This is a genomic window from Peptoclostridium litorale DSM 5388, assembly GCF_900141635.1.
Lineage (GTDB): Bacteria > Bacillota > Clostridia > Peptostreptococcales > Peptostreptococcaceae > Peptoclostridium > Peptoclostridium litorale.
On record NZ_FSRH01000014.1, the window covers coordinates 1 to 56027 of the forward strand.

Sequence of the window (56027 nt, forward strand, 5' to 3'; positions counted from 1 at the left end):
ATCCTCTTGACTCATGACAAACTGTAAAATTACAGTTATCACTGACTGTTTGTTTCATGGTTTGACCGAAAAAATTCGGTCTATGGTTTGCTGTTTAGTTTTCAAGGTTCAATGTTCGCCGCCTCTTGGCGACTCTTATTATTTTACTCTGTCGCTTTCATTCTGTCAAGAACTTTTTTGAAGCCGTAACACTGCTTGTGAAGCAAGTAGATGTACGTCTCATACAAGTGTTGCCCAAGAGAATTTTCAAGTGAAATTCGATTGACTGCAACATACTGCTAAAGTCCTTTTGGCTCTCGGCTTGTTTGCCGTGTGCCCTGTCCGGCGACAAGTAATACTATACCAACTTTCTAAAATACTGTCAACAGGTTTTCATCACTTTTTTAATTTATCTTTTTTATCTATACTTTATCCAAAAACAAACCTATTAAGTCCGTTCAGCTTCGAACTTTAGGTTTATCATTCCTCATTATATTTCGATTTTGTGTTTTTTATAATCAGTCCGCCTTTTGTTTTATTATCAATTTTTCTATAATAAAGCCATTGTCATGCGTCAATTTTTTCATATGCACCCCATGTATTTCAACCGCTCCGTTATCTATTCCCACAAATAAAAAAGAAGCCTGGGGCATTTATATGCTAGGCTTCTTTTACACAAGTATTCTTGTTATGCTCTTTTTTCATCTACTGCCAAACAGTCATTTCCACTTATCAGCCTTAGCTTCACAAGTATTTTCGACAGTTTTTTGCCCTTTGGAAGAGTCATTATCTCTTTGTTTGTTATTATTCCGACCTTGAAAAGCAGTATCGCATAAACAGCCATGCCCACTCCTATTGAACCTACGCATGCCATGTTGTTCCCTACACCCGGATATATTATGCCGAATGTCAGTTTTACGACAGCGCCCATTATAGCAGATGCCGCAAACGGCTTAACTATGGAATCCACAAGGTTAAACTCTACATTCATATATTTTTTAAGCTGAATGAAGTTCAATATGGCCGCCACAGAATATGCCACTACAGTTCCCAGTGCTGCGCCCTTTACATTTATCTCAGGTATTCCGGTAAGCACATAGCTTATTACTATTTTGAGCACTGCGCCTATAGCAAGGTTGATCACCGGTACATGCGCCTTGTCCATCCCTTGGAATATCCCTGTGAATGTCTGTGTAAAGCAAAGGAATACTACTCCAAATGAAAGTACAAGAAGTATCTGCCCTGTAGATGAAGGCTCGTTCGGGAACAGCATCTGCATTATCGGCACTGAAAGCACGGCAAGCCCTACTGCCGCCGGGAACGAAAGCACGCTTGCAACCTTCATTGATATTTGTGTCTGTTCTTTTGCCTTTTGCATGTTCTTTGTAGCAATGCATTGTGATATTATCGGCACAAGGCTCATCGAAAGGGCTACAGTGAGAACCTGAGGCAAGTTTACAAGTGTTGCCGCCATTCCTGTAAGCTGTCCGTAAAGGCTTGATGATTCTTCAATGCTGAATCCTATACCCTGAAGCCTTCTCATCACTATGGCGGTATCTATAAATGTCATTATAGGTATTACAGCCGCACCAATAGTTATCGGTACAGCTATGCCAAGCAGCCTCTTTATAATGTCTCCTGACGTTTCTTCAACTTCAGGTTCGAATGTGCTTTTTTCAACTTCTGCCTTTATGTCTTTTCTACTGCTCATGTATATGCCTATCATGAATATCGCACCAAATACGGCTCCTGCAGTAGCTCCAAATGAAGCACCCGCAGCAGCATACTCTTTTCCCTTGTCCAAAAAGAAAAATGCAAGGAAAAGGCCAAGGCCAACTCTGAAAAATTGCTCTATTATTTGCGATACCGCTGTAGGCTTCATATTCTGAAGCCCCTGGAAATAGCCCCTGTATGACGACATTACAGATACGAAAACCAGCGCTGGAGCTATTGCCTTCATAGAATAGAGTGCCTTAGGGTTTTTAAACCAGCTCACAACTAGAAAATCCGCACCGAAAAACAAAATTGCCGATGTTATGATCCCCACGCTTATAAGCGCTCTGAATGATACCTTGAACACCCTGTGCGCACCCCTTCTGTCTCCCAAAGCAATTTTTTCGGATACAAGCTTTGATATTGCCGTTGGAAAACCTGCTGTAGATACTACAAGAAGGAGAACATACAGCGGATATGCCGTAGAGTAGTACCCCATGCCTTCAGAGGTTATTATGTTTACAAGCGGTATTCTGAAAAACGCTCCCATGACCTTGACTAATATTCCTGCCAGGCCCAGTATGAAGGCTCCTTTTAAAAAGGAATCTTTTTTCATCCAAATTTCCTCCTATAAAGACTTAATTTACACAGGCTCGGGTCTATGCCCGAGCCTATCAGTTTTAGTCTTTTTACTTTTTTTCTTCAATATACTTTTCTATTTTTGCCTTTTCCATTAGCTTTTCAATATAGCCTTCGTACTCGTCTTGTCTTATCTGCTCCACAATCGACTCCTTCACCTCTTCAAATCCAGGTGTCTCGTCAATTTTATCGTAAACCTTTATTATGTGGTATCCAAACTGCGACTGAACAAGTTCTGACATTTGACCTTTTTCAAGTCCAAACGCCGCATTTTCAAATTCCGGCACCATCACGCCTTTTTTGAAAAAGCCAAGGTCTCCTCCATTTGGAGCCGAGCCTTCGTCTTCAGAATAGTCTTTCGCAAGCTGCGCGAAATCTTCTCCATCCTTTGCCTTTTTGAGTATGTCCTGTGCAATCTCTTTCTTTTTGGCTATTTCTTCTTCCGCAAGAGGGTTCAGGCTTCCGTCCACCGTCTTTATAAGTATGTGGGATGCCTTTACCTGGTTATTCCTGTAGCTTTCCTTGTTCTTTTCATAGTAGTCCTTGGCATTTGAATCTTCCACCTTGAAATTGTCCTTGAAATCCTGTTCAAACTTCATAACCATCAGCTCTTTTTCTATCTGCGCTTTCAGGAACTCATCGTCTATGCCGTTTTCTTCCATGAATTTCTTTATCTGCTCATCTTTTTCTATGTTCTGCTTGAACTGCTCCATCTGATCGTTTATTTCCGCCTCTTCAGCTTTTATGCCTTTCTTTACCGCCTCTTGGTATTTCACCTCATCTGATATCATCTTGTCCAGTATCTGGGCCTTTACTACTTCAAGGAATGTTTTTCCTTCCCCCGCATCCTTTGTCCAGATTTCCTCTCCATACATTGCCTCATAGCCCTTTTTAGCAAGCGCAAGATTCTTTTCAAATTCAGCCGACTTTATGAGCTTGTCATTCACCTTTGCAACTGCGTCCTTTGGGGCGCCTCCATTGCAAGCCACAAGTGAAAACATGACAATAACTATTGTCAAAATACTAATTAACCTTTTCATATCAAAACATCCTCTCCTGTTTTATGATGATAGTCTATTTTATCATCTTTTCCATTACCTCGGCAATTTCTGTAATCAATTTGTAATGATTTTTTTCTTTGGGCCTGAACATGTAGTAAGGTTCTATCAATATCTTGTCGTCGCGCCATCTTATAGCCTTTACATCTAGCTTTTTACCCAGCGCCTTTGCATATCCAGCCATTATTAGCGTCCCTACCGGCAGAGGTATGTCAGAAAATCTGTCTTCTATCTCCTCTTGTATTTCATACATGTCCTTCTTGTCTTCTATAGATGCTATCTTCTTGTATATCTCTATTTTTGTGGACTCATCGTCTATATAGTCCTGTGGTATATACGCCTCGAGTTTCAGTTCTATTTCGGTATCAGCCTCTTTTACAACCTCTTCTCCCTTTAGCCTTTTTATTGCATTGGAAAGCATTTTCACATAAAGGTCATATCCTATTGACGCCATGTGTCCGTGCTGCTGTGATCCAAGCAGGTTTCCAGCCCCTCTTATCTCAAGGTCCCTCATTGCTATTTTAAATCCTGAGCCAAACTCTGTAAATTCCTTTATAGCCTTGAGCCTTTTTTCAGAAACCTCACTCAGCACCTTGTCCTTTTCATATGCAAAATATGCATACGCCTGCCTCGACGACCTTCCGACCCTTCCCCTTAGCTGATACAGCTGGGAAAGCCCCATCTTGTCGGCATCATACACTATTATGGTGTTGGCGTTTGATATATCCATTCCAGTTTCTATTATAGTGGTGCATACAAGAACATTGGTCTCCTTTTGAAGGAATCTCATCATTACCTTTTCAAGCTGCCTCGAGCTCATCTGTCCATGTCCAAGGTCCACGTTTGCAGACGGCACTATGCTTTTTATCTTTGCGGCGATGTCCTCTATTCCGTTCACCCTGTTATATACGAAAAACACCTGTCCGCCCCTTGCTATTTCACGTTCTATGGCGTCTGCCATTATGCTTTCCTTGGCCTCCACTACGAATGTACGCACAGGATGCCTCTCTTCAGGAGGCTCCTCTATGACGCTCATGTCCCTTATGCCAGTGAGCGACATGTGAAGGGTTCTCGGTATGGGGGTTGCCGAAAGCGCGAGCACATCCACAGTCTCCTTGACCTTTTTTATCTTTTCCTTGTGCTTTACTCCAAACCTTTGCTCCTCGTCTATGACGAGAAGGCCAAGGTCCTTAAAGCTTATGTCCTTTGAGAGTATCCTGTGGGTCCCTATTAGAACATCTACAAGGCCTTTCCTTGCATCTTCTATTATCTGCTTTTGCTGCTTTTCAGTCTTGAACCTGCTCAGCACCTCGACCCTTATAGGGAAGTTTTCAAACCTTCCGGCAAAAGTTACATAGTGCTGCTGAGCAAGTATCGTAGTCGGAACCAAAAGCGCCACCTGCTTCGATTCCATGCAGGCCTTGAATACTGCCCTTATGGCGACCTCTGTCTTGCCATATCCCACGTCTCCGCATATGAGCCTGTCCATTATCCGATCCGACTCCATATCCCTTTTGACCTCTTCTATGGCTTTTTTTTGGTCTTCCGTCTCCTCGTACGGGAACAGGTTTTCAAACTCGCCCTGCCATGTCGTATCCTCTGCGAATGAGTATCCTTTTCGCTCCTCCCTCTTCGCATACAGTTCTACAAGCTCTTTTGCCATGTCTTCCACGGCCTTTTGGGTCTTCTTTTTCACCTTGTTCCACTCGTTCGATCCAAGCTTGCTGAGCTTCACCCGCTCCCCGTCTGATCCGATGTATTTTTGCACCTTGTCGAGCTGGTCTGTAGGAACATAAAGCGAATCCGAACCTGCATATGTTATCTTTAGGTAATCCTTTTTAATGTCCCCCACTGCGAGCTGGCTCATGCCCTCATACTTGCCTATACCGTGGCTTTCGTGAACCACATAGTCCCCTGTCGAAAGTTCAAGGAAGCTTTCTATCTGCCTTGCGTTTTTTATCTTCTTTTTGCGCTTTTCCTGGCCTTTTTTGTGGGCTCCCAGCACTTCCTTGTCCGTTATCAGTGTGAATGCCGCATCCGTATAGCTGAATCCGCTCGCCACACCCCCTATTGTCACGGCTATTTGAGATGGCTTAAGATCAGCATCTCGCCTTTCGACTATGCTGCAGGCCAGTCCCGATGATTCAACCATGTCATATATGTTCTTTGCCGCATCCTTGTCTCCTATGGATATGAGTATGCTGTGCCCCTTGTCCTTGAGGTATTTGAGCTCGCTTATGAACATGTCCCTCTTGGCTCCAAACGGGTGGATTTCCCTCGCGGCAAAATTCAGCGAAAGGGATTTGCCAAATCCCCGTACGTCCTTTGGCAGCATAGACATCAGTACGACAGGCCTGTCATCAGCATCGTCCATTATATCCTCAACCCCGAGCAGAATATCCGATTGACCCTGCAGTGCATACCCCTTTTCAAAGGAGTTCAGGAATATTTCATTAAATTCCTCCCTGTAGTTTCTTTCGCGCTCCGTTATCCTCGAAGGCTCATTCATTATTACAAGGGAGTCCTTTGGCAGGTAGCTTATCAGAGTATCCGGCTTTTCATATATATAGTCGACATAGTTTTCAATTCCCTCAAAGTATATCCCGTCTCTTATCATCTGGATATTTCTCAGTGCATCTTCGCCGTTTCCACCGGCAATTTCGTCCTCTACCCCCTCGAGAAGAGGCTTATGGTCTTCATATACGATTTCCCTTGCCGGAAGTATTTCAAAGCTATTTATCTTTTCAAGCGACTTTTGGCTTATCGGATCAAAACTTCTCATCGAGTCTATTTCATCCCCGAACAGCTCTATCCTCACTGGATATTCATATCCCGGGGAGAATATGTCTATTATGCCTCCCCTTACGCTGAACTGCCCTGCTCCTTCAACCTTTGCTTCCCTTTCATACCCCATGCGCGAAAGCTTTGCCGAAATCCACTGCACATCCAAAGTGTCATTTGCATCTATGCCTATTATGCTTTTTATGAGAATGTCCTTTGGAATATACTTTTTAAGAAGGGCCTCTACGCTTACTACGAGTATGCACCTTTCCCCTTTTGCAATTTTCGAAAGGGCCTGCACCCGCTTTATTTCTTCACTTCTGTCTCTTGCCTCCATCGAGTAGAAAAACATTTCGCTCGATGGCATATATACAGCTTTTTCCCCCGCATAAAACCTGGCATCTTCATATATGATCTTTGCATCAAGTTCGCTGTAGGCAACCACCAATGCACTCCTGCATTCAATCTGCTCAAAAAGAGCGCATGCCATATGGGCTTTTTGGCTTTGCACAAGCCCGCTTGCATGTATTGGCGTATTGCCTTCCCGTATTCCTTGGATCATTCTGTTGAATTCATAAGATCTTTTCAGCGGGCCAAAAAAAATATCAGCCATTTTTCATCACCTTTGTCAACTGTTAAATTTGTTCATGGCGGCGTCTACGCCCTCTTTTATTATCGCCTCTACAGACTGTGATGCTGATTTGAGCACGCTTTTCACATCCTCCATAGCATCCTTTTCAAATCTCGAAAGCACGAACGAGGCCAGGTCTCTCCCCTTTTCAGGCCTTCCCACACCTATTCTCACCCTTGGAAAAGTGTCAAACTGAAGGTTGTATATTATGGACTTCATTCCGTTATGTGTGCCCGCGCTCCCCTTTTTCCTTATTCTGAGCTTTCCAAGGTCAGTGTCTATGTCGTCATATATGACTATTAGCTCTTCAGGGCTTACCTTGTAGTAGTTGTATATGTCAAGAAGCGCCTCCCCGCTAAGGTTCATGTACGTCTGTGGCTTTACCAGAAGCACTTTCTGCCCTGCTATTCGGCCTTCACCTACAAGCGATTTATGCTTTAATTTTTTCAGTTCTATGCCATTTTCATCTGCCAGTATATCTATAACGTCAAAACCCACGTTATGCCTTGTTCCCTCATACTGTCTTCCCGGGTTTCCAAGCCCTACAATAACATACATTTCATATCCTCCCCACCTAATATTGCCAAACAAAAAAAAAGGCCACATTCATTTCGTCGCGACCTGTTATTGGAATCAGAGATAGGCGCATTACCAGTAATGCGCCTATTGATAATATTTTATTAGTCAAAAAGCTTGCTTACGGACTCGTTTAGGAATATCTTCTTTATAGCCTCTGCAAATAGCGGTGCTACAGACTCCACCACTATATTGTCCGCCTTTTTGTCTTCCGAAAGCGGTATTGTGTCGAGAACTACAAGTTCCTTTATAACTGAATCCTTTATTCTCTCTATGGCAGGTCCTGAAAGAACCGGGTGAGTACAGCATGCGTAAACCTCTTTTGCACCAAGGTCTTTAAGGGCTTTCGCTCCATTTGTTATTGTACCTGCAGTGTCTATCATGTCGTCAACAAGTATTACGTTCTTGCCCTCTATGTCCCCTATTATGTTCATGACTTCAGAAACATTGGCCTTTGGCCTTCTCTTGTCTATTATCGCTATAGGCGCTTCAAGGTGATTTGCAAAATTTCTCGCCCTTGTAACACTTCCAAGGTCTGGCGATACTACAACCACGTCTTCAAGTCCCTTGCTTTTGAAGTGCTCTGCAAGTATAGGAACTCCAAGAAGATGGTCAACAGGTATGTCGAAATATCCCTGTATCTGGGCTGCGTGAAGGTCCATTGTAAGAACCCTGTCTGCTCCTGCTGCTGTAAGAAGATCTGCGACAAGCTTTGCAGTGATAGGATCTCTCGCCTTAGCTTTTCTGTCCTGTCTTGCATATCCGTAGTATGGTATTACCGCTATTATTCTTCCAGCAGACGCTCTTTTTAGAGCATCTATCATTATAAGAAGCTCCATGATATTAGTGTTTACAGGTGCGCTTGTGGACTGGATCAAGAATACATCTCTTCCCCTTACCGATTCATTGAAATTTACAGAAATTTCCCCATCGCTGAAAGTAGATACAACAGCATCTCCTACAGGAACTCCCACAAGCTGAGCTATTTTTTGAGCAAGCTCCGGATTGGAATTACCCGTGAAAACCTTGATCTCGCTGCAACTACAATTAAAATTCATTTTTTAAAACCTCCCAAAATCTATATCTTCAAAATAAAAACATGCTAAATTTTACCTTTTCAATTTCCACTTTTCACTACTTACATAGCCTTCTTTTACAGTCTGTCTCTCTCTGGCTATTGCAAATGACTCCGCTGGAACATCTTTGTCTATAGTGGATCCAGCCGCTACATACGAGTTGTCACCGACATTTACAGGCGATATCAGATTGACATTGCATCCTATGAATGAATTGTCACCAACATTAGTCCTGAACTTGTTCTTGCCGTCATAGTTTACAAACACTACTCCGCATCCTATATTAACTCCTTCTCCAACATCTGCATCTCCTATATAGGAAAGATGCGATGCCTTGGAACCGTCTCCAAATGTCGAGTTTTTGACTTCTACAAAATCTCCTATTTTGGCATTTTTTCCTATTATGCTGTTTGGCCTTAAATATGCATAAGGGCCCACAGTAGTCTCCTCGCCGACTTTGCTTTTTATTATGGTTGAATTTTGTATGCTTGCTCTATCTTCTATTAATGACTCTTCTATCCTGCAGCCCGAACCTATTATGCAGTTTTTCCCTATAAAACTGCCAGACGATATTATGGCTCCGGGATATATTATTGTATCGCTGCCTATCTCGACGTCAGACTCTATATACGTATTTGCGGGGTCTATTATTGTAACTCCGCATACCATATGTCCTTCATTTATTTTTTTTCTCATTATCATTTCAGCCTTTGCAAGCTGGACTCTATCGTTGACTCCCATTATCTCCTGCTCACATGCACTGTCGCACGCTCCAGCCTTCATGCCCTGGCTTCTTATGATCTCTATTGCATCAGTCAGATAGTATTCTCCCTGTGCATTCTCATTCGAAAGACTTGAAAGGGCAGACTTTAGGGCTTTTCCTTCAAAGCAGTATATGCCTGAGTTTATCTCGCTTATGCGCTTTTCCTCTTCGCTTGCGTCTTTTTGCTCTACTATTTTCAAAAATTCACCGCTTGAATCCCTGACTATCCTTCCATATCCCAAAGGATTTTCAATGTGTGCCGAAAGCACGCTTACAGCATAGCCGTTATCCTCATGAAAATGCACAAAATCCGATATGGTTTTTACATTTATAAGAGGAGTATCTCCACATAGCACGAGAACCCTGTTGTTGTCATCTATGTATTTTTTTGCCATCAGAACCGCATGTCCCGTTCCCAGCTGCTGCTCCTGTGTTACAGTTGCAATGCCGTCCATAAGAACATTTTGGACTTTTTCAGCTCCATGCCCAACTACGACAACAGTTTCAGCCGAACCGGCTTTTGACGAAGCAGTTATCACATGGTTTACCATCTCTTTGCCGCACACCTTGTGTATTACCTTTGGAAGCTCGGATTTCATCCTTGTTCCCTTGCCCGCAGCAAGTATAATAGTCTTTAATTTCATACCAGTTAACACTCCCTTATTTAGGCGAACATATAACTATACTTTATCACAAAATACCGTGGATTTTAAGGATTTCCATAACTAATATAGCACTTTTTATAAAAAATGTACACTTTTAAATATATATTATTCATTTTTTTATTTCCATGCAAAAAAAAGAACCCCTGGGGGTTCTCTTTGTTACACTTCTACAGTTTCTGGAGCATCCTGAATGCTCTTGGCTTCATCATATGCTCTCAATATGGCATCTTGAAGCTCTGTTCTCATTTCCACATTTATAGGATGTGCTATGTCCTTAAAGCCTCCCTCTGCAAGCTTTTTGCTCGGCATGGCTACAAAAAATCCGCTTTTCCCCTCTATTATCTTTATATCGTGCACTACAAAAGCATCGTCGAAAGTAACAGATACAACTCCCTTCATCTTTCCGTCTTCAATTACCTTTCTCACTCTTATGTCTGTAATATTCAAGCCAGTCACTCCTCTCGGGCATGTCGATTTCTCAGTATATTGTTTGATTATTAAAAAGATTTATACACTTACCATTCTACAAAAAACTACGCCATCCTTCAAGAAACTTCTAAATTTTCTGACTCTTATTTTTGTTTTTTTGAAAAATAAAAGAGTGCAAACTGATAAAATCCAGATTTGCACCCTTGTTTTTCCCATATGCTCTTTTATTTTACATTATGACATCTTCATTTGGAATTGTCTCCACAGAATCATTTTCAATCCTTATTAGCCTCAAAAGAGAAATACATCCTTCAACAAGCTTTTCCTGAGGAGTGTCTGTAGATATGAGAACTCCCTTTCCGACCACATCAGCTTTGAATTCTTTCATAAGGTCCTCCATTCCCTTCAGAGTCCCTCCTCCTCTCATGAAATCATCTATGAGTATTACCTTCGAACCTTCTTTAAGGGATTTTCTAGGAAGAGACATTGTCTGTATCTTTTCTTTTGACGCAGACACATAGTTTATGCTCAGCGACGAGCCTTCCGATATCTTTGTGTTTTTTCTTATTATGACAAGCGGCAGATTCATGGCATTTGCAGTTGCAAGGGCCAGCGGTATGCCTTTTGTCTCTATGGTCACAACGCAGTCCGCCTCACTGTAGTCTATATATGACGCAAACAGCTTGCCGACCTTTGATACTATCTGCGGACTGTATATAAGGTCTATAAGATATAGGAATTTCCCGGGAAGAATCCTCTCCGGATCGTTTATCTGCTCGCAAAGCTCGTTTAAAAGCTCCTTTGCATCTTCCCTGCTGACCTTTGGTATATACTTTACGCCGCCTGCCGCGCCCGCTATAGTTATGACCTTTCCAAGATTGAGCTTTTCAAAAACATTCTTCACTATTAGAATATCTTCGCTTATTGTAGATTTTGCCGCGTTAAATTTTTGTGTGAAATAACTGAGTGTAAAAATCTTGTTCGGGCTGTCCGAAAGTATTTTTACTATACCCCCAATTCTTTCATTTCTCTTGAACTTCATTAAAGAAACCTCCTTAAAAATTCAATTCCTTTTTAAATTGTGTATTCTAAAAATATTATATTTTAAGTTTTAGTATTATCATGATATTTGAGCCTTTTTATGCTATAATTTAAAAGACTCTCTGGCATACATCCAGCTGTGTTGCTGGCTGCATCACATTAATCTTTTACATTATATACGAAAATTTTGCTTTGTTCAAGCTAAAATGTTCACTTTTATTTTTATAGCGGAGGTTATCAATATGAATATACACTTTATCGGAATCGGCGGCATCGGGATGAGCGCACTTGCCACGATATGCCTGAGCAAGGGTTTTGGCGTATCTGGTTCTGACTGCAGGGAATCCGACATTACAAGAAATCTAATATCCGCCGGAGCTACCATATACATAGGACATAAATCAAGCAACGTCCGCGAGGATGTAAATACCGTAGTATATACTGCTGCGGTTTCACCTGAAAACGAGGAAATCAAAAGCGCTATTGAAAAAGGCATACAGCTTCTTGATAGAGCGGAGTTTCTGGGACTTTTGATGAAGGAATACACTAACTGCATAGCTATTTCCGGAACCCACGGAAAGACAAGTACAACCTCTATGGTTTCTGTAATATTCCAATCGTGCAATCTCGACCCTACAATACTTGTAGGAGGCAATCTATCTTGCATAGGCGGAAATGTGCGCGTGGGACAGTCCCAAAACTTCATAACCGAGGCATGCGAATATGTGGACAGCTTCCTTAAGTTCCATCCTCAAATAGCTGTGATCACAAATATAGATGCCGACCACCTTGACTACTTCAAGGACATAGAACACATAAAATCTTCATTCGGCAAATTTGCATCGCTTGTTCCTTCAAATGGATATGTAATTGCAAATGGTGATGACGAAAACATAAAGGATATGCTCAGCAAATATTCAAACGACATAGGCGCCAATATTTTAAAATACGGGTTTTCAGATTCAAATGACGCGGTAATACAGAATGTGTCTTTTGACGATTTGGGGCTGGGTTCCTTCTCGCTATCCATGGACGGCAAAGAGATCGGGCCGTTCTCGCTTTCAGTGCCGGGAACGCACAATGTGCTGAATGCGGCTGCGGCAATAATTTCATCTATTGCCGCAGGCGTTGGCGATAGTGAAATAACAACTCCGCTAAAGACTTATATGGGAGTCGGCAGGAGATTCGAGCGAAAGGGCAATTTAAACGGGGTGCAATTCATAGACGACTATGCTCATCACCCAACTGAAATTTCGGCAACCCTTTCAGCCGCTATAAACTTTTGCAAAGGAAGGCTTTGGTGCATATTCCAGCCCCATACCTACACGAGGACCAAGCTTTTGCTTGATGAGTTTTCCCACGCTTTTGCCGATGCAGACAATATAATAGTACCTGACATATACGCGGCGAGGGAAAAGGACAATGGCGATATCCACGCCAAAGACCTGGTTGACATGATAGCCTCAAACGGAGGCAATGCTGTATACATGAAAAGCTTTGAGGACATAGCAAGCCATATAACCCAAAATGCAGCCCCTGATGACATGGTCATAACCATGGGAGCCGGGGACGTATACAAGATAAACGATATTATTTTAAAATAACCAAATGCAAAAGCCAGACATCAGTCTGGCTTTTTTGTATCATCTATTATCTGCTTTTAACTTTTATTTATATATACTTTCCCGCAGCCTTCTTCACATGATGGGTTGTTGCAGTCCTGAATTTTCAGGCATCCTTCATGCTTTTGTTCCCTTCTGCAGGGGTCTATGTGAACCACAACCTCTTTTATTATAGATATCTGCGTCCTCACCTTGTTCTGCACATCTTCCGCAATATCATGGGCATCATAAACGCTCATGTTCGGGTCGACGCATATTGCTATGTCAACGTATGCCATCGAACCGTGTATTCTGGTCCTGAGACTACTTATATTTTTCACTCCGTAAACGCCAATAGATATTTCCCTTATTGCATACTCTGTCTCCTTGTCCACTGATGTGTCCATGAGCTCGTTTGCGCTTGTCTTTAATATTTCGAACCCGACCTTTAAAACCAAAAGCGACACTATAATACCCGCAAGCGGATCAAGAAAGCCGTATCCCATTATAGCCCCGCCCACACCTATTAACGTTCCAACAGATGAAAGCGCATCGGACCTGTGATGCCATGCATCAGCTATAAGCGCCTTTGAGTTTATATCGCGCCCTACTTTTACAGTTATCCTGTACTGGACTTCTTTTATCAGTATTGATATTATTGCGGCAAACAATGCTATATATGAAGGGGTCTTTATGTTCTCGGGATGCAGCATGAGTTTCATGGAGCCAAGTCCTATCTTTACCCCCGCATAAATAAGGACCAACGAAAGTACAAATGCCGCCAGCGTTTCCGCCTTTTCATGGCCGTAGTTATGCTCCTCGTCCCTTGGTTTTTTTGCCACTACTATTCCGGCAAGCACTCCTATTGATGTTATGACATCCGACAGCGAGTGGAATCCATCTGCAACTATGGCATTTGAATTTCCCAGTACACCAACCGCTATCTTGAATACTGACAGGAATATGTTTATATATATCGATATAATGGTTATTCTGTTGGCCTTTTTGTACCTTTCATCCATTTTTAAGCCTCCGTTCGGATGAATTTGTAAAATTCATTCGAAAGTCTTGCAAATTCATCTATGCTTAAAGTCTCTCCTCTTCTGACAGGATCTATGCCCGCCGACTCGAGTATTCTCTTTATATCTTCCTTGGACACTCCCATGTCATAGCTTCCAAGGCAGTTAAGTATGGTCTTTCTCCTCTTTGAAAAAGCTCCTTTTACGACCTTGAAAAACAGCTTCTTGTCCACTACCTTTATTTTGGGATTCTCCAAAACGTCAAGCCTTATTACAGTCGAATCAACCTTGGGCTGTGGTATGAACACTGTCTTTGGAACATTTGTCACTATTTCAGTCTCGCAGTAGTACTGGACAGCCACAGAAAGAGAACCGTAATCCTTTGTCGAAGGTACAGCGTTCATCCTGTCAGCGACCTCTTTTTGTATCATTACCACTATTGAACTCACAGGGATTTCCTCTTCTATAAACCTCATCACTATCGGCGTTGTTATATAATAAGGAAGATTTGCTATTAGCTTCACCCTCTTGCCCTCAAGCTTTTCATCTATTACCTTTTTTACGTCCATTTTCAGTATGTCTTCATTTATCAGTTCTACGTTTTCAAGATCTGAAAGCGTATTTTCAAGTATAGGTATAAGGCTTTTGTCTATTTCAACGGCTATCACCTTCTTAGCCCTCTTTGCTATCTCCCTTGTAAGTGTTCCTATTCCAGGACCGACCTCTATAACGAAATCTTCAGGTCCTATATTGGCTCCCTCCACTATATTGTCCACCACATTTGAATCTATAAGAAAGTTTTGCCCAAGTGATTTTGAAAACTTGAAGCCGTGTTTTTCCACTATTCTCTTTGTAGCGCTTGGCGACGATAATCTATCCATTAAACTCCTCCTGATACTTTTTAAGTGATTCTTCAAATTCCTCTCTTGATACCCCATATCTGTTGAGCCTGTTTAAAAACTGCTTTGCATTGCCGTAGCCTATTCCAAGCAGTGCTCCCACGAAATCCCTCTTGAAAGAGGCCTCTCTCGACCCTTCAAGTCCGTTACTCAAAAGGTCTGTCTTTTTAAATTCACATCTTGATTCCTTTTTTTCAGTCCTTACCTTTTTAAGGGCTCTTATTATGCTCTCTTCAGATGCGTTTTCTATGCCTATGTCATCACCCTTTATTGCCTCAGCCCTAGGAAGGAATGCATGCTTGCACTCGGGCACCATGTCGGATACCTTTTTTCTTATCTTCTCGCCCGCAAAGTCAGGGTCTGTAAAAACTATTATCCCCTTCCGCTTTGCGGCCTGGACTATTCGTTTTTCGACTCCCCTTGGAAATCCAAACCCCCCGGTTGCTATAAGCTCCGCATCGACAGCCCTTTTTACAGCACATATGTCGTCCCGGCCTTCTACCACTATAATCTCATCTATGATCAAAAGTATCACCTCTTATACAATTACCCCTACAGCCTGCGTCTATATAATACACGCGGCATATTTTTCAAAACAGAAATGGAAGGCATATAATGCCTTCCCCAGTAATATTAACAGTATTTATAGTCTTGGGCAAGGTTTATTTTAGTATATAAACCTTCACGTTCTTTCTACCGAACCTTCTGGCATCGCTCAAGCTCTCCATATATATGTCTATTTTATTTCCCTTTATGGCACTTCCCGTATCCTCTGCGCTTGCAACTATTCCAAGCGGCTCTATATAAAGTTTCGAGCCAAGAGGTATTACATTTGGATCCACTGCGACAACGCCTGGCCTTACCCTGGTTCCGCTTCTTGTTATGCCGTATTCGGCGTCCCCAGGATTTTTTCCTGTGCTTTCATATCCAGCAGTATATGCCGTTGCACTCACTGAAATGACTTTTTTGAAATTCCTGTGCTCCCCCCTTGAGGTTATGACAAAACTTTTAGTTCCTTTTTTGACTACCTCCTCGGAAGGCTCAGAAATCATCTCCTCTTCTATTTTGCTCCTCTTAACTTCGGTTCCGTCCTCAAGCACCACTTCATATACGACTTTTTTGCTTCCCATTGTTCCCTTTTGCACTATGGCGCTTTTTCCAGCCTCAATGCTGTCATCTGATATGACTTCAACCCTGTATGGCACATCCTCCACGACTTCTACATTTTGAATGTCCACTTTGGTTATGCTTATCTGGTCTCCAGGCTTTATCTCCTTCGCTCTACCTGGGATCACCTTGTCATACTTTGAAAGCTTCATGTCCTCTTGCTTCAAAAGCCCTTCCACCGTCTTTTCTGCAGTTTTGACCTTTCTTTCCTTGCCATTTTCACTTATAGTCACTTCAAAAGCCCTGTCTATTCTTATGACAGTCCCATCTACAAGTGTTGTTTCAAGTCCAGGGGATACCTGGTCGTACTTTGAAAGCTCTATTTTCTTTTGCTCCAGCAGACTCTTAACATCATACGCCGACGTGGACATTTTCATATCCTTGCCGTCCACAAATAGATTTACACTTTTGTTCCCCATGTCATATATGGCCATAGCCATTACTATGAACACGATCAAAGCTACATATTTTCTATATTTTTCTAGAATGTCAAGTCTTGACTTCATGAAAATCACCTCCTCTTATCTGAACCTCGTCTATTTTATTTCATTTTTGGAATCTTGTCAAACCATTTTTGTTTTTTGCCGCATTCAATGGGTATGTCATTTTTATGTGGGTATAAATAATAAAAATATAATTTATACACGAGGGGGGGATATATATGCCCAGTATTTTAGCTTTTTTCAACGAACCCAAAAAGGCTTACAACTGCCTAAGCGATGTAAGAAAAAACATCCCTAAGGATGCAAAGGCCTATACCGTCGCACAGCAGGAGTATTCGAAGGAAGAAAAGGATCTTGTGGCGACTAAAAAAACAGGCTTCAAAATAGCAACCAAAGTGGGCGGGTTTACAGGTCTTGTCATTGGTATTTTGGTATCACTGGGTGTTTCAACGGAGCTTTTAAAATCATTGCCTCACCTTACCATGGTGATAATAACAGTGATAGCATTTGCCGCTTCCGGAAGCATAATAGGTCTTTTGGTGATGATGTACGCAAGGCATTTCAAAGATAAGAACAATTTTGACGTCGAACGGGGCAAGCTTATACTGATAGTTGAAAATCCGGGGGATCAAAAGGAAGGCATAGTCGACATAATCCAAAAATATACTCCCGAAAAGGTTAAAGTGTATTAAAAATTCATAACGAAACAGGAAAACGACAAATAAAATGAGCGGTTGCAATGCATCCGCTCATTTTATTTGTCCTATATGCCTTTAATGCATGTATTCTAATCTATTCCAAAAAAATTCTTTGCATTTTCAGTTGTTATATCGCAAGCCTTTTCATATGACATTCCCTTTATCTGGGCTATCTTGTCAGCCACGTATTCAACCTTCGTAGGATCGTTTCTCTTTCCCCTGTAAGGATGTGGGGTAAGATACGGCGAGTCCGTCTCTATTAAAAGCCTTTCGATAGGAACCTCTCTTACCACAGCTTCCCCTTTTTTGTTGTTCTTGAAAGTCACAGGCCCAGCAATCGATATATAGCAGCCCATTTTCACATACTCCATAGCCATTTCAGCGCTTCCCGAGTAGCAGTGAAGCACGCATCCCGTCTCAGCCTTTTTGAACTTTTTTATAATTTCCATTGTATCGGCATGTGCATCCCTGTCATGGACTATTATCGGAAGATTCAGCTCGTTCGCAAGCTCTATTTGCATCCTGAAAAACTTCTTTTGTATATCCCTTGGCGAAAAATCGTAGTAGTAGTCAAGCCCTATCTCGCCTATTGCCACAACCTTTTGCGACTTTGCAAGCTCCCTGAGTACGTCTATTGAATCTTCGTCAAAGTCCTTGGCTTCGTGAGGGTGAACCCCAACTGCAGCGTATACAAAACTGTTTTCCTTTGCAAGCTTTATGGCCTGCACAGATGATGGTATGTCAACGGCCGGGTTTACAACATACTCCACCTTGCTCTCTTCTATTGCCTTTAAAATTTCCTGCCTGTCGGAGTCGAATTTTTCATCGGTTATATGCGCATGTGTGTCAAAAAGCAATTAAGACACCTCGCATCCGTTTTCTATGTCTGAAACAGATACAAGCTCAAGCTTCGAGTCATCGTCATTGTAAGCCGCAAGTATCATTCCCTGGGACTCAACCCCTCTTAGCTTAACCGGCTTAAGATTACAAACCACTACCACGTTCTTTCCTTCAAGCTCTTCTGGCTTGTAGAATTTTGCTACTCCGGAAACTATCTGTCTTTCTTCGCTTCCAACCTGTATTTTAAAGACGAGAAGCTTGTCTGCCTTAGGGTGCTTAGATGCCTCTTTTATAGTTCCCACTCTAAGCTCTATCTTTGCAAAGTCGTCTATTGTTATCTCTTCCTTGTGCTCTATAGGCTTTGCAGCTTCTTCCTTTGGCGTAAATATCTCCTCAAGCGCCTTAATCTCTTCTTCCACGTCAAGTCTTGGGAAAAGTATCTCTCCCTTTGAAACCACTGAACCTTCAGGCATCTTTCCAAATTCCTTTACGCTCTCCCAGCTTAGTATGCCTTCCTGTCCCTTTATTCCAAGCTGATCGAATATCTTTCCTGAAGTAACATGCATAAGAGGGCTTATAAGAACTCCTATCATTCTTATGGCCTCCCCAAGGTTGTAAAGCACAGTGTCAAGCTCATCTTTTTTGTCTTCCTCTTTTGCAAGGGCCCAAGGCATTGTCTCGTCTATATATTTGTTTGACCTTCTTACAAGTTTCCATATGCTTTCGAGCCCATCGCTGAACTGAAGCGCATTCATGGCCTTTTCAAACTCTATGTGAACTCCGTTTGCAACCGCCTTAAGCTCGTCATGGAATCCTCCAGATGCCTTTGGAGACGGCAGCTTTGAGTCACTATATTTTTGAATCATAGTCACAGTTCTGCTGACAAGGTTTCCAAGGTCGTTTGCAAGGTCTGAATTCAGCCTTCCAAGGAAGTTTCTGTTAGTGTAGTTTCCGTCTTTTCCGAATGTAAATTCACGAAGCAGAAAATATTTAAGCGAGTCTATTCCGTATCTTTCTATGAGAGGTTCAGGATACACTATATTGCCCTTTGACTTTGACATCTTGTCGTCTCCAAACAGTATCCAGCCGTGTCCGAATATCTGCTTTGGAAGAGGAAGATCTAGCGCCATAAGTATTGCAGGCCATATTATAGAGTGGAATCTCACTATTTCTTTTCCAACTATGTGAACGTCTGCAGGCCAGTATTTATTGAAGTGGCTCTCGTCATCCGACATGTATCCAAGCGCTGTTATATAGTTGCAAAGCGCGTCAAGCCATACGTAGACAACGTGTTTTTCATCGAATGGAACCTTTATGCCCCAGTCGAATGTAGTTCTAGAAACGCAAAGGTCTTCAAGGTTTTCATTGAGGAAGTTGCTTAGCATTTCATTCTTTCTGGCTTCAGGGAAACAAAAATCAGGATTCTTTTCATAGTACTCTATAAGCCTGTCCTTGTAGTTTGACAGTTTAAAGAAGTACGCCTCTTCCTTTGCAAGTTGAGCCTCCCTGCCACAGTCAGGACACTTGTTTCCTTCAAGCAGCTGAGTCTCAGTCCAAAAGCTTTCGCAAGGAGTGCAGTACCATCCCTCGTAATGAGACTTGTATATGTCTCCCTTTTCATAAAGCTTTTTGAATATCTTTTGCACTGCGTCCTTGTGCCTGTCCTCAGTAGTCCTTATGAAGTCGTCATAAGATATCTCCATAGTCTCCCAAAGCTTCTTTATGTCCTCTATCATTCCGTCCAGGTATTCCTTAGGCTGCATTCCCTTTCCTTCTGCAGTCTTTTGTATCTTTTGTCCGTGCTCGTCAGTTCCTGTAAGGAATCTCACGTCATATCCTGTAAATCTTTTGAATCTAGATATAGCATCCGCCGCCACTGTAGTGTATGTGTGGCCTATGTGAAGCTTTCCACTTGGATAGTATATCGGCGTAGTTACGTAAAAAGTCTTTCCGCTCATAATTTTTCCTCCTTTAATTACCCTCTTGTTTTCATGTCCAAAAAATAAAAAAGCCCGCCCCAAAGAAGGGGCGAGCTGATGTTCTCGCGGTACCACCCTGTCTGCCTCGCTGCAACTCTGTGCGGGCATCTCTCGAGGACTTTAACGTGTCCAAATCCGTTCCACCCTAATCACAGTTCAGATGGAAGGCTCCGGGGCCATGTTCAGCATAGAGTTCCCTGCCGGCTTTCACCTTTTCCGGCTCTCTGCGAGGGTCTTTTTTGCCTACTCTTCCCATCAACGCCTGTTTCAAAATTGCTTCAAATTATGATTTAAATGTTATATTATTTTTACCCCAGTGTCAATATGTCATGGGCATGTTATTTCATATCCATTATGTTTTCATCCACATACCTTATTATATCCGAAAAGTCTTCGAATGGAACAAATTCTTTTCCCTGCTTTCCAAGCAGCACCGCAAGATCCCTCTTCGCAAACACTATGTCACCGTTTTTAGACGCGCACCTGTCAGAATAGCCATCACCTATGTATATCGAGGTGGATCCGCACTCTTTCAGCCCGTCTATTATATCCGTCTTGCAGTTTCCACAGGAACCGCAGTCCGGATTGTTGTTTGGAAAATATGCCTTCATGCCGCCATTTTCAAACACTATGCTGTTTGCATAGTACCGTATGTGCAGCAGCCCGTTTTCACTGAGCACCGGTTCTATGAGCTTGTCGTATCCGTCGCTCACTATGTAAATATCCGCTCCCCTGCTCTCCATGAGCTGGGCGAATCTTTTGAAATTCGGGTCTATCTCCATGCTCCTCGCAAAGCTCTCAAGCTCTGGTTCGTCTATTTCTATAAGGTCGAGTATCATCTGGCTCAGCTGGGCGGCGCTGTACCTGCCTTCCTTCCACAGCCTTTCTATTTCCTGCCATCCGTCCCTTGCATACTTCCTTGTAAGCTCAACGCATGTGTCGTTTAATGTTATTGTCCCGTCAAAATCGCAAAACACCGTATATTTCAAATATATCCTCCGTTCATACTGTCTTCTGTGTGAATTTGCCGCCGTTTCATATGATATAATAATACCATATATTTTATCAGTTCATATCTGAAAATACGACTCCCGATTCCATAAAACATATTCACTATCACTTCACAAAAGATATAGACATAAGTACACTCGCAAAGATAGAGCACTATAATACGGGATATTACAGTGAGTGGTTCAAGAAAAACATGTCCGTATCGGCCAAAGAGTATATACAGAGCCTTCGAATAGACAGGGCAAAGCAGCTTCTTTTGAATACTGACTTCAGCATACTCCAGATCGCTCAATTGGTGGGCTACAGCCACAACTCGGCCCTCACACGGGTATTCAAGTCTTTTGAAGACATTACTCCGGCACAGTTCAGGCGTAATTTACGAAAATAGCAATTCTTGAATTAAGCTTTATTTTCAAGTTCATTACGCTGTATTTGCACAGTGGTATTGACCATATAAAAAGGCATGTGAATAGCGGGACCGGTCCAGCCGGGTCACACCTCACATGCCTTTGATGTATGCTCTTTGTAATTTTGAATCTTATCCAACACCATATTGTATTACAAGAATCCTATATGTTTTTGCCCCCGTCTCTAAATCTCAAATTCTGGGAAAGTATCCCCAGCACTATAAACATAAGTCCTACAATCGAGCTCATGAGTATCTCCTCTTTCAAGAAGCTGCAAAGAAATATATGAATACGCTTATTGTCTTGTCGAAATTATACTTTTTACCCATTATCGAAAATAGCGCAAACACAAATGCAGCACCCAGAGCCATTGCGTCTCCCTCAGTACTTGTCAAATTGAGCTGGACGAGGTTTCCCTTGGTTGTTATTACAATTATTCCAATGAAACTTATACATACACCTATGATTTTTCTCTGTGCCACCTTTTCTTTCAGTATTACAAACGCCAAGACAAGGACAAGTATAGGCCACGTATATGCAAGAATAAAACCTTCGGAAGCCGTAGTCATGCTGAGTGCGCCGTAAAGAAGCACATAATAGAGATAATTGCCCAAAAATCCCAACACATGCATAGAGCCGTATTCCCTTTTTCCGTATTTTCGAAGTTCCTTCACCTTCCCCTGGGCAATTAGCAGGACGCCGAGCACCAGTGTTGACAATATCGTGGAATACAGGTTTACATATGTTGTATATCACTATGCAGTTACATTTGCCATAATAATTCTATTGCATCGCCAAAATATATGTGATGAAGTTAAAAATGTATTGATATACGGTAAGCAATTATGATTCGGGGCATATATAATAACATTATCAGCAATATGATGCTTTTTACTGCGGCGTCTTTATATCTGTAAAACATAGAATTTGATGGGATTTTCTCTTTATGGTATCGTCATCATTAACAGGAGTTTCACAATCACGATTACAAAGGAGGCTGATTGCTTTGCCTAAGATAAAGCTTTGGACAAGACAAAACAGGGCAATACTAGAAATTCTCGAAAGAGATGGAGTTTACTATGCCAAAAAGGACGTGATACAGCAAAAATTCGGCGCATGCACCGATGTCGTGCTCAAGGCGTACAACTGGTATGTCCAAAAGGCCAAGACCCTGGTTCCCATGCCCGAAGGCTCCCAGTATCCCATATGGCTTTCGACATGCGAGGAATTCGGAATGAGGCTGACAGAGGACAATGTAATACTAGAGGTCGAAGTTGACAGTGAAAAGGCCCTCATATTCGACATGGACAAATGGAGCTATATAGTGAACTTCTGGTACCTTCCAAGAGACGACAATGACAAGGAAAATCACGAAATGGAACTCAAAAGATATGGGATATCAAACGAGGCCTCCATTTTCCTCAACAACTACCACCCGTTTTTAAGATCTAAAGTCGAAAAAAGCTGGGAGGGCCTATTTGACGATGCCTTCAAGCTTTCCGACCTCACTGTGGCTACTCTTTGGGAGATAAGGAGCGAATGGATCACAAAAATCATAGAAAGCGAGGATGATATGGATGCGAGCTCAAAATAAAACGGTGACGCTTTACGCCTGCCAACGTCCCATAGTCTGGCAGACCATACAGTCAAAAGGGGTGTACCATGTGAAAAAGGAGTTCATAACCCAAAAATACCAGGAGTCAGCTAAGGTGTTCCTGCACGCATACAACTGGTTCGTATCAAACGCCGAAAAAATATCCCCAAGGCCAGAGGGAGCGGAATATGCTGTATGGGTGTTCACGGACCCCAAAATAGCAGAAGGCTTTTTGGGTGACTATTTCATGGTGCTTGAGGTTCCGCTTGAAAGTACAGTGTTTTTCGACAAGGGAGACTGGAACAAAGTCCTCAACATGGGATATATAGAAAACAGCAAGTCCGAAAAACTCTCTCACATGAAAGAGCTTGAAAAATACGGTATAAGGCACGAATCGGAAGTTTTTTTAACTCCATTTTACCCCCAGTTCAAATCAAAAATACAAAAGAGCTGGCAGAAGCTCTTCAGGTTCGACTCCGAAATAAAAAAATCAGGCGTAATCCCCCATCCAATGCAGGCTGCGATATGGGAGCTAAAAAAGGAGTGGATAAGGGAATACAGGGTTGTATAGCTGTCCTTTGTTAATAAAATACTTAATCCCTTAACCTCTTAAAATTTACTTTTTTTATGTTATAATTGTCTTGATGACATAGTATTAACATAGAAATAAAAAAATTATGCACTTTCATAAATTTTAAAAAGGACGGTAATTATGAGAAATCTAACCCTGCTTACAGATCTTTATCAGCTTACTATGATGAACGGATACCTTAACGAAGGGCTTCACGAAGACGTTGTGGTATTTGACATGTTCTTCAGGCAAAATCCGTCTGCCGGCGGGTATACTATAGTGTGCGGAATAGAGCAGCTTGTGGACTACATAAAAAACCTCAAATTTGAAGATGACGACATACAGTATCTAAAGAGTCTGGGAGTTTTTTCTGACGAGTTTCTTCAAATGCTAAAAAACTTCGAGTTCACTGGAGACATATATTCAGTGGAGGAGGGAACTTTCATGTTCCCAAACGAGCCCATAGTGAGAGTCAAGGCCCCTATATTCGAGGCCCAGCTTATAGAGACGACTCTTCTGAACATAATAAACTTCCAGTCCCTGATAGCCACAAAGGCTTCAAGAGTGTGCAACGCAGCCCAGGGAGACCCTGTGCTCGAATTCGGACTTAGAAGGGCCCAAGGGCCTGATGCTGGAATCTACGGTGCAAGGGCGGCCGTAATAGGGGGATGCACAGGAACTGCAAACGTGCTCGCTGGAAAGATGTTTGACATTCCCGTTGTAGGCACTCACGCCCACAGCTGGGTTCAAAAATTCAATTCCGAATACGAAGCATTCGCGGCATATGCAAAGTCTTATCCTGAAAAAGCCCTTCTCCTAGTGGACACTTATGACGTACTTGGCAGCGGTGTCCCAAATGCAATCCGTGTTTTTGACGAAATAAGCGCAAAGGGATACAATCCCCTTGGAATAAGAATAGACTCGGGCGACCTTGCTTATCTTTCCAAAAAAGCGCACTCAATGCTTTCAGCTGCGGGATATGAAAACGTATCCATAACCGCTTCCAACGACTTGAATGAATACAAGATACTCGAACTTAAAAACCTAGGAGCTAAAATAAATTCATGGGGCGTCGGAACAAAGCTCATAACTTCAAGCGACTGGCCCTCTCTTGGTGGAGTGTACAAGCTCAGCGCCGCCCAAGAAGACGGACATCTGGTTCCTAAAATAAAGATATCTGAAGATCCTGAAAAGATAAACAACCCTGGATATAAAAAGGTTTTAAGGATATATGGAAGCAATAATATGGCCGAAGCCGACGTTATAGCCCTTGACGATGAGAAAATAGACGGAAGGGAGCCCCTTACGATATTCCACCCTGTATACAACTGGAAGAAAAAAACTTTTACAAACTATCGCGTAAAAGAACTTTTAAAACCCCTTTTCATAGGCGGAAAATGCGTACATGAGCAAAAAAGCGTAATGGAAATAAGGCAGTTCTGCAAGGATGAGCTTCAGACTTTATGGCCTCAGTACAAGAGGATAACATCTCCAGAGTCGTACAAGGTTGACCTTTCAGAAAAACTCTGGCTTTTGAAAAGTCATATGCTCAGCGAAATTAAAACGCCACAGTAAATATATTTATAATTTTCACTAGAATATATTTTTCAGCAAAAAGACGGGACGCCTTAAATACCCGTCTTTTTGCATTTCCCAAAAAAGTAAATACCCTCACAGTCCTCTAGTGGCACAATTTTTTATGCCAAATTTCAAAAATAATGTTGACTTTTATTCCCAGCACTGTTATTATTTTATTAGATGAAATTTGTCGAAAAATGTATTTATAATTTTGATAGGGGGGCTTTAATTTGAAATCTACAGGTGTTGTAAGGAAAGTCGATGAACTAGGTAGAATAGTAATCCCAATAGAGCTTAGAAGAAATCTTTCAATTGCTGAAAAGGATGCTCTTGAAATTTATGTTGACGGTGAGTCTATAATCCTTAAAAAATACGAGCCTGCATGCATATTCTGCGGAAATGCAAAGGACATAAAGGTTTACCAGGGCAAAAACATCTGTCCTGAGTGCCTAAACACAATAGCAAATCTTTAATAATATATTTGAACATTTCAAAAGGCGGACAAAATTGTCCGCCTTTTTTTTATTGAAAAATGAATTCGGCTTTATATACAGTATATTTATATGTCCAAAGTTTCCTTGTATACTTCGTTTTTATGGACCTTCTTAAGCTTTGCCGTCTTTTTTATGGCATCCTTTTTGCTCAGGCCCTCTTTTTCCATAAGGCTTATAACGCATTCCCTGCTTGTCATCCCTTCCATTTCATGCTCTGCTTCATATTCTGCATCATACGAGGATCCCTCTATAACAACCACAAATTCTCCTCTTGGCTTTGAATTTTTGAAGTGGTCTATGCAATGCTGAATGTCGCCTCTTATTGTCTCTTCATATAGCTTTGTAATCTCCCTTGCAACAGAAATCTTTCTGTTTCCCAGAATCTCAAGACACGATTCGAGCATTCCCAAAAGCCTGTGCGGAGCTTCATAGAATATTATTGTGCACTTTTCCCTGGAAATACTCTCAAGCTGCTTTCGCCTTTCTTTTTTGTCCCTTCCCAAAAATCCAAAAAACATGAATCTTCCCGCTGGAAGGCCCGACGCCACAAGTGCCGTAACAAATGCGCTAGGCCCCGGAAGAACCTCAACCCTTATCCCCTCGTCTATCGCCAGTTTTACAATATCCTCTCCCGGGTCTGATATCCCAGGCATTCCCGCATCTGAAACAACTGCAGCGCTTTGCCCTTCTCGCAGTCTTTCTATTATTTCGGGCCCTCTTGTGTTTTTGTTGTGTTCATGATAACTGACAAGCGGCTTTGATATTTCATAGTGGTTCAAAAGCCCGAGAGTCCTTCTCGTGTCCTCCGCCGCTATGAAGTCTACGCTTTTAAGCACGTTTATAGTCCTTATTGTTATGTCTTCAAGGTTTCCTATTGGAGTTGCACAAACATACAGTGTTCCATTCATATTATATCGCCCCTATTTTCTCGCTCGAATATATTTCTTTTATCGCATCAGTGTAATTTCCATCTTCATTGTATACATACAGAGGCTCCATTATCTTAAGTTCGGGCTTTCCACCTTTTGTACACTGTATAAGCACCATGTTGGGACTTTTTCCCGCACTTGGATGTATGAATTTTATGACCTTCGGCTCCAGCTTGTGCTTTCTTGCCTTGCACATTATGTCCGCAAGTCTTGTGGGCCTGTGAACCATGAAAAATTTGCCCCCGCTCATCAAAAGCCTTGATGCGGTGAATATTACATCCTCAAGGCCGCAGGCTATTTCATGCCTTGATATGGCCTTTTTATCGTTTGGATTTTTTATACCGTCTGGATGCATGTAAGGAGGGTTTGATGTAACCACATTATACGAATTGACCTGGAGGTGTTTGAATATCTCCTTCATGTCCTCGTTTACTATTCTCACCCTGTCTTCAAGTCCATTCAGCCTCACTGACCTTTGTGCCATCTCGGCCACCTCGTCTTGTATTTCGACTCCTGTGACCTCCTTTGCGCTGCTCTTCCCTGCTATTAGTATTGGTATTATTCCCGTTCCCGTACCAAGGTCCACAACCTTGGACTTTGAATTTACCTTTGTAAAGTTCGCAAGAAGCACAGCATCCATTCCAAAGCAAAACCCGTTCGTATCTTGTATTATCCTCAGGCCGTTGACCTGAAGGTCGTCTATTCTCTCGCCCTGCTTTATAATTACTTCCATAAAAAATACCTACTCCATTTCATAAATAATGTATACACTCTATTTTAAATTTTAAATTAGTTTCATTTAAGTTTCAACTTTTTTATAATCTATTTGGGCATAAGTCTCTATAGTTTCAGTTTCCGTTATTTTTAAAACAATATATTCCCTGCATGTAAGCCCTGTTTTTTTTAATATTCTTGCCAATCTAATCCCGCACCCTTTCATTATATGCTATGCCATAATTCTATTTACCGTCAATATTCAACACCTCAAAGCACCGCTTTCTATATTTTTTATATATACTAAAATTTTTTTATTTTTGAATTTAATAATTTTTTTTGATATAATAGTCTTATGAAGTGTTTTTTCCGTGGAATAGCCTTTCTATACGCTTATTTCTTGTCGAATACATTCCCTATTTCGTGATATTTTTTTAACCGGGTTTTGTTAAATACGTTGGGCTGCATTTTTTGCTGCTCCTCTATTTATATTGCAGTTTTACTGCGCCCGTCAATTCTTATGTCTTTTATGCATTTCAAATTTAATGCATGACACATATCTATATTAAAATACAATTGAAAAGAAGGTGGTTTTATTGAGTAATTCTTCAAATGCCCAGGGCGGTGAAAAGTGGTCTAGCCGTTGGGGATTCATAGCTGCTACAATAGGAATGGCTATCGGTACAGGTAACATATGGCGTTTCCCAAGGGTTGCCGCAAACAACGGCGGAGGCGCTTTCATAATAGCCTGGACTGTTGCGCTTTTGATTTGGTCGATACCTCTATTGATGGCGGAGATGGTAATAGGCAAGCAGAGCAAAGCTGGAACAATAGGCTCTTTTAAGAAGTTCGTAGGCAAAAACTATGCGTGGATGGGCGCATTTATTGCATTCGTGTGTTTTGCTATAATGTCATATTATTCGGTGGTAATGGGGTGGTGTCTGAAATACTTCATGACAGCTGTATCCGGAGGCTTCAATTCCACAACCTCTGTAAATGATACAATGAAGATATGGGAGTCTTTTATAAATTCTCCGGCCCAGACTATATCGCTTCACCTTGTTTCCATAGGAATAGCTGTATTCGTAATATACAGGGGTGTTACAGGCGGAATAGAAAAGACATGTAAGATGCTAATACCGAGTCTTTTCCTGATATTATTATTCATAGCTGTAAGGGCGGCATTTCTTCCAAACGCGGTCGAGGGCTACAAATACCTTTTCACTCCAGATTTCTCTCAGCTTTTGAGCGGAAAGATATGGCTTGAAGCCTTCACCCAGTCGGCATGGTCCACAGGCGCCGGATGGGGCTTTATAATAACTTATTCGTCATATACTTCAAGTGATTCTGACATAGGCCTTAACAGCTTCCTTACGGGCTTTGGAAACAACATGGCCTCGATACTTGCCGCAATGGCGATAATACCTACCATATTCGCTCTTTCAGGCAGCCTCGCGGGAGCTCAGGAGGCTTTTACATCTGGAAATACGGGACTTACATTCATATATCTTGCAAGCCTATTCCCTACCATGGGAGGGGGGCAGCTTCTAGCCTCGCTTTTCTTCTTCGCAATGGCGATATCGGCTCTTTCTTCACTCATTGCCATGCTTGAGGTTTGCACCAAGATACTAATGGACACTGGAAAGACAAGACAAAAGGCTTCAATAATCGTTGGGATCGCAGGATTTCTAGTGGGAATCCCTTCAGCATACAATATAGAATTTCTAAACAACCAGGACATGGTCTGGGGAGTTGCCCTTCTTATATCAGGACTTTTCTGTGCATATGCACTGTTCAAGTACGGAGTGGAAAAGGCGAGAACAGATATTATAAACGGACCATGGGCGGACATATATATAGGAAAATGGTGGAGCTACTGCATATATATATTCCCGGCACTGTTTTCAATAGTTTTCATATGGTGGATATACCAGTCCATATCATGGTATCCTGACACATGGTATTCACCATTTGAGACATATTCGGCGGGAACAATAATCATCCAGATAACTATAGCAATTTTAATAATAAAGGGAGTGAACTCAAGATTTGTAAAGGCCCATGAAAAGGGTGGTGAAAATACGAATGCCAGCTAAAACTATGATATTCATGGCCTTGACACTTGCTTTTTATGGCGGAGGATTTATACTTCTCGCCATTAAGGCCTCAAGGAGTTAAAATAAAAACCTAAGCCGAATTCGGCTTAGGTTTTTGTTTTTTATTTGTCTTTTTCAAGTTTTCTAAGTTCCTTTTCAAGCTTCCTGTCCATCTTTTCTTCGCTTTTTAATTTACCTCTTTTAGCCTTTTCTATCACTTTTACCTCGTGTATATAAAATTTCTTTATATCGTCTTCGCCTTCAACCGAAACGCTTAGCTCCTCCTTTATGAGCTCTGTAGAGACTACTATGCCTTTTCCAAGCGGCGTTATAACCTTTGAGTTTACGGGAGGCATCTTATCTATAAGGTTTTCGTAGGTACTGTGCTCGTAGTTGAGGCAGCAAAAAAGTCTTCCGCACACTCCAGATATCTTTGTAGGATTGAGCGAAAGGTTCTGGTCTTTGGCCATTTTTATTGAAACCGGCTGGAAATCTCCAAGCCAAGTGCTGCAGCAAAGAGGTCTTCCACAGCATCCAAGCCCTCCTATGGATTTTGCCTCGTCCCTTACACCTATCTGCCTCAGTTCTATCCTCGTCTTGAATACAGCGGCAAGGTCCTTTACAAGCTCACGAAAATCAACTCTTCCATCTGCTGTAAAATAGAATATTAGCTTGTTTCTGTCAAATGTGTATTCTGAATCTATAAGGTACATGTCCAGTTCATGTTTTTGTATCTTTTCGCAACACACATCAAAAGCTTTCTTTGCGTCTTCCTTGTTCTGACTGTTTGCCATCAGATCTTCATCCGTTGCAATTCTTATTATAGGCTTGAGCGATGAAACTATCTCTTCCTTTGAAACTTCTTTTATTCCAACTGCAATGGTTCCGAATTCAAGCCCTCTCACAGTTTCTACTATTACACTGTCCATAATGCCCGGCTTAAAATCCTGCGGGTCAAAATAGTATATCTTGCCTGCCTTTTTAAACCTCACTCCTACAACTTTTATCATCTTATCACCTCTTGTATATTAACAAACATAACCTGCATGGTAATGCTGAAATTGCAGTTGCTCCTCAACTTCTGCCTGCTTTCTTCCATTATTTCTATAATCCTTGCAATCTGAAAAAACGAAAGCTTTTCTGCCATTTTCTCTATGAACTCTTTTCTGTCACTGTTTATAAGCATATCCAAGTCACTGCATTTAAGGCTTATCATTATATCCCTGAAATATGCCACTGAAGTATCTATTATTTCGTCCACCTGTTCTCTGTGCTTTTCTATATACGACAGGGCTGAAATGGTATCCACGGCGCTTCCCGAAAGGAGAACCTCTATTAGCTTTTCACTTTTTTCCCTCAATATGCCAAATTCCTCGGATTCAATAAGGTTTAAAGCCCTTGAGAGTATTCCCTTTGAAAATGCCGCAAGTACATGGGCCCTTTCGCATGAAATCCCCTTGTTTTCCACAAGGTATTTTTGTATATGCGCCGGAGCAAGCGGAGAAAACTTCACTCTCTCACACCTTGAAATTATTGTCGGAAGCAGCATTGAACCGCTCTTTGCAAGGAGTATTATTACAGAATATGGCGGTGGCTCTTCAAGTGACTTTAAGAGGCTGTTTTGAGCCTGTAGTGTCATCTTGTCCGCCTCATCCAGTATATACACCTTTTTAGACCCGTACGGCCTTATAATTATATCCTGGCACATCTGCCTTATCTGGCTTATCTTGAAAGACGACCCATCCGGATATAGTAGAGATATGTCCGGTGAATTTTCTATGCTTTTGTCTCCCGTCAGCAGCTTTGCAAATTCAATTGCAAATGTCTTCTTTCCTATTCCAGAAGGGCCTTCAAACAAATATGCATGGCTTACCCTTTCCTTTTCTATGGAGTTTTGTATAAAGCGCTTTGCCGATTCCTGGCCCAAAATCATTTCAAAACCCATTTAATTCCTCATTTCCTCATTCTTTTTAAACAATATACATCCATTATATCACACTATCTATTTGACTCTGCCAATTATCTCCTGGTATATATGCTCGTGTATTTCCTCTATGCTTTTAAGCTGGCCCTCTTGCATGCATTCAACGTTTATCCAGCCATACCTGTTTGCAATCCACAGCGCGTTTTCATAAGTCTTTATAAGATATTCTCTGTCCTTTTCATGTATATCTTTTTCAGTCTCTCCCGTAAACTTGTTTTTCCTGTCTTTCATAAGGCTCATGCTCTTTTGCGGAGGCATGTTGAGGAATATCACCCCATCCGGCTTTGGAAGTTCAAATCTTTTGAATTCAAAGTCCAAGAGCCAGTCAACATACTCAATCTTTTCGCTTTTGCTTTCTATCTTCGAAGCCTGATGCACCATGTTAGACGTGGTGTACCTGTCTGCAATTATTATGCCTCCGTCTTCATAAAAGCTTCTCCATTCTTTCTGGTACGAAGCATACCTGTCCACAGCATAAAAGGCCGATGCCGCATAATAGTTGACATCCTCAGCTTTTTCTCCGAACTCCCCCCTCAAATACATTTTTATGAGAGATGACGATTCGCTTTTATAGTTTGGATATTCAACCTTTTTCACGTTTAGCCCTTCCGCCTTAAGTCTTTCATACAGCCTTGCAGTCTGGGTGGCCTTTCCGCTGGAATCTGTTCCTGATTCTATTACAAAAAGTTTTCCTTTCATTTTATCCTCCAAATCTATAGTTTCAGTTTGCTTTTAAAACATCTGCAAAATTTCAATCACCAAAACATATCACTTTTTTGTTGATAACCATGTATTGTTCTGTGGATATCTATTCATTTGAACAGCTCTTCACCAGACTGATTCAAACGTGTGAGAGTCGTTATTCACATTATCCACAATCGTATCCACTGCGCATATATATTGTCAATAAAACAATACAATATTTATTATATAATAAATATTGCAATTTTTATCTAAAAAGCATAAAAAAAAAGACCTTGAAAACAACAAGGTCTTTTTTGAAATCGATATTATCTCTTTGAGAACTGAGGCGCTCTTCTTGCAGCCTTAAGTCCGTATTTCTTTCTTTCCTTCATTCTTGAGTCTCTTGTAAGGAATCCAGCCTTCTTAAGAGTTCCTCTAAGCTCTTCATCAGCCTTTATAAGAGCTCTTGATATACCATGTCTTATAGCTCCCGCCTGGCCTGTGAATCCGCCACCTTCAACCTTAACAAATATGTCATATTTGCCTTCTGTGCCTGTCATAACTATAGGTTGCATAACGTCTCTCTTAAGAGTTTCATAGTCGAAATATTCATCCATATCTCTTTTATTTATAACTACTTTTCCTTCTCCAGGAACAAGTCTTACTCTAGCAACAGCGTGCTTTCTTCTTCCAGTTCCGTAGAATTGTACATTTGCCATGTGAAAATCCTCCCTTCTTACTTGAAAATACTGACTATATGTCTAAAACTTCTGGATTTTGAGCGTCGTGGCCGTGAACATCTCCAGCGAATACTCTAAGTCTCTTCATCATTCTGCTTCTAAGTTTGTTCTTTGGAAGCATTCCGTTTACAGCATGGTTTATAACCTCTTCTGGTTTTTCATCCATAAGTCTTCTGTATGGGATCTCTACAAGATTTCCAACGTATCCTGTGTGGTATCTGTAAAGTTTTTGGTCAAGCTTCTTTCCTGTAAGCTTAACTTTAGCTGCATTTAAAACTATTACAAAGTCTCCTCCGTCAACATGTGGTGTATATGTTGGCTTATGCTTACCCATAAGTACTTTTGCTATTTCAGAAGTTAGACGTCCAAGAGTTTTTCCTTCTGCGTCAACTACATACCATTTTCTTTGAACTTCGCTTGGCTTAGCTATATATGATTTCATACATGTCCCTCCTTACTGAGTTTCTTTAAAAAACTTTTATTTCGAAAGTTATATATCCGTATATAGTATATATAATATTCCGGGGCAGTGGTCTATTATATTAACATACCTTATAATTTTAATACATGACATATGAGGTGTCAAGTATATAAATTCTTTTTTTGCAGCTTTATTTTTTGCCCTGTTTAATAGTATACCTCTTTAAGCATTAGACCGTTTGCAGGCGCTGTTTTCCCGGCATTTTTTCTGTCCTTCGAAAGTATTATATCCTTTATCTCCTCCGGATTCTTTTTTCCAAGCCCTACGTCCACAAGAGTGCCCATTATTATCCTCACCATATTGTACAAAAAACTCTTCCCGCTTATCTCCATAGATATCATGTCATCATTCTCAATGAACTCTATTGTGTATACTGTTCTGACATCGCTTGGATTCGACGCTCCCGTCGACTTAAATGCTCCAAAATCATGTGACCCTATTATATATTGCGCAGCCTCTCTCATCCTTTGCACATCGAGTTTTTTTGCTACATGCCAACAGTAGTCCATGTGGATAGGGGATGGAAATCTTCTATTGTATATGTTGTATACATATTTTTTCCCTTTGGCATGATATCTCGAATGAAAATCTATATGTGCAAGCTGTGCATCTATTACAGCTATATCCTTTGGTAGATGTGCATTTAATGCAAATGGAAGCCTTTCAACCGGTATGCTTATATCCGCCCTGAAATTTATGCACTTGCCGCATGCATGCACCCCTGCGTCAGTTCTCGAGCTTCCATTTACGCTTATTTTTTGCCCTGTCACTTTGTAGAGGACTTTTTCAATCTCTCCCTGCACTGTAGGGGCGTTTGTCTGCCTCTGCCAGCCGGAATATCTCGTCCCCTTGTATTCTATTATCATTTTAATATTTTTCACGTTCATCACCTTCAATATAAAACTCCACACTTATATTCCATTTAGATAATCCACCTTGAAGCTACTATGCCTGCCATGTATATTGACATTATACCATATGATATATAGTCCCTTTTTTCCATTCTTATCTGTTTCATTCTGGTTCTGTTTTCGCCGCCTCTGTAGCATCTGGCTTCCATTGCCATTGCCAGCTCATCAGCCCTTCTAAATGCGCTTATGAAAAGCGGCACTAGAAGCGGCACTAGGTTTTTGGCTCTGCGCATAAGGTTTTTGCTTTCAAAGTCTGCTCCCCTTGCCATTTGAGCCTTCATTATCTTGTCAGTCTCGTCTAGCAGAGTCGGTATGAATCTTAGTGCTATTGTCATCATCATCGCCAATTCATGAGCCGGAACCCCTATCTTTTTAAATGGATTAAGCAGCATCTCTATCCCATCTGTAAGCTGTATGGGCGATGTCGCAAGAGTAAGTATGGAAGTTCCTATTATAAGAAATATCAGCCTTACAACCATGAATACACCCTGCCTTAGCCCTTCGCTTGTGAGCTTTAGCGGACCCATGCTCCATATAAGCTCTCCCGGAGTCAAGAACATGTTTATGACGAGAGTAAGCACAAGTATCGGAATAAGCGGCTTTAATCCTTTAATCACGTACCCTGCAGGTATCTTGGACATTCCTATTACTCCCCCTAGGAATAGTATTATGAGCGCGTATGGCACAAATGAGTCTATTATGAAAAGGGATGCCATGAATGCAAACGTACCTGCTATTTTTACTCTCGGGTCAAGTCTGTGTATTATGGAGTCACATGGGTAGTACTGTCCAATTGTTATGTCCTTTAACATTTTTTGTTCTCCTTAATGTATTTTAGTATTTCAGACTTCGCCTCTTCTATTGTTATTATGTCTTCCCTTATGCCAAATCCTTTTGCCCTTAGCTTTTTGACAAGTTCTAAAACTGAAGGCACCCCCAGCCCTATGCCCTTGAGCCTGTCTTCATGTCTGAAGACCTCCCTTGGAGTTCCCTCTATTTCAGCCTTTCCTCTGTTCATGACTATAAGCCTGTCTGCAAGCTTGGCCATGTCCTCCATGCTGTGCGACACTATTATTATTGTTATCCCATATTTTGAGTGCAGCTGCTTTATCTGGGCGAGTATATCGTCTCTTCCTTTTGGATCAAGACCTGCAGTAGGCTCGTCAAGTATTAGCACTTCAGGCTTCATTGCTATAACTCCCGCTATTGCCACCCTTCTTCTTTGCCCTCCCGAAAGGTCAAAAGGCGACCTGTCTTTCAGCCGCTCAAAGTCAAGCCCGACTATCTCCATTGATTCCTTTATCCTTTCGTGAATTTCATCTTCTGACATTCCAAGATTTGACGGACCAAAAGCTATATCTTTGTATATGGTTTCCTCGAATATCTGATATTCTGGGTATTGGAATACAAGGCCCACCTTTTTCCTTATGCTAGTAAGGCTGACGCCTTCTCCCGTTATGTCAAGATCGTTTATTATTATCTTTCCAGATGTAGGCTTTAAGAGGCCGTTAAGATGCTGTACAAGGGTAGACTTGCCTGATCCCGTATGTCCTATGAGCCCTATGAACTCGCCTTTTTTTATTTCAATATTCACTCCGTCAAGAGCCCTGCTTTCAAAGGGGCTTTTGGGATTGTAAATGTGCACAAGATCTTTTACTATTATCGACATAAGCTATTCACCATCTCATCTACAGTTAATATATTTGAATCCATATCTATTCCACACTTTTTAAGCTCATATGCAAGTTCCGTCATCTGTGGAACGTCAAGCCCAAGCTCTTTAAGCTTTTCAACCTGGACAAATATCTCCCTTGGATGCCCCTGCATTACAAGCCTTCCGGCCTCCATTACAAACAGCCTGTCCGCATCCACTGCCTCTTCCATGAAGTGCGTTATGTGTATTATGGTTATTCCGTCTTCTTTATTTAGCCTTTTTATGGTGCTTATTACCTCTCTTCTGCCTGAAGGATCGAGCATGGCTGTCGATTCGTCAAATATTATGCAGTCAGGCTTCATTGCTATGACTCCCGCTATTGCCACCCTTTGCTTTTGTCCTCCAGAAAGCAGGTGCGGCCCTTTTTTTCTGTATTCGTACATGTCTACTGCATTAAGGGCATCATCAACCCTTTTCCTTATCTCTCTCGGCTCTATTCCCAGGTTTTCAGGGCCAAACGCGACGTCTTCCTCAACTACTGTAGCCACAAGCTGGTTGTCCGGGTTTTGGAATACCATTCCCGCAGTCTGCCTTATGTCCCAGAGCCTGCTTTCTTCGCCGGTGTCCATGCCCTTTACTATTACCTTTCCTCTCGTAGGGCGCAGTATGGCATTGAGGTGCTTTGCCAGCGTCGATTTTCCTGAGCCGTTATGGCCTATTATGACTGCAAATTCACCTTTTTTTACATCGAGGCTTATCCCGTCAAGCGCCTTTAGGGTCTCTTCTTCTTTCGAATATTCAAACTCAACATTTTCAACTCTTATTATATCATCCATATTATCTCTCCATTTTGATGCATCGTACAATCGATCATCCATATGATTTTGACCTGCCCACATTTTAACGTCCATAAATCAGCAGTCAAATCTTCCAACAATACTATTATATAAAAGCCTTTGCTATTTTTAAAGTCTAATGCTCTCTTTATGATGCACACAGGCCTCCGCTTATTGGAAATAAGAAGATTTTATATGCATTATAAAAAGGGGAATTAAGCTTATGCCTAATTCCCTGCCCGTTAAACTAATTCAATTATAGCCATTTCAGCTGCATCGCCTCTTCTTGGCCCAAGCTTCATTATTCTAGTGTATCCACCGTTTCTTTCGCTGTACTTAGGTGCTATCTCATCGAATAGAGCCGCAACTACGTCTCTGTCCATAACGTAAGAAAGTACCTGACGCTTTGCATGAAGGTCTCCCCTCTTGCCAAGAGTAATCATCTTTTCAGCCATTCTACGAGTTTCTTTAGCTCTAGTTTCTGTAGTCTGTATTCTACCGCTTCTTAGAAGATCCGTAACAAGGTTTCTAAGCATAAGATTTCTATGTGCAGTAACACGACCTAGCTTACGCTGTTTTGCCATGACTATGCCTCCTTTGCCTGCCTATTATTCTTCAGTTGGTTGTAGACCCAGGCCAAGCTCTGAAAGCTTTCTTTCCACTTCTTCAAGTGATTTTTTACCCAGATTCCTAACCTTCATCATATCTTCTTCTGATTTGGAAGTAAGTTCTTCCACAGTATTTATGCCTGCTCTCTTCAGACAGTTATATGATCTAACTGAAAGGTCAAGTTCTTCTATTGTCATCTCAAGAACTTTTTCCTTCTTGTCTTCTTCTTTTTCAACCATTATCTCAACACTGCTCACGTGCTGAGTAAGGTCTATGAAAAGGTTAAGGTGCTCAACAAGTATCTTTGATGCCAAAGATACACCCTCTTGAGGGTTTATGCTGCCGTTTGTCCAAACTTCAAGCAGAAGCTTGTCATAGTCTGTCATCTGGCCCACTCTTGTGTTTTCAACCTTGTAGCTTACCTTTTCAACTGGAGTGTATATAGAGTCAACTGGTATAACTCCGATAGGCATATTGCTATCTTTGTTGTTCTCAGCTGAAACATATCCTCTTCCTCTATCTATGTTTATCTCCATATACAACTTGGCATCTTTCTCCATAGTCAATATATGAAGATCCTTGTTTAATATTTCCACATTAGGCGGACACACTATGTCTCCAGCCTTTATAACGCCTTCTCCTTGAGCATCTATTATAAGCGTTTGCGGTTCGTCTCCGTCTAGTTGCGCTGAAAGCTCTTTGAAAGAAAGTATGATTTCCGTCACATCTTCCTTTACTCCAGGTATTGTGGAAAACTCATGAAGAACTCCGTCAATCTTTACAGATGTAACTGCTACACCTGGAAGAGATGACAGAAGTATTCTTCTAAGAGCATTACCTATGGTAATGCCATAGCCTCTCTCAAGAGGCTCCACTATGAATTTGCCATATTTACCGTCTTGGCTCAGTTCAACTATCTCAACTTTTGGTTTTTCAATTTCAATCATCTAATGCCCCTCCTTAAAATTTTTAAAAGCATCGAGGGTAGTCAATTACTACTTAGAGTATAGCTCGACAATTAGATGCTCTGCTATGTCTAGGTCTATATCTTCTCTTGTTGGAAGTGACACTATTTTTCCAGACATTTTTTCAGCGTCTATATCAAGCCAGTTAGGAACCACTCTTGTAAAGTTCTCAACTAGAGACTTGAATTTAGCTGAAGATCTTGATCTTTCTTTAACTGCTATTACATCTCCCACTTCAACTGTAAGTGAAGGTATGTCTACCTTTTTTCCGTTAAGAGTGAAATGTCCGTGTGTTACTAACTGTCTAGCTTCTTTTCTAGAACCTGCTAGTCCCATTCTGAATACAACATTGTCAAGTCTTCTCTCAAGAAGGCTAAGCATGTTTTCACCGGCCATACCCTTCATTTTCTCAGCTTTTTCAAAAAGGTTTCTGAACTGAGTTTCAAGCATTCCGTATATTCTCTTAACTTTTTGCTTTTCTCTAAGCTGCATTCCGTAGTTAGACTGCTTCTTAGCTCTGCTCTGTCCGTGCTGTCCAGGAGCATAGTTTCTCTTGTTTATAGCACATTTATCTGTATAGCATCTATCACCTTTAAGGAAAAGTTTCATTCCCTCTCTACGGCATAGTCTGCATGATGCGTCCGTATATCTTGCCATTTAATTACACCTCCTGCTTCTCGTTAAACTCTTCTTCTCTTTGGTGGTCTACATCCATTGTGAGGAATCGGAGTAACATCTTTTATCATAGTTATCTCAAGACCTGCAGCCTGAAGAGATCTTATTGCCGCTTCACGACCAGCTCCTGGCCCTTTTACAAATACTTCAACAGCCTTAAGTCCGTGGCTCATTGCAGCTTTAGTCGCCTCTTCTGCACACATTTGAGCTGCAAACGGAGTTGACTTTCTTGATCCCTTGAATCCTACTTGTCCTGCACTCGCCCACGAAATTACGTTTCCTTTAACATCCGTTATAGAAACTATAGTGTTGTTGAATGTAGACTTTACATGAGCATGTCCACGTTCAATGTTTTTACGCTCTCTTCTCTTTACACGAGTTGTCTTCTTTGGCTTAGCCATTTTTGACTTCCCTCCTCACCTAATTATTTCTTCTTACGAGATACTGTTCTCTTTGGTCCTTTTCTAGTTCTTGCATTTGTCTTAGTCTTTTGACCTCTTAGTGGAAGACCTTTCATGTGACGTATTCCTCTGTAGCACTTTATATCTCTAAGTCTCTTTATGTTAAGTGCTATTTCTCTTCTAAGGTCACCTTCTACGATGTAATCTTCGTCTATTACTCTTCTTAGTTCGTTAACTTCTTCTTCTGTAAGATCCTTGATTCTTGTATCCGCGTTTATGTTAGCAGATACTAGTATCTTGTTTGAAGTTTTTCTTCCTATACCGTATATATAAGTAAGACCGATTTCTACTCTCTTGTCTCTTGGTAAATCGACTCCAGCGATTCTTGCCATGCTCTCTTACACCTCCTACATATTAAACATTGCACCCGAAGGTTTTTATCTGTCGATAAAGCCTTTGTAACTCAAATACACAACTAACTATTATAATACATGTGCATCTGAATTACCAGCTTTATATTGATTAACCTTGTTTTTGTTTATGCTTTGGATTCTCGCAGATAACCATTACTCTGCCTTTTCTTTTTATTATCTTGCATTTTTCACAGATAGGCTTTACAGATGGTCTAACTTTCATCCTTATCCCTCCTTAGACTACTTCTTGCGCCATACTATTCTTCCTCTTGTAAGGTCATAAGGAGACATCTCAATAGTAACCTTATCCCCAGGAAGTATTCTTATGAAATTCATTCTTAATTTTCCTGAGATATGTGCAAGAACTATGTGTTCGTTTTCAAGCTTAACCTTAAACATAGCGTTTGGTAAAGCTTCTACAACGGTACCTTCCAGTTCAATAACGTCTTTTTTGGCCATTAAACAACTTACCTCCCATTTGAATTAGGATCTAAGGCCTAGCTTTTCAAGTTCTCTTCTTAAAAATGCATTGTTTATCTTATCACCATTTTTTATCCGTTTTGCAAGTTCATATGAAAAAGTACTCAGCTTCACAAGATGCTTTACCTTTTTCATTTTGGGCTTGTCAATTCTTCTCATGTCTCCGTCTGCTACAAAGATGTAATTTTCATCAGCTATGCCGATTACAAAAAGTATCCTGCCCTTGTCTCTTCCAGCCTTAGATTTAACAGCTTGTCCGATTTCATAATCAGTTCTCTCGTTCAAAAAAGTCACCTCTTTTTAACCTCTTTTAATCCTATATGCAGGTTAAAAGCATAGGTTCATCTTTTGTTATAACCAGTGTGTGCTCATAATGGGCTGACTTTTTGCCATCCACTGTAACTGCAGTCCATCCGTCGTCAAGAACCTTCACATGGTAGCTACCCGCATTAACCATAGGCTCCACTGCAAGCACCATGCCTTCTTGAAGCCTTACACCTTTCCCAGGTGGGCCGTAATGCGGTATTTGTGGATCTTCATGCAGGTTTGCTCCTACTCCGTGACCCACAAAATCTCTTACTACCGAAAAACCGTTCATTTCAACATGAGCCTGAACTGCATGGGATATATCAGAAAGTCTATATCCAAGTCTTGCAAACTTGAGTCCTTCATAAAAACTTTGTCTGGTAACTTCGATAAGCTTTTCATCTTCTTGTGTGATTTTTCCCACACCATGTGTCTTTGCTGCATCTCCATGATATCCCTTGTAGTATGCGCCTATATCGAGACTTATTATGTCTCCTTCCATAAGCACCCTGTTACTAGGTATTCCATGCACTACCTGCTCATTTACAGATGCGCATATGGTGCATGGAAATCCTCCATATCCTTTAAATGAAGGCTCAGCATTACATTTTCTTATGTGCCTTTCAGCAATTTCATCCAGCTCAATAGTTGTAATTCCCGGACTTATCTTTTCTCTCAACAGTTCGTGAACTTCAGCCACTATCTTGCCGGCATCCGCCATAAGATCTATTTCTTTAGGCGATTTTATTATTATCATTAAGATTCACTTCCTAGGGCATTTACTATGTCTTCAAACACTTTTTCAATGGACTGCTGTCCATCTATATCAACAAGTATCCCCTTTTTAGAATAATACTCTGCAAGAGGTTTTGTCTGATCAAGGTAAACTGCAATCCTCTTTGACACAGTCTCCTGCGTATCGTCATCTCTTTGATAAAGCTCACCGCCGCAAAGACTGCAAACGCCTTCTTCCTTTGGTGGATTGAATTCTATGTGATATGCAGCACCACAGTTTCTGCATATTCTTCTTCCGATAGCTCTTTTAACAAGTATTTCCTTGTCAACGTCTATGTTTACTACCTTGTCCAGGTTCATATCCATTTCGCCAAGTACTTTGTCAAGCTCATCAGCCTGATTTACTGTTCTTGGAAATCCATCAAGCAAAAATCCTTGCTTGCAGTCGTCTTCAACAAGTCTTGACTTTACAAGATCAACTACAAGTTCGTCTGGAACAAGAAGTCCCTTGTCCATGTAATCTTTTGCTTTCTTTCCAAGGTCAGTTCCTTCCTTGATGTTCTTTCTGAATATATCTCCTGTTGAAATATGAGGAATGTCATATTTTTGAACTATGCTTATCGCTTGTGTTCCCTTTCCTGCACCCGGAGGTCCTAAAAGTACTAACTTCATTCCGCCATCTCCCTGATTCTCAAGGCCAGGGGAAGCCCTTCCCCCATAACCTTTGTTTATTTCAAAAATCCCTGGTAATGTCTCATTAACATTTGCTGCTCAACCTGTTTCATTGTCTCCAGCGCAACTCCGACTACTATCAGAAGCGATGTTCCGCCGAATCTAAATGGCAGGTCTCCAAACTGTATTATCAGTGTAGGCAGCGCAGCTATAAGTGCAAGGAATATTGCTCCTGCCAGTGTCAATCGGCTTGACACTTTTTCCAGATAGTCTGCAGTTGGTTTACCTGGTCTTATTCCAGGTATGAATCCGCCGTGATTTTTCATGTTGTTTGCAACATCAACCGGGTTGAACATTATAGCCGTGTAGAAGTAAGTAAAGAATATTATAAGCAGAGCCTCTGTTGCAATATATATCCATACTCCCGGGTTCCCAGCTGGTGAAAACCACTTTGACACAAGCTCTTGGAAGTTGCCCTTAAAGAAAAATCCAAGTGTCTGTGGGAAGTAAAGCACTGATATTGCAAATATTACAGGTATAACTCCTGCCTGATTTACTTTTATTGGTATGTGCGTGCTTTGTCCGCCATACATCTTTCTTCCTACCACTCTCTTTGCATACTGCACTGATATCTTTCTTTGTCCCTGCTGTATTGCTATTACAGAAACTATTATAGCCAGCGCAAGCAGTCCAAATACTATAAGTTTAACCGGACTGAGCTCTCCGCTCTTAACAAGCTTTATGCTGTTGAACAACGCGCCTGGAGCTCTTGAAATTATACCTATGAATATTATAAGCGATATTCCGTTTCCAATCCCTTTTTCAGTAACCTGCTCTCCAAGCCACATCAAAAAGGCTGTTCCTGCTGTAAGTGTAACTACAACAACTATTATCGAAAATACATCTGTATTTATAAGCGCTCTTCTAAAAAGACCTACGCTTATTCCAGTTGCTTGAAGAAGAGCTAGAATGACTGTTCCATATCTTGTAATCTGGGCCATTTTCTTTCTGCCCTCTTCTCCTGACTTTGCCATTTCCTCTATGCTAGGAAATGCTATAGTGAACAACTGCATTATTATCGATGATGTGATGTATGGTGTTATACCAAGTGCAAATATTGTAAAGTTTGAGAATGCTCCTCCTGCGACAAGATCGTAGAATGAAAGCAGTCCCGCATTTTCAACAACTTGCCTTACATATGCTATGTCTATTCCAGGTACTGGTATTGAAGCCCCAATCCTGAATATTATTATCATAATAAATGTAAATAATATTCTCTTTCTAAGATCGGGGATTTTCCAAGCATTTCTCAGTGTAGAAAGCACACTAAATCACCTCTGCTTTTCCACCAGCCGCTTCGATCTTTTCTATAGCAGACTTAGTGAATTTACTAGCCTTTATGCTTATTTTCTTTTCAAGCTTTCCGTCGCCTAGTATCTTTACTCCGTCCTTTTCGATCTTTCTTATTACTCCGCTTTCTAGAAGAAGCTCTGGAGTAACTTCAGTTCCATCTTCGAATCCGTTTAGTCTGTCTACATTTATTGTAGAGTAAACTTTTTCGAATACACTATTGTTAAAACCACGCTTAGGAAGTCTTCTATATAGAGGCATCTGACCTCCCTCAAAACCTGGTCTAACTCCTCCACCTGAACGTGAATTTTGACCATCTTGTCCACGGCCGGCAGTTTTACCTTGTCCAGTAGCTGTACCTCTACCTAGTCTTTTTCTCTTTCCTCTAACTGCACCTTTAGCCGGTTTAAGTTCATGTAATCTCATTTTGACACCTCCTTGCTATAAACTTTATGCTTCTGTTACTTCTACCATATGCTGAACTACGTTTATCATGCCTCTTGTTTGAGCATTGTCTGGCTTTTCAACCGTTTGCTCTCTCTTTGTAAGCCCCAAAGCCTCTATAGTCTTTCTCTGCTTTGGCGTTCTACCTATTACACTTCTTACTAGTTTTATTTTTAAATTAGCCATAGTTTTCACTCCTATCCTAGAAGATCTTCAACCTTTTTTCCTCTAAGGGCAGCTATCTCTTCTGCTGTTCTAAGTTCTTTTAGTCCTTGAATTGTTGCATTAACCATATTTCTAGGATTGTTAGATCCTAGTGATTTAGCCCTTACGTCCTTAAGTCCTGCAAGCTCCAGTACCGCACGAACAGGTCCACCTGCTATGACTCCTGTACCTTCTCTTGCTGGCATTACAAGAACCCTACCCGCTCCAAATTCTCCAACGATTTCGTGGGGAACTGTAGTTCCAACTATTGGAACTTCGATAAGGTTTCTCTTTGCATCTTCTATAGCTTTTCTTATGGCTTCAGGTACTTCCATAGCTTTTCCTGTACCTATTCCTACCTTGCCATTTTCGTCTCCTACTACAACAAGAGCAGCAAATCTAAAGTTTCTACCGCCTTTAACAACTTTAGTTACACGTCTTATTTCTATAACTTTTTCTTGCATATCAAGCTGTCTTGCATCTATAAGGTTGCGTGACATTCTTTCCCCTCCTTTTATTAAAACTTAAGACCGCCTTCTCTAGCTCCTTCAGCTAGTTCTTGCACTCTACCGTGATATATATATCCTCCACGGTCAAACACTACTTCGCTTATTCCCTTTTCAAGGGCTTTCTTAGCAACAAGTTCTCCGACCTTTCTTGCCGCTTCTTTATTTCCTGTTGACTTAACGCTTTCTTTTATCTCTTTGTCAAGAGAAGAAGCGGCTACAAGAGTGTTTCCTGCAACGTCATCTATTATTTGAACATATATGTTATTAAGACTTCTAAATACATTTAGTCTAGGTCTTTCAGGAGTTCCGCATATTTTCGAACGAACTCTTCTGTGTCTTTTTAGCCTAGCTTCGTTTTTGCTTGCCTTTTTAAACACCTAAACCCCTCCTTTCACCTATTTACCTGTTTTACCTTCTTTACGTCTTACATTCTCGCCTGCATATCTTATACCTTTTCCTTTATAAGGTTCAGGCTCTCTCCATGCTCTTATCTTAGCCGCATAGTTTCCTACAAGCTGCTTGTTTATACCTTTAACAACTAGCTCTGTCTGGTTTGGCACTTCAACTGTTATTCCCTCTGGATCTTCCATCTCTACTGGATGTGAGAATCCAAGGTTCAAAACAAGCTTGTTGCCCTGCTTTTGAGCTCTGTATCCAACACCTACTATTTCAAGCTTCTTCTCATATCCGTTAACAACACCTTCTACCATGTTTGCTATAAGTGTTCTAGACAGACCGTGAAGCGATTTGTGCTTTTTGTTTTCTGTTGGTCTTTCAACAGTTAAAGTGTTTTCGCTTACACTTATTTTCATAGAGACATCTATCTTTTCAGACAGCTCCCCTTTAGGTCCTTTAACCTTTACAAGGTTATTTTCTTCTATTTTGATTTCTACGCCTGCTGGTACATCTATTGGCTTAAAACCTATTCTTGACATTTCTGCACCTCCTTATACGCCTGTATTACCATACGTAGCAGATTACTTCTCCACCAACGCCTTCGTTTCTAGCTTGCTTGTCAGTAAGTATACCTTTTGAAGTCGATACTATAGATATTCCAAGTCCGTTTAGAACCTTAGGTACATCATGTTTGCTAGCATAAACCTTCATTCCTGGCTTAGATATCTTCTTTATGCCAGTTATTACTCTTTCTTCTGCTTTTGTATACTTAAGCTGAACTCTTATTATTCCTTGTTTTCCGTCCTCTATAACATCGTATCCTTTTATATATCCTTCTTCTAAAAGGATTCTCGCTATTTCTTTCTTTATATTTGAAGCAGGTATGTCAACTGTATCACGCTTTATTGAGTTTGCATTTCTTATACGTGTCAGCATATCTGCAATTGGATCTGTCATTGTCATGGCGTAAACCTCCTCCCGCTATTTCGCTGTTCTTACCAGCTGGCTTTTCTTACGCCAGGGATTTCTCCCTTGTAAGCCAGTTCTCTGAAACAAATACGGCATATGCCAAACTTTTTAAGTACCGAATGTGGTCTTCCGCATATGCTGCATCTTGTGTATTCTCTGGTCCTGTATTTGTGTCCTCTTTCCTGCTTAACTTTCATAGCCTTCTTAGCCATCTGACCAATCGCCTCCTTTTACTTTCTGAATGGCATGCCCATAAGCTTTAGTAGTTCACGAGACTCTTCGTCTGTTTTAGCTGTAGTAACCACTATTATGTCCATTCCCATTACTTTGTCTACCTTATCGTATTCTATTTCTGGGAATATTAACTGTTCCTTTATTCCTACTGCGTAGTTTCCTCTACCATCAAATGAGTTAGGGTTTACTCCTGCGAAGTCTCTAACTCTTGGTAGCGATATATTCATGAACTTGTCCATGAAGTGGAACATCTTCTCGCCTCTTAGAGTAACTTTCACTCCTATTGGCATTCCTTCTCTAAGCTTAAAGTTCGCAACTGATTTTTTAGCTTTTGTTGTTACAGGCTTTTGTCCTGCTATAAGAGTAAGCTCTTCAACAGCTTTTTCAAGTCCTTTTGGGTTTTCTCTAGCGTCACCGATACCCATGTTTATAACAACTTTTTCAAGCTTTGGTACGTCCATTATATTTGTATACCCGAATTTTTCTGTAAGGGCTTTCACCACTTCGCTTGTGTATTTTTCTTTTAATCTAGATGCCACTGTGCTCGGCCTCCTTTCTTAGGTGTTATATCTGCTCGCCTGTTGCTTTTGATGTTCTTACTTTTGTTCCGTTTTCAAGAGTTTTGTATCCTACTCTTACTCCCTTGCCTGCCTTCGCATCGAAAGGCATTACATTTGATATGTGTATAGCAGCTTCTTGATGTACTATTCCGCCCTGCTGCACCTGAGGAGTTGGTTTTTGGTGTTTTGTCATCATGTTGACACCTTCTACAATAACTCTGTCTTGTTTAGGAATAACCTGAAGAACTTTTCCTTTTTTCCCTTTGTCTTTACCAGTTATTACTACAACTGTGTCTCCCTTTTTAACGTGTTTCATAGAATTCCACCTCCTTATAAAACTTCTGGTGCTAGTGATAGTATCTTCATGTATTGTTTTTCTCTCAGCTCTCTTGCCACTGGTCCGAATATACGAGTTCCCTGAGGGTTCTTGTCTTCTTTTATTATTACTGCGGCATTTTCGTCAAATTTGATGTAGCTGCCGTCTTTACGTCTTAGTCCCTGCTTAGTTCTAACTACTACAGCTTTAACTACCTTACCTTTTTTTACAACGCCTCCTGGCGTTGCACTTTTAACAGTAGCAACTATTACATCGCCTACGTTAGCGTACTTTCTTCCACTGCCTCCTAGAACACGGATGCATAGAAGTTCTTTTGCGCCTGTATTATCTGCAACTTTCAAACGCGTTTCCTGTTGTATCATTTATAGAGCCTCCTTTCGATTTCCTTCCAGCTTATTTAGCTCTCTCCATAACATCAACTAGTCTCCATCTCTTATCCTTAGACAGTGGTCTAGTTTCCATAATTTTCACTCTATCTCCGATTTTGCAAGTGTTCTGCTCGTCATGGGCCTTGAACTTTTTCGTTCTTTTAACTGCTTTTCCGTATAGAGGATGACGTACGAATTCTTCAACCGCAACAGTTATAGTCTTGTCCATCTTGTCGCTTACTACACGACCTATCCTGACTTTTCTTCTTCCTCTTTCCATATGCCTTGGCCTCCTTTCTTACTAAGCTCTAGCTTCCTTTATTTCTCTTTCTCTTATTACAGTCTTAACCTTTGCTATGTCCTTTTTCACGAACTTTATTTTAACAGGGTTCTCAAGTTGTCCTGTAGCTAGTTGAAATCTTATGTTGAACAACTCACCTTTTAGGTCATTTAGCTTTTGGTTTAGTTCCTGGGCTGTCATATCTCTCAATTCTTTAGCTCTCACTAGCTTCACCACCCTTTACTTCAAAATCCTCTTTCTTGACAAATTTGCATTTAACAGGCAGCTTGTTTGCAGCAAGTCTCATAGCTTCTCTTGCAGTTTCCTCGTTTACTCCTGAAAGTTCAAACATTACTCTTCCTGGCTTAACTATCGCTACCCAGTACTCTGGTGAACCTTTACCCGATCCCATACGAACTTCTGCTGGTTTCTTTGTTATTGGAGTGTGAGGGAATATCTTTATCCAAACTTTTCCGCCTCTTTTGATATATCTGTTTATTGCTATTCTGGCAGATTCTATTTGATTTGCAGTTATTCTACTTGGCTCAAGTGCTACCAAACCGTAATCTCCATAAGTAACTGTATTTCCCTTTTGAGCTGTGCCCTTTAATTTTGGTCTAAAAACTCTACGGCGCTTAACTCTTTTAGGCATTAACATGAATTTTTCCTCCTTCCCTTTGTGCTACTTCCTATCTTTCTCTTCTTTGTGGTTTCTTGTCAGATCTCTTAGGACCTCTTTTGTCGAACTTTTTATCTTTTTTCTTTTCCATTTCTTTCTTTTCTTGAACGTTCGCAGCAAAACCTTCTTTAGACGGAAGAACTTCGCCGTGGTTTATCCAAACTTTTATTCCTATTTTTCCGTAAGTTGTATCTGCTTCAGCAAAGCCATAGTCTATGTTTGCTCTTAGCGTAGATAGCGGTACGTTTCCTTCGCTGTATCCTTCGTCTCTAGCCATTTCAGCTCCGCCAAGTCTTCCTGCAGAAAGAACCTTTATACCTTGAACTCCAGCTTTCATAGATCTTTGTATAGCCTGCTTCATTGCCCTTCTGAATGCAATCCTTCTTTCGATTGCCTGAGCTATGTTTTCAGCTACTAGCTGAGCGTCCTTTTCAGGTCTTCTTACTTCAACTATGTTTATCAGTACGTCTTTTCCCGTCATCTTCGCTACTTCAGCTTTTATCTCTTCAATTCCTGCTCCACCTCTTCCGATTACTATTCCAGGCTTAGCAGCAAATATGTTAAGCTTTACTTTCTTAGCAGCTCTTTCTATTTCAATCTTTGAAATTCCAGCTATATATAGCTTCTTTTTAAGATGCTTACGAATTTTGTAGTCTTCATGAAGAAGAGCCGAAAATTCCTTCTTGTCAGCATACCATCTCGAATTCCAGTCTTTTATTATTCCGACTCTAAGTCCGTGAGGATTAACCTTCTGTCCCATAATGTCCCTCCTTGTCCTATTTTTCTTTTAGAACAACTCCTATATGGCTTGTTCTTTTTCTTATAGTAGTAGCTCTTCCCATTGCTCTAGGCATGAATCTCTTCATTGTTGGGCCTTGGTTTGCATAAACCTCTGCTACGTATAGTTTATCTTTATCCATGTCATGGTTGTTTTCCGCATTAGCCATTGCCGACTCTATAACTTTAGCTATTATTCCTGCAGGCTTTTGTGACGTGTATTTTAGTATTGCAAGTGCTTCTCCAACACTCTTTCCTCTTACAAGTCCTGCAACCTGACCTGCTTTTCTTGGACTTACACGAACAAATTTTGCGATCGCTTTTGCTTCCACTCGAATTCCTCCTTCCTGCTTAAAGGACTATTTATTTTTTCTTAGATGTTCTGTCTTCGCCCTTGTGTCCTCTGAAAGTTCTAGTTAGTGCGAACTCTCCAAGTTTGTGTCCAACCATATCCTCTGTTACAAATACAGGAACATGCTTTCTACCGTCATGCACAGCTATAGTATGTCCTATCATTTGTGGGAATATAGTCGAAGCTCTTGACCAAGTTTTTATGACCTTTTTTTCACTTTTTTCGTTCATTTCTTCTATTTTCTTAAGAAGTCCACTGTGTATAAAAGGTCCCTTCTTAGTTGATCTTGACATTTGTTTTCCTCCCTTCGAAGCTCAAAAGTCTATCCGATTACTTTTTCTTTCTTCTTGAAACTATAAGCTTGTCAGAAGCCTTATTCTTCTTACGTGTCTTATATCCAAGAGCTGGTTTACCCCATGGAGTTACTGGTCCAGATCTACCTATTGGAGCTCTACCTTCTCCTCCTCCGTGTGGGTGGTCGCATGGGTTCATAACAGATCCCCTTACTGTAGGTCTTATTCCCATGTGTCTCTTTCTTCCGGCCTTACCTATTGTAACGTTGAAGTACTCTACGTTTCCAACTTGGCCAACTGTAGCTCTACACTCAGAGTGTACGTTTCTCATTTCTCCCGATGGAAGTCTTAGAAGAGCGTACTTTCCTTCTTTTGCCATCAACTGAGCTCCTACGCCTGCAGATCTTACCATCTGTCCGCCTTTGCCAGCTTTAAGCTCTATGTTGTGGATAACAGTACCAACCGGTATGTCCTTAAGTTTTAGTGCGTTTCCTACTTTTATGTCTGCCTTTTCTCCAGACTCTATTACGTCTCCAACCTTAAGTCCTAGTGGAGATAGTATATATCTCTTTTCTCCATCGGCATATACAAGAAGAGCTATGTTCGCACTTCTGTTTGGATCGTATTCTATTCCGGCAACCTTTGCAGGTATTCCGTCTTTGTTTCTCTTGAAGTCTATAAGTCTATATTTTCTTCTAGCTCCGCCGCCTCTGTGACGAATAGTTATTTTTCCTTGTGCGTTTCTTCCAGCGTTTTTCTTAAGTGGAGCTAAAAGTGATTTTTCCGGCTCATGTTTAGTTATTTCGTCTGAAACTAGAACAGTAACATGTCTCATAGCAGGAGATGTTGGTTTAAACTTTTTTATAGCCATCTTTTTTCCCTCCTTCTTTATTACGTTTTACTTACACGCCTTCAAAGAATTCTATTTCTTTGCTGTCAGCAGTAAGCTTCACTACAGCTTTCGCATAGCTTGCAGTCATTCCTACGTGTTTACCCATTCTCTTTTTCTTGCCTCTATAGTTAGCAGTGTTAACTTTTTCAACTTTAACGCCGAATATAGCTTCAACTGCGCCCTTTATTTGAGTTTTGTTAGCTCTCTTGTCCACTACAAACGTGTACTTTCTCTCAGCCATGTCATTCATACTTTTTTCTGTAACAACTGGCTTTACTATTATATCGTGTGGATTAGTCATTATTCGTACACCTCCTCCACTTTTTCAACAGCTTCTCTTGTTATAACAAAAGTGCCGTGGTTTACTATGTCATAAACATTCATGCTTCCAACTATCGCAGTTTTAACGCCTACTATGTTTCTAGCAGATTTTACAACATTTTCGTTCTTTTCAGCAGTAACGAAAAGTGCTTTTTTATCAAGCTTAAGGTTTGCCATTATTCCTGCAAACTCCTTAGTCTTTGGAGTTTCCATTGAAATTCCGTCTAGAACTATAAGCTCTCCGTTTTGTACTTTAGAAGTAAGAATACTCTTTAGCGCAAGCCTTCTAACTTTCTTAGGTATTGTGTAGCTGTAATCTCTTGGCTTTGGCGCGAATACAACTCCTCCACCTATCCATTGTGGAGATCTTGTGCTACCCTGTCTAGCTCTACCTGTTCCCTTTTGTCTCCAAGGCTTTCTTCCTCCGCCTCTAACTTCCGCTCTAGTCTTGGCAGATTGAGTTCCTTGTCTCTTGTTCGCAAGGTGGTTTTTAACCACTTCGTATATAGCATGCTCGTTAACTTCTATACCGAACACGTTGTCAGAAAGATTTATTTCATCTACTTTTTCACCTTTTATGTTCAAAACATCTATCTTTGGCATATTACATCCTCCTTCCCTGGTAAAGATTACTATTTAACAGCTTTCACTGCCTTTGTTATTGTAACTAATCCTTTTTTAGGTCCTGGAACGGCACCTTTAACAAGGATTATGTTCTTTTCTGCATCTACCTTTACAACATCCAGGTTTTGTATTGTAACTTTAACATGTCCCATGTGTCCAGCAAGGTTTTTACCTTTGAATACTCTCGATGGGCTTGAACAAGCTCCCATTGATCCTGGTCTTCTGTGGTATCTAGAACCGTGTGTTTCTGGACCTCTACTTTGTCCGTGTCTCTTTATAACACCCTGGAATCCTTTACCTTTTGATATTGCAGTAGCATCTACTTTTTCGCCTTCAGCAAGAAGATCAAGCTTTATCTCTTGTCCTAGCTCGTAGCCTTCTACACTGTCCACTCTGAATTCAACAATCTGTCCCTTTGTAGAAACTCCAGCCTTTTCAAAATGTCCTTTAAGAGGCTTGCTCACTCTTTGCTCCTTCTTGTCTTCGAAAGCAACCTGAAGCGCATTGTAACCGTCTTTTTCAACAGTCTTTATTTGTGTAACGTATACAGGACCCGCCTGGATAACCGTTACCGGAACCACCACACCATTTTCATTGAAAACCTGAGTCATTCCTAGCTTTCTTCCTATAATTCCTCTCATCATTACACCTCCCATAATCTTACAGCGGATTGCACGCAATTCATTGCGGCAATCATACTAAGATAAGGTACATCTATGTCCCTAACTTAGCTTTCCAAGTAATAAAGCTTTTACAGCTTTATTTCAATATCAACACCAGCTGGCAGATCAAGTCTCATTAGAGAGTCTACAGTCTTTGATGTTGGGTTTGTTATGTCTATAAGTCTCTTGTGAGTTCTTATTTCGAACTGCTCTCTAGAGTCCTTATACTTGTGTACAGCTCTTAGTATTGTTATTATTTGCTTTTCTGTTGGAAGTGGGATTGGTCCTGAAACCGTAGCATTAGTCTTCTTTGCTGTTTCCACTATCTTTTGAGCTGATTGATCTAGTATCTTATGATCATAAGACTTAAGTCTTATTCTTATTTTTTGGTTGTTAGCCATGTGTTTCCCTCCTTAATCGCACGTTTTGTTTTTTTACGCGCAACTTGATGATTGTACACTGTCCCGGGTGTGTTGAGTTTTGACGCTAAAAAGACAGAGTATAACTCATCTAGTCGCCCGATTCTAAGATCGAGACATACTCAGCAGGAATTACCTGTAAACCCTACTCTTTTAAAGGTTTCCAGCAACCTCCCACGTCATCGCATCTTAAAAGCACACTAGTACATTTTATATTACTGACTCGATTTTTTCAAGTGTTTTATTGTTTTTTTTATGTTTTTTTAAAAAACAGAAAAGAGAAGAGCTCAGGCCCTCCTCTTTTCAATTTCAGAAAGTCTATTTTATCATGCGAATCTTTGCAGGGGATTACTCTATTATAGAAGCAACTACTCCTGCTCCTACTGTTCTTCCGCCTTCTCTTATCGCAAATCTTAGTCCCGCTTCTATCGCTATAGGTCCTATTAGTTCAACTTCCATTTGTACGTTGTCTCCAGGCATTACCATCTCTGTTCCTTCTGGAAGGTTGATTGATCCTGTTATGTCTGTTGTTCTGAAGAAGAACTGTGGTCTGTATCCGTTGAAGAATGGAGTGTGTCTTCCACCCTCTTCCTTCTTAAGTACGTATACTTCCGACGTGAATTTAGTGTGAGGCTTTATTGATCCTGGCTTAGCTAGAACCTGTCCTCTCTCTATCTCGTCCCTTTGAACTCCTCTTAGAAGCAGTCCTATGTTGTCTCCTGCTTGCGCTTCGTCAAGAAGTTTTCTGAACATCTCTACTCCTGTTACTATTACTTTTCTTGGCTCTTCTGATAGACCTACTATTTCGATCTCATCCTGAACCTTTACTATTCCTCTTTCAACTCTTCCTGTAGCAACTGTTCCTCTTCCTGTTATAGAGAATACGTCCTCTACTGGCATTAGGAATGGCTTGTCTACATCTCTTTCTGGCTCTGGGATGTAGGCGTCTATAGCTTCGAACAGCTCTACTATCTTGTCTCCCCACTCACTATTTGGATCTTCTAGTGCCTTAAGCGCTGATCCTGCTATTATTGGAGTGTCGTCGCCTGGGAAGTCATAAGCGTCTAGCAGTTCTCTTATTTCCATTTCTACTAGCTCTAGTAGTTCTTCGTCATCTACCATGTCGCACTTGTTCATGAATACCACTATGTATGGTACTCCAACCTGTCTTGACAGTAGTATGTGCTCTCTTGTCTGAGGCATTGGACCGTCTGCTGCAGATACAACTAGTATCGCTCCGTCCATTTGCGCTGCTCCTGTTATCATGTTCTTAACGTAGTCAGCGTGGCCTGGGCAGTCAACGTGTGCGTAGTGTCTGTTTGGAGTCTCGTATTCAACGTGTGCTGTTGATATCGTGATTCCTCTTTCTCTTTCCTCTGGTGCCTTGTCTATGTTTGCAAAGTCTACTGCTTCACCTATTCCGTATCTAGCGTGTAGTGTATATGTTATTGCTGCTGTTAGTGTTGTCTTTCCGTGGTCAACGTGTCCTATTGTTCCGATGTTAACGTGTGGCTTATTTCTTTCAAATTTAGCTTTTGCCATCTTGCTTGTCCTCCTCCACTATAACTTGAATTTATTTTTATTATTGGGACCGGCCTTATGGCCGGTCTCATTGTTTATTATTTGCCTTCGTCCATTATCTTCTTAGATATGCTCGCTGGCACCTGCTCGTAATGGTCGAATATCATTGTATATGTCGCTCTACCTTGAGTCATAGATCTTAGCTGAGTCGAATATCCAAACATTTCTGAAAGCGGAACCATAGCTTTTATAGTCTGGGCTCCACTTACAGCTTCCATTCCTTCTATTCTTCCACGTCTTGAGTTAAGGTCTCCCATTACGTCTCCCATGTAGTCTTCAGGAGTAACAACTTCAACCTTGAAATAAGGCTCAAGAAGTGCTGCGCTTCCTTTTTTCATAGCTTCTTTAAGTGCCATAGACGCTGCAAGTTTGAATGCCATTTCCGAAGAGTCAACATCGTGGTATGATCCATCGTATAGCTCTACTCTCAGGTCCACAACTGGGTATCCTGCCAGTATACCAGCTTCCATAGCCGCCTGTATACCCGCATCGACTGGTCCAACATATTCTCTTGGAACAGATCCTCCAACAGTTGCATTCTTGAACTCATATCCTTTTCCTGGCTCGTTTCTGAATACTCTAAGCTTAACGTGTCCGTACTGTCCTCTACCACCCGACTGCTTAGCATGCTTGTACTCAACTTCGCAATCTTTTGTTATAGTCTCTCTGTACGCAACCTGAGGAGCTCCTACGTTTGCTTCCACTTTGAATTCTCTTAGTAGTCTGTCTACTATTATCTCAAGGTGAAGCTCTCCCATGCCGCCTATTATAGTCTGTCCAGTTTCTTCGTCAGTTCTAACTCTGAATGTAGGGTCCTCTTCAGCAAGCTTTTGAAGCGCAACACCCATTTTTTCCTGAGCAGCCTTTGACTTTGGCTCTATAGCAACGTGTATAACTGGCTCTGGGAATTCCATAGACTCAAGTATTATCGGATGGTTTGGATCGCAAAGCGTATCTCCTGTAGTAGTGTTCTTAAGTCCTACCGCAGCCGCTATGTCTCCAGAGTAAACCATTGATATTTCTTCTCTTGAGTTTGCGTGCATCTGAAGTATACGTCCTATTCTCTCTTTCTTGTTCTTTGTAGAGTTAAGAACGTACGATCCTGACTCAAGCTTTCCAGAGTAAGCTCTAAAGAACGCAAGCTTTCCAACGAATGGGTCAGTCATTATCTTGAATGCAAGAGCTGAGAAAGGCTCTTCGTCTGAAGAAGGTCTGCAGTCTTCTCCTCCGTCGAAGTCCACACCTGTTATGGCTGGAACATCTAGTGGAGATGGCATGTATTCAATAACAGCGTCAAGCACTAGCTGAACGCCTTTGTTCTTGTATGCTGAACCGCAGAATACTGGGTTAAGTTCACAAGCTATAACGGCTTTTCTTATGGCAGCCTTAAGCTCGTCTACAGTTATTTCTTCTCCCTCAAGATACTTCATTGTAAGGTCTTCGTCTGTTTCAGCAACAGTTTCCACAAGTGTTTCTCTGCACTCTTCAGCAAGCTCTCTCATATCTTCTGGGATTTCTGTTACCTCTATATCTACTCCAAGGTCGTCCCTGTACATTCTAGCGTTCATTTCAAGAAGGTCTATTATACCAACGAAAGTGTCTTCTGCGCCTATTGGAAGCTGCATAGCAACCGCATTTGCAGAAAGTCTGTCTTTCATCATTTCAACAACACGTAGGAAGTTTGCTCCTATTATGTCCATCTTGTTTACGAATGCTATTCTTGGAACATTGTACTTGTTAGCCTGTCTCCAAACGTTCTCTGACTGAGGCTCAACTCCACCCTTAGCACAGAAAACAGCTACGGCTCCGTCAAGAACACGAAGAGATCTTTCAACCTCA

General features: G+C 41.1%; 70 protein-coding genes and 1 other annotated feature (1 of these 71 running past the window's edge). Of the genes, 8 read left to right on the plus strand and 62 right to left on the minus strand.

What is annotated here, in order from left to right; translation table 11 throughout:
* Positions 1-667: 667 nt before the first annotated feature.
* From BUQ87_RS12020 to purR, 8 genes are all read right to left on the minus strand, one after another.
* A complete protein-coding gene (locus tag BUQ87_RS12020; protein WP_052636312.1) occupies positions 668-2308 on the minus strand; it encodes a putative polysaccharide biosynthesis protein in 1641 nt (546 codons plus the stop codon).
* Positions 2309-2381: 73 nt separating this feature from the next.
* The gene (locus BUQ87_RS12025) at positions 2382-3371 is read right to left on the minus strand and encodes a peptidylprolyl isomerase (RefSeq protein WP_038267190.1); all 990 of its coding nucleotides are present in this window, start codon (positions 3369-3371) and stop codon (positions 2382-2384) included.
* 34 nt (positions 3372-3405) lie between these two features.
* Positions 3406-6783 carry a transcription-repair coupling factor gene (gene mfd / locus BUQ87_RS12030; protein ID WP_038267193.1) on the minus strand — a complete coding sequence of 1126 codons (3378 nt, stop codon included), beginning with the start codon at positions 6781-6783 and terminating at the stop codon, positions 3406-3408.
* Positions 6784-6798: 15 nt separating this feature from the next.
* A complete protein-coding gene (gene pth, locus BUQ87_RS12035) occupies positions 6799-7359 on the minus strand; it encodes an aminoacyl-tRNA hydrolase (protein WP_038267196.1) in 561 nt (186 codons plus the stop codon).
* A 122-nt stretch (positions 7360-7481) separates the two neighbouring features.
* Complete coding sequence (locus BUQ87_RS12040; RefSeq protein ID WP_038267199.1) at positions 7482-8435, minus strand: ribose-phosphate diphosphokinase; 954 nt, start codon at positions 8433-8435, stop codon at positions 7482-7484.
* A 51-nt stretch (positions 8436-8486) separates the two neighbouring features.
* Positions 8487-9860: a bifunctional UDP-N-acetylglucosamine diphosphorylase/glucosamine-1-phosphate N-acetyltransferase GlmU gene (gene glmU, locus BUQ87_RS12045; protein ID WP_038267203.1), complete on the minus strand. Its 1374-nt coding sequence runs from the start codon at positions 9858-9860 to the stop codon at positions 8487-8489.
* Between the two features lie 180 nt (positions 9861-10040).
* Positions 10041-10328, minus strand: a complete 288-nt coding sequence (spoVG, locus tag BUQ87_RS12050) for a septation regulator SpoVG (RefSeq protein ID WP_038267206.1) — start codon at positions 10326-10328, stop codon at positions 10041-10043.
* A 211-nt stretch (positions 10329-10539) separates the two neighbouring features.
* Positions 10540-11352, minus strand: a complete 813-nt coding sequence (gene purR, locus BUQ87_RS12055; RefSeq protein ID WP_038267209.1) for a pur operon repressor — start codon at positions 11350-11352, stop codon at positions 10540-10542.
* 241 nt (positions 11353-11593) lie between these two features.
* Here purR and murC point away from each other — a divergent pair, with 241 nt between their 5' ends.
* Positions 11594-12955 (plus strand): UDP-N-acetylmuramate--L-alanine ligase, encoded by a 1362-nt coding sequence (gene murC, locus BUQ87_RS12060; RefSeq protein WP_038267212.1) that lies wholly within the window; start codon positions 11594-11596, stop codon positions 12953-12955.
* A gap of 56 nt (positions 12956-13011) precedes the next feature.
* Here murC and BUQ87_RS12065 read toward each other — a convergent pair whose 3' ends face one another.
* The 4 genes from BUQ87_RS12065 to BUQ87_RS12080 all read right to left on the minus strand — a co-directional run bounded on the left by BUQ87_RS12065 (position 13012) and on the right by BUQ87_RS12080 (position 16543).
* Positions 13012-13974, minus strand: a complete 963-nt coding sequence (locus BUQ87_RS12065; protein ID WP_074210108.1) for a cation diffusion facilitator family transporter — start codon at positions 13972-13974, stop codon at positions 13012-13014.
* Between the two features lie 2 nt (positions 13975-13976).
* Complete coding sequence (rsmA, locus tag BUQ87_RS12070; RefSeq protein WP_038267215.1) at positions 13977-14852, minus strand: 16S rRNA (adenine(1518)-N(6)/adenine(1519)-N(6))-dimethyltransferase RsmA; 876 nt, start codon at positions 14850-14852, stop codon at positions 13977-13979.
* On the minus strand, positions 14845-15393 hold the full coding sequence (rnmV, locus tag BUQ87_RS12075; protein ID WP_038267451.1) for a ribonuclease M5: 549 nt from the start codon (positions 15391-15393) through the stop codon (positions 14845-14847). Before rnmV ends, rsmA begins: the two co-directional genes overlap by 8 nt.
* 139 nt (positions 15394-15532) lie before the next feature.
* On the minus strand, positions 15533-16543 hold the full coding sequence (locus BUQ87_RS12080; RefSeq protein ID WP_038267218.1) for a 3D domain-containing protein: 1011 nt from the start codon (positions 16541-16543) through the stop codon (positions 15533-15535).
* A gap of 155 nt (positions 16544-16698) precedes the next feature.
* Here BUQ87_RS12080 and BUQ87_RS12085 point away from each other — a divergent pair, with 155 nt between their 5' ends.
* Positions 16699-17172, plus strand: a complete 474-nt coding sequence (locus BUQ87_RS12085) for a hypothetical protein (RefSeq protein ID WP_038267220.1) — start codon at positions 16699-16701, stop codon at positions 17170-17172.
* A gap of 95 nt (positions 17173-17267) precedes the next feature.
* On the opposite strand, the gene BUQ87_RS12090 is transcribed toward BUQ87_RS12085, so the two are convergent.
* The 3 genes from BUQ87_RS12090 to BUQ87_RS12100 form a co-directional block, all read right to left on the minus strand.
* The gene (locus BUQ87_RS12090; RefSeq protein WP_038267223.1) at positions 17268-18035 is read right to left on the minus strand and encodes a TatD family hydrolase; all 768 of its coding nucleotides are present in this window, start codon (positions 18033-18035) and stop codon (positions 17268-17270) included.
* Positions 18036-19976: a methionine--tRNA ligase gene (gene metG, locus BUQ87_RS12095; protein ID WP_038267226.1), complete on the minus strand. Its 1941-nt coding sequence runs from the start codon at positions 19974-19976 to the stop codon at positions 18036-18038.
* Positions 19977-20039: 63 nt separating this feature from the next.
* Positions 20040-20265, minus strand: a binding site (T-box leader).
* 70 nt (positions 20266-20335) lie between these two features.
* Positions 20336-20986, minus strand: a complete 651-nt coding sequence (locus BUQ87_RS12100; protein ID WP_038267229.1) for an MtnX-like HAD-IB family phosphatase — start codon at positions 20984-20986, stop codon at positions 20336-20338.
* Positions 20987-21153: 167 nt separating this feature from the next.
* Between BUQ87_RS12100 and BUQ87_RS15850 the strand changes: the two genes are divergently transcribed.
* Positions 21154-21396, plus strand: a complete 243-nt coding sequence (locus tag BUQ87_RS15850) for a helix-turn-helix transcriptional regulator (protein ID WP_278309056.1) — start codon at positions 21154-21156, stop codon at positions 21394-21396.
* A gap of 282 nt (positions 21397-21678) precedes the next feature.
* Here BUQ87_RS15850 and BUQ87_RS12110 read toward each other — a convergent pair whose 3' ends face one another.
* Positions 21679-22149, minus strand: coding sequence for a DMT family transporter (locus BUQ87_RS12110; protein ID WP_077216627.1), 471 nt, complete (start codon positions 22147-22149; stop codon positions 21679-21681).
* 272 nt (positions 22150-22421) lie between these two features.
* Between BUQ87_RS12110 and BUQ87_RS12115 the strand changes: the two genes are divergently transcribed.
* The 4 genes from BUQ87_RS12115 to BUQ87_RS12130 all read left to right on the plus strand — a co-directional run bounded on the left by BUQ87_RS12115 (position 22422) and on the right by BUQ87_RS12130 (position 25631).
* On the plus strand, positions 22422-23009 hold the full coding sequence (locus BUQ87_RS12115; RefSeq protein ID WP_052636318.1) for a DUF3841 domain-containing protein: 588 nt from the start codon (positions 22422-22424) through the stop codon (positions 23007-23009).
* Positions 22993-23580, plus strand: a complete 588-nt coding sequence (locus BUQ87_RS12120) for a DUF3841 domain-containing protein (protein ID WP_038267233.1) — start codon at positions 22993-22995, stop codon at positions 23578-23580. The genes BUQ87_RS12115 and BUQ87_RS12120 overlap by 17 nt, the downstream gene beginning before the upstream one ends.
* Before the next feature lie 141 nt (positions 23581-23721).
* On the plus strand, positions 23722-25155 hold the full coding sequence (locus tag BUQ87_RS12125) for a nicotinate phosphoribosyltransferase (RefSeq protein WP_038267235.1): 1434 nt from the start codon (positions 23722-23724) through the stop codon (positions 25153-25155).
* Between the two features lie 233 nt (positions 25156-25388).
* Positions 25389-25631 (plus strand): AbrB/MazE/SpoVT family DNA-binding domain-containing protein, encoded by a 243-nt coding sequence (locus BUQ87_RS12130; protein WP_038267238.1) that lies wholly within the window; start codon positions 25389-25391, stop codon positions 25629-25631.
* Between the two features lie 86 nt (positions 25632-25717).
* Here the strand turns inward: BUQ87_RS12130 and rsmI are convergent, their stop codons facing one another.
* The 3 genes from rsmI to BUQ87_RS15480 all read right to left on the minus strand — a co-directional run bounded on the left by rsmI (position 25718) and on the right by BUQ87_RS15480 (position 27521).
* Positions 25718-26560: a 16S rRNA (cytidine(1402)-2'-O)-methyltransferase gene (gene rsmI, locus BUQ87_RS12135; protein ID WP_038267240.1), complete on the minus strand. Its 843-nt coding sequence runs from the start codon at positions 26558-26560 to the stop codon at positions 25718-25720.
* A gap of 1 nt (position 26561) precedes the next feature.
* A complete protein-coding gene (locus tag BUQ87_RS12140) occupies positions 26562-27314 on the minus strand; it encodes a tRNA1(Val) (adenine(37)-N6)-methyltransferase (RefSeq protein ID WP_038267242.1) in 753 nt (250 codons plus the stop codon).
* 66 nt (positions 27315-27380) lie between these two features.
* On the minus strand, positions 27381-27521 hold the full coding sequence (locus BUQ87_RS15480; protein WP_207647193.1) for a hypothetical protein: 141 nt from the start codon (positions 27519-27521) through the stop codon (positions 27381-27383).
* A 370-nt stretch (positions 27522-27891) separates the two neighbouring features.
* Here BUQ87_RS15480 and BUQ87_RS12145 point away from each other — a divergent pair, with 370 nt between their 5' ends.
* A complete protein-coding gene (locus tag BUQ87_RS12145; protein ID WP_038267245.1) occupies positions 27892-29391 on the plus strand; it encodes a sodium-dependent transporter in 1500 nt (499 codons plus the stop codon).
* 122 nt (positions 29392-29513) lie between these two features.
* On the opposite strand, the gene BUQ87_RS12150 is transcribed toward BUQ87_RS12145, so the two are convergent.
* From BUQ87_RS12150 to fusA, 43 genes are all read right to left on the minus strand, one after another.
* Positions 29514-30401 (minus strand): PSP1 domain-containing protein, encoded by an 888-nt coding sequence (locus tag BUQ87_RS12150; protein WP_038267247.1) that lies wholly within the window; start codon positions 30399-30401, stop codon positions 29514-29516.
* Entirely contained in the window at positions 30398-31336 is a 939-nt protein-coding gene (locus tag BUQ87_RS12155) for a DNA polymerase III subunit (protein WP_038267249.1), read from the minus strand. The genes BUQ87_RS12150 and BUQ87_RS12155 overlap by 4 nt, the downstream gene beginning before the upstream one ends.
* A 57-nt stretch (positions 31337-31393) precedes the next feature.
* The gene (locus tag BUQ87_RS12160) at positions 31394-32074 is read right to left on the minus strand and encodes a dTMP kinase (RefSeq protein WP_038267252.1); all 681 of its coding nucleotides are present in this window, start codon (positions 32072-32074) and stop codon (positions 31394-31396) included.
* A 311-nt stretch (positions 32075-32385) separates the two neighbouring features.
* Positions 32386-32778, minus strand: coding sequence for a 30S ribosomal protein S9 (gene rpsI / locus BUQ87_RS12165; RefSeq protein ID WP_038267255.1), 393 nt, complete (start codon positions 32776-32778; stop codon positions 32386-32388).
* Between the two features lie 34 nt (positions 32779-32812).
* A complete protein-coding gene (gene rplM, locus BUQ87_RS12170; RefSeq protein ID WP_038267258.1) occupies positions 32813-33241 on the minus strand; it encodes a 50S ribosomal protein L13 in 429 nt (142 codons plus the stop codon).
* A gap of 185 nt (positions 33242-33426) precedes the next feature.
* Positions 33427-34167 carry a tRNA pseudouridine(38-40) synthase TruA gene (truA, locus tag BUQ87_RS12175; RefSeq protein ID WP_038267457.1) on the minus strand — a complete coding sequence of 247 codons (741 nt, stop codon included), beginning with the start codon at positions 34165-34167 and terminating at the stop codon, positions 33427-33429.
* Positions 34168-34202: 35 nt separating this feature from the next.
* Positions 34203-35003 carry an energy-coupling factor transporter transmembrane component T family protein gene (locus BUQ87_RS12180; protein WP_038267262.1) on the minus strand — a complete coding sequence of 267 codons (801 nt, stop codon included), beginning with the start codon at positions 35001-35003 and terminating at the stop codon, positions 34203-34205.
* On the minus strand, positions 34997-35860 hold the full coding sequence (locus BUQ87_RS12185) for an energy-coupling factor transporter ATPase (protein ID WP_038267265.1): 864 nt from the start codon (positions 35858-35860) through the stop codon (positions 34997-34999). Before BUQ87_RS12185 ends, BUQ87_RS12180 begins: the two co-directional genes overlap by 7 nt.
* Positions 35851-36681 carry an energy-coupling factor transporter ATPase gene (locus BUQ87_RS12190; RefSeq protein ID WP_038267267.1) on the minus strand — a complete coding sequence of 277 codons (831 nt, stop codon included), beginning with the start codon at positions 36679-36681 and terminating at the stop codon, positions 35851-35853. The genes BUQ87_RS12185 and BUQ87_RS12190 overlap by 10 nt, the downstream gene beginning before the upstream one ends.
* Before the next feature lie 242 nt (positions 36682-36923).
* Entirely contained in the window at positions 36924-37265 is a 342-nt protein-coding gene (gene rplQ / locus BUQ87_RS12195) for a 50S ribosomal protein L17 (RefSeq protein WP_038267271.1), read from the minus strand.
* Between the two features lie 24 nt (positions 37266-37289).
* Positions 37290-38237 (minus strand): DNA-directed RNA polymerase subunit alpha, encoded by a 948-nt coding sequence (locus BUQ87_RS12200; protein ID WP_038267273.1) that lies wholly within the window; start codon positions 38235-38237, stop codon positions 37290-37292.
* A 48-nt stretch (positions 38238-38285) separates the two neighbouring features.
* The gene (rpsD, locus tag BUQ87_RS12205) at positions 38286-38912 is read right to left on the minus strand and encodes a 30S ribosomal protein S4 (protein WP_038267275.1); all 627 of its coding nucleotides are present in this window, start codon (positions 38910-38912) and stop codon (positions 38286-38288) included.
* 23 nt (positions 38913-38935) lie between these two features.
* Entirely contained in the window at positions 38936-39331 is a 396-nt protein-coding gene (rpsK, locus tag BUQ87_RS12210; protein ID WP_038267277.1) for a 30S ribosomal protein S11, read from the minus strand.
* 23 nt (positions 39332-39354) lie between these two features.
* Positions 39355-39723 carry a 30S ribosomal protein S13 gene (gene rpsM / locus BUQ87_RS12215; RefSeq protein ID WP_038267281.1) on the minus strand — a complete coding sequence of 123 codons (369 nt, stop codon included), beginning with the start codon at positions 39721-39723 and terminating at the stop codon, positions 39355-39357.
* Positions 39724-39853: 130 nt separating this feature from the next.
* Positions 39854-39967 (minus strand): 50S ribosomal protein L36, encoded by a 114-nt coding sequence (gene rpmJ / locus BUQ87_RS12220; RefSeq protein WP_025434559.1) that lies wholly within the window; start codon positions 39965-39967, stop codon positions 39854-39856.
* Between the two features lie 17 nt (positions 39968-39984).
* The gene (gene infA / locus BUQ87_RS12225) at positions 39985-40203 is read right to left on the minus strand and encodes a translation initiation factor IF-1 (RefSeq protein WP_038267288.1); all 219 of its coding nucleotides are present in this window, start codon (positions 40201-40203) and stop codon (positions 39985-39987) included.
* A gap of 24 nt (positions 40204-40227) precedes the next feature.
* Entirely contained in the window at positions 40228-40509 is a 282-nt protein-coding gene (locus tag BUQ87_RS12230) for a KOW domain-containing RNA-binding protein (protein ID WP_038267290.1), read from the minus strand.
* Positions 40510-40540: 31 nt separating this feature from the next.
* Entirely contained in the window at positions 40541-41287 is a 747-nt protein-coding gene (gene map / locus BUQ87_RS12235) for a type I methionyl aminopeptidase (protein WP_038267292.1), read from the minus strand.
* The gene (locus tag BUQ87_RS12240; RefSeq protein WP_038267294.1) at positions 41287-41937 is read right to left on the minus strand and encodes an adenylate kinase; all 651 of its coding nucleotides are present in this window, start codon (positions 41935-41937) and stop codon (positions 41287-41289) included. The genes map and BUQ87_RS12240 overlap by 1 nt, the downstream gene beginning before the upstream one ends.
* Positions 41938-41993: 56 nt before the next feature.
* Complete coding sequence (secY, locus tag BUQ87_RS12245) at positions 41994-43262, minus strand: preprotein translocase subunit SecY (protein WP_038267298.1); 1269 nt, start codon at positions 43260-43262, stop codon at positions 41994-41996.
* 1 nt (position 43263) lies between these two features.
* Positions 43264-43713 (minus strand): 50S ribosomal protein L15, encoded by a 450-nt coding sequence (rplO, locus tag BUQ87_RS12250; protein ID WP_038267300.1) that lies wholly within the window; start codon positions 43711-43713, stop codon positions 43264-43266.
* A gap of 24 nt (positions 43714-43737) precedes the next feature.
* A complete protein-coding gene (gene rpmD / locus BUQ87_RS12255) occupies positions 43738-43917 on the minus strand; it encodes a 50S ribosomal protein L30 (RefSeq protein WP_038267303.1) in 180 nt (59 codons plus the stop codon).
* Positions 43918-43928: 11 nt separating this feature from the next.
* Positions 43929-44435 carry a 30S ribosomal protein S5 gene (gene rpsE / locus BUQ87_RS12260; RefSeq protein ID WP_038267305.1) on the minus strand — a complete coding sequence of 169 codons (507 nt, stop codon included), beginning with the start codon at positions 44433-44435 and terminating at the stop codon, positions 43929-43931.
* 17 nt (positions 44436-44452) lie between these two features.
* The gene (gene rplR / locus BUQ87_RS12265; protein ID WP_038267308.1) at positions 44453-44821 is read right to left on the minus strand and encodes a 50S ribosomal protein L18; all 369 of its coding nucleotides are present in this window, start codon (positions 44819-44821) and stop codon (positions 44453-44455) included.
* Positions 44822-44839: 18 nt separating this feature from the next.
* Positions 44840-45379, minus strand: a complete 540-nt coding sequence (gene rplF / locus BUQ87_RS12270) for a 50S ribosomal protein L6 (RefSeq protein ID WP_038267312.1) — start codon at positions 45377-45379, stop codon at positions 44840-44842.
* A gap of 25 nt (positions 45380-45404) precedes the next feature.
* Positions 45405-45803, minus strand: coding sequence for a 30S ribosomal protein S8 (rpsH, locus tag BUQ87_RS12275; protein ID WP_038267314.1), 399 nt, complete (start codon positions 45801-45803; stop codon positions 45405-45407).
* A gap of 32 nt (positions 45804-45835) precedes the next feature.
* Positions 45836-46021 (minus strand): type Z 30S ribosomal protein S14, encoded by a 186-nt coding sequence (locus BUQ87_RS12280; RefSeq protein WP_038267317.1) that lies wholly within the window; start codon positions 46019-46021, stop codon positions 45836-45838.
* 18 nt (positions 46022-46039) lie between these two features.
* Entirely contained in the window at positions 46040-46582 is a 543-nt protein-coding gene (gene rplE, locus BUQ87_RS12285; protein WP_038267320.1) for a 50S ribosomal protein L5, read from the minus strand.
* 25 nt (positions 46583-46607) lie between these two features.
* Positions 46608-46919 carry a 50S ribosomal protein L24 gene (rplX, locus tag BUQ87_RS12290; RefSeq protein ID WP_038267322.1) on the minus strand — a complete coding sequence of 104 codons (312 nt, stop codon included), beginning with the start codon at positions 46917-46919 and terminating at the stop codon, positions 46608-46610.
* 14 nt (positions 46920-46933) lie between these two features.
* Positions 46934-47302: a 50S ribosomal protein L14 gene (rplN, locus tag BUQ87_RS12295; protein ID WP_038267325.1), complete on the minus strand. Its 369-nt coding sequence runs from the start codon at positions 47300-47302 to the stop codon at positions 46934-46936.
* A 31-nt stretch (positions 47303-47333) separates the two neighbouring features.
* Positions 47334-47588 (minus strand): 30S ribosomal protein S17, encoded by a 255-nt coding sequence (gene rpsQ, locus BUQ87_RS12300; RefSeq protein WP_038267326.1) that lies wholly within the window; start codon positions 47586-47588, stop codon positions 47334-47336.
* Between the two features lie 21 nt (positions 47589-47609).
* Positions 47610-47813, minus strand: coding sequence for a 50S ribosomal protein L29 (gene rpmC / locus BUQ87_RS12305; protein WP_038267328.1), 204 nt, complete (start codon positions 47811-47813; stop codon positions 47610-47612).
* Positions 47803-48246 (minus strand): 50S ribosomal protein L16, encoded by a 444-nt coding sequence (rplP, locus tag BUQ87_RS12310; RefSeq protein WP_038267331.1) that lies wholly within the window; start codon positions 48244-48246, stop codon positions 47803-47805. Before rplP ends, rpmC begins: the two co-directional genes overlap by 11 nt.
* Positions 48247-48277: 31 nt before the next feature.
* Positions 48278-49027 carry a 30S ribosomal protein S3 gene (gene rpsC / locus BUQ87_RS12315; RefSeq protein ID WP_038267334.1) on the minus strand — a complete coding sequence of 250 codons (750 nt, stop codon included), beginning with the start codon at positions 49025-49027 and terminating at the stop codon, positions 48278-48280.
* A gap of 16 nt (positions 49028-49043) precedes the next feature.
* Positions 49044-49376, minus strand: coding sequence for a 50S ribosomal protein L22 (gene rplV / locus BUQ87_RS12320; protein WP_038267337.1), 333 nt, complete (start codon positions 49374-49376; stop codon positions 49044-49046).
* A 31-nt stretch (positions 49377-49407) separates the two neighbouring features.
* Positions 49408-49689 (minus strand): 30S ribosomal protein S19, encoded by a 282-nt coding sequence (rpsS, locus tag BUQ87_RS12325; protein ID WP_038267340.1) that lies wholly within the window; start codon positions 49687-49689, stop codon positions 49408-49410.
* 37 nt (positions 49690-49726) lie between these two features.
* The gene (rplB, locus tag BUQ87_RS12330; protein ID WP_038267343.1) at positions 49727-50560 is read right to left on the minus strand and encodes a 50S ribosomal protein L2; all 834 of its coding nucleotides are present in this window, start codon (positions 50558-50560) and stop codon (positions 49727-49729) included.
* A gap of 31 nt (positions 50561-50591) precedes the next feature.
* Positions 50592-50882, minus strand: a complete 291-nt coding sequence (rplW, locus tag BUQ87_RS12335; RefSeq protein ID WP_038267345.1) for a 50S ribosomal protein L23 — start codon at positions 50880-50882, stop codon at positions 50592-50594.
* A complete protein-coding gene (gene rplD, locus BUQ87_RS12340) occupies positions 50882-51505 on the minus strand; it encodes a 50S ribosomal protein L4 (protein WP_038267348.1) in 624 nt (207 codons plus the stop codon). The genes rplW and rplD overlap by 1 nt, the downstream gene beginning before the upstream one ends.
* 29 nt (positions 51506-51534) lie before the next feature.
* Positions 51535-52167, minus strand: coding sequence for a 50S ribosomal protein L3 (gene rplC / locus BUQ87_RS12345; RefSeq protein ID WP_074210111.1), 633 nt, complete (start codon positions 52165-52167; stop codon positions 51535-51537).
* Positions 52168-52277: 110 nt separating this feature from the next.
* Positions 52278-52589, minus strand: coding sequence for a 30S ribosomal protein S10 (gene rpsJ, locus BUQ87_RS12350; RefSeq protein WP_038267353.1), 312 nt, complete (start codon positions 52587-52589; stop codon positions 52278-52280).
* A 366-nt stretch (positions 52590-52955) separates the two neighbouring features.
* Positions 52956-54149, minus strand: coding sequence for an elongation factor Tu (tuf, locus tag BUQ87_RS12355; protein ID WP_074210112.1), 1194 nt, complete (start codon positions 54147-54149; stop codon positions 52956-52958).
* A 77-nt stretch (positions 54150-54226) separates the two neighbouring features.
* A protein-coding gene (gene fusA, locus BUQ87_RS12360; protein ID WP_038267358.1) for an elongation factor G crosses the window boundary here: on the minus strand, positions 54227-56027 show its 3' portion. The gene runs 269 nt beyond the window's last position; only the last 1801 of its 2070 coding nucleotides appear in the window; its start codon lies beyond the right edge, outside the window — the gene reads right to left on this strand; the stop codon is at positions 54227-54229.

Coding starts and splice junctions, on each gene's coding strand:
- BUQ87_RS12020 (WP_052636312.1), bottom strand. CDS start 2,308: ATGAAAAAAGATTCCTTTTTAAAAGGAGCCTTCATACTGGGCCTGGCA.
- BUQ87_RS12025 (WP_038267190.1), bottom strand. CDS start 3,371: ATGAAAAGGTTAATTAGTATTTTGACAATAGTTATTGTCATGTTTTCA.
- mfd (WP_038267193.1), bottom strand. CDS start 6,783: ATGGCTGATATTTTTTTTGGCCCGCTGAAAAGATCTTATGAATTCAAC.
- pth (WP_038267196.1), bottom strand. CDS start 7,359: ATGTATGTTATTGTAGGGCTTGGAAACCCGGGAAGACAGTATGAGGGA.
- BUQ87_RS12040 (WP_038267199.1), bottom strand. CDS start 8,435: ATGAATTTTAATTGTAGTTGCAGCGAGATCAAGGTTTTCACGGGTAAT.
- glmU (WP_038267203.1), bottom strand. CDS start 9,860: ATGAAATTAAAGACTATTATACTTGCTGCGGGCAAGGGAACAAGGATG.
- purR (WP_038267209.1), bottom strand. CDS start 11,352: ATGAAGTTCAAGAGAAATGAAAGAATTGGGGGTATAGTAAAAATACTT.
- murC (WP_038267212.1), top strand. CDS start 11,594: ATGAATATACACTTTATCGGAATCGGCGGCATCGGGATGAGCGCACTT.
- BUQ87_RS12065 (WP_074210108.1), bottom strand. CDS start 13,974: ATGGATGAAAGGTACAAAAAGGCCAACAGAATAACCATTATATCGATA.
- rsmA (WP_038267215.1), bottom strand. CDS start 14,852: ATGGATAGATTATCGTCGCCAAGCGCTACAAAGAGAATAGTGGAAAAA.
- BUQ87_RS12080 (WP_038267218.1), bottom strand. CDS start 16,543: ATGAAGTCAAGACTTGACATTCTAGAAAAATATAGAAAATATGTAGCT.
- BUQ87_RS12085 (WP_038267220.1), top strand. CDS start 16,699: ATGCCCAGTATTTTAGCTTTTTTCAACGAACCCAAAAAGGCTTACAAC.
- metG (WP_038267226.1), bottom strand. CDS start 19,976: ATGAGCGGAAAGACTTTTTACGTAACTACGCCGATATACTATCCAAGT.
- BUQ87_RS12120 (WP_038267233.1), top strand. CDS start 22,993: ATGCGAGCTCAAAATAAAACGGTGACGCTTTACGCCTGCCAACGTCCC.
- BUQ87_RS12125 (WP_038267235.1), top strand. CDS start 23,722: ATGAGAAATCTAACCCTGCTTACAGATCTTTATCAGCTTACTATGATG.
- rsmI (WP_038267240.1), bottom strand. CDS start 26,560: ATGAATGGAACACTGTATGTTTGTGCAACTCCAATAGGAAACCTTGAA.
- BUQ87_RS12140 (WP_038267242.1), bottom strand. CDS start 27,314: ATGGAAGTAATTATAAAGCAGGGCGAGAGAATAGACGACCTTCAGGTC.
- BUQ87_RS15480 (WP_207647193.1), bottom strand. CDS start 27,521: ATGAAAGGGTGCGGGATTAGATTGGCAAGAATATTAAAAAAAACAGGG.
- BUQ87_RS12150 (WP_038267247.1), bottom strand. CDS start 30,401: ATGATAAAAGTTGTAGGAGTGAGGTTTAAAAAGGCAGGCAAGATATAC.
- BUQ87_RS12155 (WP_038267249.1), bottom strand. CDS start 31,336: ATGGGTTTTGAAATGATTTTGGGCCAGGAATCGGCAAAGCGCTTTATA.
- BUQ87_RS12160 (WP_038267252.1), bottom strand. CDS start 32,074: ATGAAAGGAAAACTTTTTGTAATAGAATCAGGAACAGATTCCAGCGGA.
- rpsI (WP_038267255.1), bottom strand. CDS start 32,778: ATGGCAAATGTACAATTCTACGGAACTGGAAGAAGAAAGCACGCTGTT.
- rplM (WP_038267258.1), bottom strand. CDS start 33,241: ATGAAATCATATATAGCTAAGCCAAGCGAAGTTCAAAGAAAATGGTAT.
- truA (WP_038267457.1), bottom strand. CDS start 34,167: ATGAACGTGAAAAATATTAAAATGATAATAGAATACAAGGGGACGAGA.
- BUQ87_RS12180 (WP_038267262.1), bottom strand. CDS start 35,003: ATGTTAAAGGACATAACAATTGGACAGTACTACCCATGTGACTCCATA.
- BUQ87_RS12185 (WP_038267265.1), bottom strand. CDS start 35,860: ATGTCGATAATAGTAAAAGATCTTGTGCACATTTACAATCCCAAAAGC.
- BUQ87_RS12190 (WP_038267267.1), bottom strand. CDS start 36,681: ATGGATGATATAATAAGAGTTGAAAATGTTGAGTTTGAATATTCGAAA.
- rplQ (WP_038267271.1), bottom strand. CDS start 37,265: ATGGCAAAACAGCGTAAGCTAGGTCGTGTTACTGCACATAGAAATCTT.
- BUQ87_RS12200 (WP_038267273.1), bottom strand. CDS start 38,237: ATGATTGAAATTGAAAAACCAAAAGTTGAGATAGTTGAACTGAGCCAA.
- rpsD (WP_038267275.1), bottom strand. CDS start 38,912: ATGGCAAGATATACGGACGCATCATGCAGACTATGCCGTAGAGAGGGA.
- rpsK (WP_038267277.1), bottom strand. CDS start 39,331: ATGGCTAAGCCAAAGAAGACAACTCGTGTAAAGAGAAGAGAGCGTAAA.
- rpsM (WP_038267281.1), bottom strand. CDS start 39,723: ATGGCAAGAATCGCTGGAGTCGATTTACCAAGAGACAAGAGAGTAGAA.
- rpmJ (WP_025434559.1), bottom strand. CDS start 39,967: ATGAAAGTTAGACCATCTGTAAAGCCTATCTGTGAAAAATGCAAGATA.
- infA (WP_038267288.1), bottom strand. CDS start 40,203: ATGGCCAAAAAAGACGTTATTGAACTGGAAGGTACCGTTGTAGAAGCT.
- map (WP_038267292.1), bottom strand. CDS start 41,287: ATGATAATAATAAAATCGCCTAAAGAAATAGATCTTATGGCGGATGCC.
- BUQ87_RS12240 (WP_038267294.1), bottom strand. CDS start 41,937: ATGAAGTTAGTACTTTTAGGACCTCCGGGTGCAGGAAAGGGAACACAA.
- rplO (WP_038267300.1), bottom strand. CDS start 43,713: ATGAGATTACATGAACTTAAACCGGCTAAAGGTGCAGTTAGAGGAAAG.
- rpmD (WP_038267303.1), bottom strand. CDS start 43,917: ATGGCTAATTTAAAAATAAAACTAGTAAGAAGTGTAATAGGTAGAACG.
- rpsE (WP_038267305.1), bottom strand. CDS start 44,435: ATGTCACGCAACCTTATAGATGCAAGACAGCTTGATATGCAAGAAAAA.
- rplF (WP_038267312.1), bottom strand. CDS start 45,379: ATGTCAAGAATAGGTTTTAAGCCAATAGATGTACCAGCAGGCGTAGAA.
- rpsH (WP_038267314.1), bottom strand. CDS start 45,803: ATGACAATGACAGATCCAATTGCAGATATGCTGACACGTATAAGAAAT.
- BUQ87_RS12280 (WP_038267317.1), bottom strand. CDS start 46,021: ATGGCTAAGAAGGCTATGAAAGTTAAGCAGGAAAGAGGACACAAATAC.
- rplX (WP_038267322.1), bottom strand. CDS start 46,919: ATGAAACACGTTAAAAAGGGAGACACAGTTGTAGTAATAACTGGTAAA.
- rplN (WP_038267325.1), bottom strand. CDS start 47,302: ATGATACAACAGGAAACGCGTTTGAAAGTTGCAGATAATACAGGCGCA.
- rpsQ (WP_038267326.1), bottom strand. CDS start 47,588: ATGGAAAGAGGAAGAAGAAAAGTCAGGATAGGTCGTGTAGTAAGCGAC.
- rplP (WP_038267331.1), bottom strand. CDS start 48,246: ATGTTAATGCCTAAAAGAGTTAAGCGCCGTAGAGTTTTTAGACCAAAA.
- rpsC (WP_038267334.1), bottom strand. CDS start 49,027: ATGGGACAGAAGGTTAATCCTCACGGACTTAGAGTCGGAATAATAAAA.
- rpsS (WP_038267340.1), bottom strand. CDS start 49,689: ATGTCAAGATCAACTAAGAAGGGACCTTTTATACACAGTGGACTTCTT.
- rplB (WP_038267343.1), bottom strand. CDS start 50,560: ATGGCTATAAAAAAGTTTAAACCAACATCTCCTGCTATGAGACATGTT.
- rplW (WP_038267345.1), bottom strand. CDS start 50,882: ATGACTAATCCACACGATATAATAGTAAAGCCAGTTGTTACAGAAAAA.
- rplD (WP_038267348.1), bottom strand. CDS start 51,505: ATGCCAAAGATAGATGTTTTGAACATAAAAGGTGAAAAAGTAGATGAA.
- rplC (WP_074210111.1), bottom strand. CDS start 52,167: ATGAGAGGAATTATAGGAAGAAAGCTAGGAATGACTCAGGTTTTCAAT.
- rpsJ (WP_038267353.1), bottom strand. CDS start 52,589: ATGGCTAACAACCAAAAAATAAGAATAAGACTTAAGTCTTATGATCAT.
- tuf (WP_074210112.1), bottom strand. CDS start 54,149: ATGGCAAAAGCTAAATTTGAAAGAAATAAGCCACACGTTAACATCGGA.